Origin of the sequence: Prosthecobacter vanneervenii (assembly GCF_014203095.1) — a bacterium.
GTDB lineage: Bacteria > Verrucomicrobiota > Verrucomicrobiia > Verrucomicrobiales > Verrucomicrobiaceae > Prosthecobacter > Prosthecobacter vanneervenii.
The window spans coordinates 746,196-802,726 of sequence record NZ_JACHIG010000001.1 but is presented as its reverse complement, the minus strand read 5'-3'; the positions used below and the strand labels follow the sequence as shown (position 1 = coordinate 802,726).

General features: G+C 61.4%; 48 protein-coding genes and 2 tRNA genes (2 of these 50 cut by a window edge). 22 read left to right on the top strand and 28 right to left on the bottom strand.

Annotation, left to right across the window (positions count from 1 at the left end; all coding sequences use genetic code 11):
* Positions 1-1,018, bottom strand: partial view of an SUMF1/EgtB/PvdO family nonheme iron enzyme gene (locus HNQ65_RS03060; protein ID WP_184337995.1) — the 5' portion only. 704 nt of this gene lie to the left of the window's left edge; 1,018 of the gene's 1,722 nt are visible here — the first part of the coding sequence; it begins with the start codon at positions 1,016-1,018; its stop codon lies beyond the left edge, outside the window.
* Between the two features lie 110 nt (positions 1,019-1,128).
* Positions 1,129-2,946, bottom strand: a complete 1,818-nt coding sequence (gene glsA, locus HNQ65_RS03055) for a glutaminase A (protein WP_184337994.1) — start codon at positions 2,944-2,946, stop codon at positions 1,129-1,131.
* A 119-nt stretch (positions 2,947-3,065) separates the two neighbouring features.
* On the opposite strand from glsA, the gene HNQ65_RS03050 reads away from it, so the two are divergent.
* Positions 3,066-4,118, top strand: a complete 1,053-nt coding sequence (locus tag HNQ65_RS03050; RefSeq protein ID WP_184337993.1) for an NHL domain-containing protein — start codon at positions 3,066-3,068, stop codon at positions 4,116-4,118.
* A 145-nt stretch (positions 4,119-4,263) separates the two neighbouring features.
* On the opposite strand, the gene HNQ65_RS03045 is transcribed toward HNQ65_RS03050, so the two are convergent.
* Positions 4,264-5,217, bottom strand: coding sequence for an endonuclease/exonuclease/phosphatase family protein (locus HNQ65_RS03045; RefSeq protein ID WP_184337992.1), 954 nt, complete (start codon positions 5,215-5,217; stop codon positions 4,264-4,266).
* Positions 5,218-5,235: 18 nt separating this feature from the next.
* Complete coding sequence (locus HNQ65_RS03040; RefSeq protein WP_184337991.1) at positions 5,236-5,496, bottom strand: Sec-independent protein translocase subunit TatA/TatB; 261 nt, start codon at positions 5,494-5,496, stop codon at positions 5,236-5,238.
* Positions 5,497-5,763: 267 nt separating this feature from the next.
* Between HNQ65_RS03040 and HNQ65_RS03035 the strand changes: the two genes are divergently transcribed.
* From HNQ65_RS03035 to HNQ65_RS03020, 4 genes are read left to right on the top strand one after another with little or no spacing between them, the layout of a single operon-like run.
* Positions 5,764-6,072, top strand: a complete 309-nt coding sequence (locus HNQ65_RS03035; RefSeq protein ID WP_184337990.1) for a Dabb family protein — start codon at positions 5,764-5,766, stop codon at positions 6,070-6,072.
* 30 nt (positions 6,073-6,102) lie between these two features.
* Positions 6,103-7,440: an aspartate aminotransferase family protein gene (locus HNQ65_RS03030; RefSeq protein WP_184337989.1), complete on the top strand. Its 1,338-nt coding sequence runs from the start codon at positions 6,103-6,105 to the stop codon at positions 7,438-7,440.
* Complete coding sequence (locus HNQ65_RS03025; protein WP_184337988.1) at positions 7,440-8,135, top strand: 7-carboxy-7-deazaguanine synthase QueE; 696 nt, start codon at positions 7,440-7,442, stop codon at positions 8,133-8,135. Before HNQ65_RS03030 ends, HNQ65_RS03025 begins: the two co-directional genes overlap by 1 nt.
* Positions 8,132-8,770 carry a thermonuclease family protein gene (locus HNQ65_RS03020; protein WP_184337987.1) on the top strand — a complete coding sequence of 213 codons (639 nt, stop codon included), beginning with the start codon at positions 8,132-8,134 and terminating at the stop codon, positions 8,768-8,770. Before HNQ65_RS03025 ends, HNQ65_RS03020 begins: the two co-directional genes overlap by 4 nt.
* Before the next feature lie 6 nt (positions 8,771-8,776).
* Here HNQ65_RS03020 and HNQ65_RS03015 read toward each other — a convergent pair whose 3' ends face one another.
* The gene (locus tag HNQ65_RS03015; protein ID WP_184337986.1) at positions 8,777-9,184 is read right to left on the bottom strand and encodes a (deoxy)nucleoside triphosphate pyrophosphohydrolase; all 408 of its coding nucleotides are present in this window, start codon (positions 9,182-9,184) and stop codon (positions 8,777-8,779) included.
* A 9-nt stretch (positions 9,185-9,193) separates the two neighbouring features.
* Entirely contained in the window at positions 9,194-10,294 is a 1,101-nt protein-coding gene (locus HNQ65_RS03010; protein ID WP_184337985.1) for an MGDG synthase family glycosyltransferase, read from the bottom strand.
* A 100-nt stretch (positions 10,295-10,394) separates the two neighbouring features.
* Here HNQ65_RS03010 and HNQ65_RS03005 point away from each other — a divergent pair, with 100 nt between their 5' ends.
* Positions 10,395-10,649 carry a hypothetical protein gene (locus tag HNQ65_RS03005; RefSeq protein ID WP_184337984.1) on the top strand — a complete coding sequence of 85 codons (255 nt, stop codon included), beginning with the start codon at positions 10,395-10,397 and terminating at the stop codon, positions 10,647-10,649.
* Positions 10,646-10,942, top strand: coding sequence for a hypothetical protein (locus tag HNQ65_RS03000; RefSeq protein ID WP_184337983.1), 297 nt, complete (start codon positions 10,646-10,648; stop codon positions 10,940-10,942). The genes HNQ65_RS03005 and HNQ65_RS03000 overlap by 4 nt, the downstream gene beginning before the upstream one ends.
* Before the next feature lie 183 nt (positions 10,943-11,125).
* On the opposite strand, the gene HNQ65_RS02995 is transcribed toward HNQ65_RS03000, so the two are convergent.
* The 12 genes from HNQ65_RS02995 to HNQ65_RS02940 form a co-directional block, all read right to left on the bottom strand.
* Positions 11,126-13,474 carry a DUF1592 domain-containing protein gene (locus HNQ65_RS02995; protein WP_184337982.1) on the bottom strand — a complete coding sequence of 783 codons (2,349 nt, stop codon included), beginning with the start codon at positions 13,472-13,474 and terminating at the stop codon, positions 11,126-11,128.
* Between the two features lie 94 nt (positions 13,475-13,568).
* Positions 13,569-15,116, bottom strand: a complete 1,548-nt coding sequence (locus tag HNQ65_RS02990; protein WP_184337981.1) for an L-serine ammonia-lyase, iron-sulfur-dependent, subunit alpha — start codon at positions 15,114-15,116, stop codon at positions 13,569-13,571.
* Positions 15,113-16,648: a sulfatase family protein gene (locus HNQ65_RS02985; RefSeq protein WP_184337980.1), complete on the bottom strand. Its 1,536-nt coding sequence runs from the start codon at positions 16,646-16,648 to the stop codon at positions 15,113-15,115. The genes HNQ65_RS02990 and HNQ65_RS02985 overlap by 4 nt, the downstream gene beginning before the upstream one ends.
* A 13-nt stretch (positions 16,649-16,661) precedes the next feature.
* Complete coding sequence (locus HNQ65_RS02980; protein WP_184337979.1) at positions 16,662-19,457, bottom strand: sialate O-acetylesterase; 2,796 nt, start codon at positions 19,455-19,457, stop codon at positions 16,662-16,664.
* Complete coding sequence (locus HNQ65_RS02975; protein WP_184337978.1) at positions 19,454-21,196, bottom strand: zinc-dependent peptidase; 1,743 nt, start codon at positions 21,194-21,196, stop codon at positions 19,454-19,456. Before HNQ65_RS02975 ends, HNQ65_RS02980 begins: the two co-directional genes overlap by 4 nt.
* A complete protein-coding gene (locus HNQ65_RS02970; RefSeq protein WP_184337977.1) occupies positions 21,193-22,434 on the bottom strand; it encodes an NAD(P)/FAD-dependent oxidoreductase in 1,242 nt (413 codons plus the stop codon). Before HNQ65_RS02970 ends, HNQ65_RS02975 begins: the two co-directional genes overlap by 4 nt.
* Before the next feature lie 351 nt (positions 22,435-22,785).
* Positions 22,786-24,993, bottom strand: coding sequence for a hypothetical protein (locus HNQ65_RS02965; RefSeq protein ID WP_184337976.1), 2,208 nt, complete (start codon positions 24,991-24,993; stop codon positions 22,786-22,788).
* Between the two features lie 196 nt (positions 24,994-25,189).
* Entirely contained in the window at positions 25,190-27,388 is a 2,199-nt protein-coding gene (locus HNQ65_RS02960) for a prolyl oligopeptidase family serine peptidase (RefSeq protein WP_184337975.1), read from the bottom strand.
* Positions 27,389-27,484: 96 nt separating this feature from the next.
* Positions 27,485-28,060, bottom strand: a complete 576-nt coding sequence (locus HNQ65_RS02955) for a hypothetical protein (protein ID WP_184337974.1) — start codon at positions 28,058-28,060, stop codon at positions 27,485-27,487.
* A gap of 16 nt (positions 28,061-28,076) precedes the next feature.
* Positions 28,077-29,873 (bottom strand): hypothetical protein, encoded by a 1,797-nt coding sequence (locus HNQ65_RS02950; protein WP_184337973.1) that lies wholly within the window; start codon positions 29,871-29,873, stop codon positions 28,077-28,079.
* 70 nt (positions 29,874-29,943) lie between these two features.
* On the bottom strand, positions 29,944-30,810 hold the full coding sequence (locus HNQ65_RS02945) for a proline racemase family protein (protein WP_343076545.1): 867 nt from the start codon (positions 30,808-30,810) through the stop codon (positions 29,944-29,946).
* Positions 30,811-31,167: 357 nt separating this feature from the next.
* The gene (locus tag HNQ65_RS02940) at positions 31,168-32,076 is read right to left on the bottom strand and encodes a dihydrodipicolinate synthase family protein (RefSeq protein WP_184337972.1); all 909 of its coding nucleotides are present in this window, start codon (positions 32,074-32,076) and stop codon (positions 31,168-31,170) included.
* 140 nt (positions 32,077-32,216) lie between these two features.
* Here HNQ65_RS02940 and HNQ65_RS02935 point away from each other — a divergent pair, with 140 nt between their 5' ends.
* The gene (locus HNQ65_RS02935) at positions 32,217-32,942 is read left to right on the top strand and encodes an AraC family transcriptional regulator (RefSeq protein ID WP_184337971.1); all 726 of its coding nucleotides are present in this window, start codon (positions 32,217-32,219) and stop codon (positions 32,940-32,942) included.
* Between the two features lie 400 nt (positions 32,943-33,342).
* On the opposite strand, the gene HNQ65_RS02930 is transcribed toward HNQ65_RS02935, so the two are convergent.
* The 3 genes from HNQ65_RS02930 to HNQ65_RS02920 all read right to left on the bottom strand — a co-directional run bounded on the left by HNQ65_RS02930 (position 33,343) and on the right by HNQ65_RS02920 (position 38,712).
* Entirely contained in the window at positions 33,343-34,791 is a 1,449-nt protein-coding gene (locus HNQ65_RS02930; protein WP_184337970.1) for a DUF1501 domain-containing protein, read from the bottom strand.
* Positions 34,792-35,083: 292 nt separating this feature from the next.
* The gene (locus HNQ65_RS02925; protein ID WP_184337969.1) at positions 35,084-38,230 is read right to left on the bottom strand and encodes a DUF1553 domain-containing protein; all 3,147 of its coding nucleotides are present in this window, start codon (positions 38,228-38,230) and stop codon (positions 35,084-35,086) included.
* A 119-nt stretch (positions 38,231-38,349) separates the two neighbouring features.
* Entirely contained in the window at positions 38,350-38,712 is a 363-nt protein-coding gene (locus tag HNQ65_RS02920) for a hypothetical protein (protein ID WP_184337968.1), read from the bottom strand.
* 73 nt (positions 38,713-38,785) lie between these two features.
* Between HNQ65_RS02920 and HNQ65_RS02915 the strand changes: the two genes are divergently transcribed.
* On the top strand, positions 38,786-39,538 hold the full coding sequence (locus HNQ65_RS02915; RefSeq protein WP_221306022.1) for an AraC family transcriptional regulator: 753 nt from the start codon (positions 38,786-38,788) through the stop codon (positions 39,536-39,538).
* Positions 39,539-39,653: 115 nt separating this feature from the next.
* Complete coding sequence (locus HNQ65_RS02910; RefSeq protein WP_184337967.1) at positions 39,654-40,136, top strand: hypothetical protein; 483 nt, start codon at positions 39,654-39,656, stop codon at positions 40,134-40,136.
* 209 nt (positions 40,137-40,345) lie between these two features.
* Here HNQ65_RS02910 and HNQ65_RS02905 read toward each other — a convergent pair whose 3' ends face one another.
* The gene (locus HNQ65_RS02905) at positions 40,346-41,833 is read right to left on the bottom strand and encodes an amidase (RefSeq protein ID WP_184337966.1); all 1,488 of its coding nucleotides are present in this window, start codon (positions 41,831-41,833) and stop codon (positions 40,346-40,348) included.
* 126 nt (positions 41,834-41,959) lie between these two features.
* Here HNQ65_RS02905 and HNQ65_RS02900 point away from each other — a divergent pair, with 126 nt between their 5' ends.
* The 5 genes from HNQ65_RS02900 (at position 41,960) to HNQ65_RS02880 (ending at position 44,602) form a co-directional block, all read left to right on the top strand.
* Positions 41,960-42,487: a hypothetical protein gene (locus tag HNQ65_RS02900; RefSeq protein WP_184337965.1), complete on the top strand. Its 528-nt coding sequence runs from the start codon at positions 41,960-41,962 to the stop codon at positions 42,485-42,487.
* An 11-nt stretch (positions 42,488-42,498) separates the two neighbouring features.
* A complete protein-coding gene (locus tag HNQ65_RS02895; protein ID WP_184337964.1) occupies positions 42,499-42,957 on the top strand; it encodes a response regulator in 459 nt (152 codons plus the stop codon).
* Positions 42,947-43,594, top strand: coding sequence for a phosphoribosylanthranilate isomerase (locus tag HNQ65_RS02890; protein WP_184337963.1), 648 nt, complete (start codon positions 42,947-42,949; stop codon positions 43,592-43,594). The genes HNQ65_RS02895 and HNQ65_RS02890 overlap by 11 nt, the downstream gene beginning before the upstream one ends.
* A gap of 475 nt (positions 43,595-44,069) precedes the next feature.
* A complete protein-coding gene (locus HNQ65_RS02885; RefSeq protein WP_184337962.1) occupies positions 44,070-44,444 on the top strand; it encodes a DUF423 domain-containing protein in 375 nt (124 codons plus the stop codon).
* A gap of 85 nt (positions 44,445-44,529) precedes the next feature.
* Positions 44,530-44,602, top strand: a tRNA-Phe gene (locus tag HNQ65_RS02880).
* Positions 44,603-44,761: 159 nt separating this feature from the next.
* On the opposite strand, the gene HNQ65_RS02875 is transcribed toward HNQ65_RS02880, so the two are convergent.
* From HNQ65_RS02875 to pssA, 3 genes are all read right to left on the bottom strand, one after another.
* The gene (locus tag HNQ65_RS02875) at positions 44,762-47,737 is read right to left on the bottom strand and encodes a PAS domain S-box protein (protein ID WP_184337961.1); all 2,976 of its coding nucleotides are present in this window, start codon (positions 47,735-47,737) and stop codon (positions 44,762-44,764) included.
* Positions 47,738-47,820: 83 nt separating this feature from the next.
* Entirely contained in the window at positions 47,821-49,044 is a 1,224-nt protein-coding gene (locus HNQ65_RS02870; RefSeq protein ID WP_184337960.1) for a glycosyltransferase family protein, read from the bottom strand.
* A gap of 56 nt (positions 49,045-49,100) precedes the next feature.
* A complete protein-coding gene (pssA, locus tag HNQ65_RS02865; protein WP_246437519.1) occupies positions 49,101-49,976 on the bottom strand; it encodes a CDP-diacylglycerol--serine O-phosphatidyltransferase in 876 nt (291 codons plus the stop codon).
* Between the two features lie 238 nt (positions 49,977-50,214).
* Here pssA and HNQ65_RS02860 point away from each other — a divergent pair, with 238 nt between their 5' ends.
* From HNQ65_RS02860 to HNQ65_RS27130, 4 genes are all read left to right on the top strand, one after another.
* Entirely contained in the window at positions 50,215-50,778 is a 564-nt protein-coding gene (locus HNQ65_RS02860) for a rhodanese-like domain-containing protein (RefSeq protein WP_246437517.1), read from the top strand.
* A gap of 9 nt (positions 50,779-50,787) precedes the next feature.
* Positions 50,788-51,285, top strand: coding sequence for an iron-sulfur cluster assembly scaffold protein (locus HNQ65_RS02855; RefSeq protein ID WP_184337959.1), 498 nt, complete (start codon positions 50,788-50,790; stop codon positions 51,283-51,285).
* A 167-nt stretch (positions 51,286-51,452) separates the two neighbouring features.
* Positions 51,453-52,010: a putative Fe-S cluster assembly protein SufT gene (sufT, locus tag HNQ65_RS02850; protein WP_184337958.1), complete on the top strand. Its 558-nt coding sequence runs from the start codon at positions 51,453-51,455 to the stop codon at positions 52,008-52,010.
* A gap of 88 nt (positions 52,011-52,098) precedes the next feature.
* On the top strand, positions 52,099-52,653 hold the full coding sequence (locus tag HNQ65_RS27130) for a DUF7919 family protein (protein WP_456239218.1): 555 nt from the start codon (positions 52,099-52,101) through the stop codon (positions 52,651-52,653).
* Positions 52,654-52,740: 87 nt separating this feature from the next.
* Here the strand turns inward: HNQ65_RS27130 and HNQ65_RS02845 are convergent, their stop codons facing one another.
* The 3 genes from HNQ65_RS02845 to HNQ65_RS02835 form a co-directional block, all read right to left on the bottom strand.
* Entirely contained in the window at positions 52,741-53,979 is a 1,239-nt protein-coding gene (locus HNQ65_RS02845) for a serine hydrolase domain-containing protein (protein ID WP_184337957.1), read from the bottom strand.
* 95 nt (positions 53,980-54,074) lie between these two features.
* Positions 54,075-54,165 (bottom strand) — tRNA-Ser (locus HNQ65_RS02840).
* 102 nt (positions 54,166-54,267) lie between these two features.
* Positions 54,268-54,591, bottom strand: coding sequence for a heavy-metal-associated domain-containing protein (locus HNQ65_RS02835; RefSeq protein ID WP_184337956.1), 324 nt, complete (start codon positions 54,589-54,591; stop codon positions 54,268-54,270).
* A 48-nt stretch (positions 54,592-54,639) separates the two neighbouring features.
* On the opposite strand from HNQ65_RS02835, the gene HNQ65_RS02830 reads away from it, so the two are divergent.
* From HNQ65_RS02830 to sucD, 3 genes are all read left to right on the top strand, one after another.
* Positions 54,640-55,803 (top strand): hypothetical protein, encoded by a 1,164-nt coding sequence (locus tag HNQ65_RS02830; protein WP_184337955.1) that lies wholly within the window; start codon positions 54,640-54,642, stop codon positions 55,801-55,803.
* A 16-nt stretch (positions 55,804-55,819) separates the two neighbouring features.
* Positions 55,820-56,188, top strand: coding sequence for a diacylglycerol kinase family protein (locus HNQ65_RS02825; protein WP_184337954.1), 369 nt, complete (start codon positions 55,820-55,822; stop codon positions 56,186-56,188).
* 90 nt (positions 56,189-56,278) lie between these two features.
* Positions 56,279-56,531, top strand: partial view of a succinate--CoA ligase subunit alpha gene (gene sucD / locus HNQ65_RS02820; RefSeq protein ID WP_184337953.1) — the 5' portion only. The gene runs 656 nt beyond the window's last position; only the first 253 of its 909 coding nucleotides appear in the window; its start codon is at positions 56,279-56,281; the stop codon falls past the right edge of the window.

The window sequence follows — 56,531 nt, the reverse complement described above, 5'->3', positions numbered from 1 at the left end:
TGCTGGTCAGCTGATAGGGCTCGTATTCGTCCCAGGTGATCTCGTATTTGCCCATCCAGAAGGGCTTGATGGTCTTTTTCACCTGCGGGCCTTCGTCTTCGCCACGGCCTTCTTCGCTGTCAGGGCTGCCCATGGTGAACTCACCGCTCTTGATGACCACCATGCTGTAAGGCGCGCCAGTCTTGGGCACCTTGGCATCGTAGGCCTTCATGTCGGCTTCCTTCTTCTCCTTGGAGGTCTGCACGATGAAGGCGTGGATCTTCTTCACCAGTTCCATGTTGTCCGGGTTGTTGGTGGCCGGGCCTTTCTTCTCCTTGGCCGTCAGCTTCACGTCATCCGGCCAGGGCGCGCCCTGCTGGATCCAGAGCTTGAGATAGTTGATGTCTTCCTTGCTCAGCGGGCCGCCGCTCTTCTTTGGCGGCATGAGATCATCTTCATCTGCAGCCAGGGTGGTCAGGTGGTAGATGGGGCTCTTGAGATCAAAGGGCGTGATGTTCGGCGCATTTTCACCGGAGCTGAAGGCTTCCTTCTTCGTCGTGATGATCCAGTCGCCCTTGGCCTTTTCGGGGTTGTGGCACGAGACGCAGTTCTGCTCCAGGATGGGCTGGATGTGTTTTTCAAACTTGATGCGCGGAGCCTGCTCCAGCACCACACCTGCGGGCCACTCGGCACCCTGCTCGATCCAGGTTTTGATCACTTCGATCTGGGACTTTTCCAGCGCGCCTTCCTTCTTGGGCGGCATGGCCATGTCTTCGTCCTGGCCCAGCAGCAGCGTGGTGTAGATCGCGCTCTTTTTCAGGTCGCCCGGGGTCAGGCCCGGGCCGTTTTCGTTGCCCTTCTTGATGTCTTCCAGCGTGTGCATGCGGAAGTCGCCTTTGTCTTCTTTTTCGCCATGGCAGTGCGTGCAGGCACCTTCGAGAAGGGGCTTGATCTGCTTGTTGAAATCAACCTTCTCCGCAGCGCTCAGCAGCGCGGGAGCCAGGGCCAGTACAGACAGGATGGGACGGGGAGAAAACATGGGGCGTGGCGATAGCATAAGCTTTGGGGGATGTCCAATACGAGGAATGGCAGGGAAAATTGCGCGTCGATCCCCCCCGGTGCTTCAATTCACGCTGCCGTCCAGCCCGCTTACGACCGATGGAAAGCCGAGATGGCCATATTGGCCTGTCTCAGGCGTGAGGCGATCTCGTGGGTCATTTCCTGCAGCAGCTTGATCTTCAGCGCAGGATTGCGCTCGTTTAGCCCGTCAAACCACTCTTTGGAAAGAACCACGCACTCCACCGGCTCCATCACCACCACGTCCGCCGAGCGTGCCGAGCCATCCAGGAAAGCCATTTCCCCCACCGTCATCCCGGCGGTCAGCACGTCAATCCTCTTCCGCATATCTTCCGAGGTGCGCAGCTGCACCTCCACCGTGCCCCCCACCATGACAAACATCTCGGTCGCTATCTCCCCTGTGCTGATCATCACCTGGTCCTTGCCGTACTGCCGGCGGGGCAGCTCCTGCTCCAAGAAGGCGAGCTCCTCTTCCGAGCAATGGCGGAACAGAGTGCAAGATTTCAGCTTTAAGGGGGCATGCGGACGCCACGAAACACCCGTCACCTCCAGCAGCAACTGGTCTTCACATTCCTCCAGAGCCGCATCCATCGTGGTAAAGACGTCCTTGTCCGAAATGCCTACCGTACGCAGGGCTGCCAGCAGCCTGCCCGGCTGGCAGAAGATCACCCGCACCCCCTGCGAGGCCAGCCTCGTGCCCAGATTCGCCAGCAGAATCAGGCTCACGGAATTGGCATAGACCACCGCGCGCAGATCAAAGATGACGTGCTTGCACTCATGCGCGTGATCGCAGGCATTTCTCACGACAGGCTCGATGGTGGTGAAGGTCAGCCCGCCCTGCAGCTCCATGATCTTGATCAGCGTGCCATTGGCGCGCAGCACCTCACGCGCCTGCGGGGGCAGGCGGCGGCGGGAAACCACCTCGCCGCCGTGGTACTCCAGACGCACCGCCGTGCGCGGTGTGGCGGCCGGATTCATCATGTGCAGCGCCAGCTCGCGGGAGAGATCCATGCATACTTTGATGCCGCGGTCGCTGTTGCCCTGTTTGTCCAGAGGAGGAGAGAAAATGCCGATGCCCAGCTGCCCGGGCAGTACGGCCAGGATGCCTCCTCCCACGCCGCTCTTGGCTGGCAGGCCCACGCGGTAGATCCACTCGCCAGACCAGTCATACATGCCGCAGGTGGCCATCACGCCCAGCACATTGTCCACATACTCAGAGGCGATGGCGCGCTTGCGCGTCACGGGCTGGATTCCTTGGTTGGCAATCGTCGCGCCCATCAGCGCCAGGTCACGGCAGGTCACTTCCACGGAACACTGCTGAAAGTAAGTCTCCAGCGTTTCATTCGGGTCCTCGTCCAGGATGCCGAAATTCCGCAGCAGCCAGCCGATGGCGCGGTTGCGGTGGCCGGTTTCGCTTTCGCTTTGATACACTGACTGGTTGATCTCCAGATCCCGCCCCGCAAAGCCGCTGAGATACTCCACCACGCGGTCGATCCGGCTCTTGCCGTCCTTTTTCAAAACCTGCCCCGCCGTGGCGATCGCACCCGCATTGATCATCGGATTGAAGGGCGCACCGCTGCCTTCCTTGAGGCTGATGGCGTTGAAAGCTTCGCCCGAGGGCTCCACGCCCACGCGGGAGAGCACGTGCTCCTCCCCCCGATCCTCCAGCGCCAGGCCGTATACCAGCGCCTTGGAGATGGACTGGATGGTGAAGCTCTGCCGGGTGTCTCCCACTTCATACACATGGCCGTCCCGAGTGGCGATGCAGATGCCAAACCATCGAGGGTCGGCCTTGGAGAGTTCAGGGATATAGTCGGCAACCTGGCCCTCCATGCTGGAGGCGTAACGAGAATGCAGCAGTTCGATGTACTCTTGGATGGGAGAGAGCATCCAAAACCACAAAGCATCAGGTGTGCCGACTGAGAAAAAATTCTGTAAATAGACTCAGTCTCAGAGGCAAATCGTTTGGAAAAAAGTCTGCGCTCATTCAGTATTCATTATCCATCACCATGACCGCTCTTCGCACCTGCCTACTCGCCCTCTGCCTGCCTCTCAGCGCTTATTCAGACCAGATTGTGCTGGTGGCCGGAGGCGGCACGCAGGACGCCGTGGACATCGCCGCCACCGATGCCGTGCTGAAGGAACCCTTTGGCACCGCTTTTGATGCCGGTGGTCACATGTGGATCGTGGAGATGGTTTCTGGAAACCGCCTGCTGCAGGTGGACGGCGGCGGCACCATCCAGCACGTGGCGGGGCAGCTGAAGCCCGGCGACAGCGGCGATGGTGGCCAGGCCATCCGCGCGCAGTTCAATGGCCCGCACAATCTCGCCATCCTGCCCGACGACAAAGTCCTCATCGGCGACACCTGGAACGGCCGCGTGCGTGTGGTGGATGTGAAGGCCCGCATCGTCTCCCCGCTGGAAGGCTGGCGCGCACCGGCTGGCAAGGAGAAAGGCAACGGACCCTACTGCATCACGCTCAATTTTGAAGGCACCAAGCTCTACATCGCCGACCTCCTTCAGGTGCACGAGCTGGATCTGGCCACGCACAAAAGCCGCGTCATTGCAGGCAATGGCAAAAGAGGCCGCCCCGAAGACGGTGCCGTGGCGGTGGACGCCCCGCTTTCCGACCCCCGAGCCGTGGCTCCTGACCGTCAGGGCAATATTTATATCCTAGAGCGCGGTGGCAACGCCCTGCGTGTGGTGGACAAGACCGGCCATATCCGCACAGTGGTGAATGCCAGCGGCAAAAAAGGCGGGGAGGGGGACGGCGGCCCTGCGCTGGAGGCTTCCATGAACGGCCCCAAGCACCTCTGTGTGGATAAGGACGACACCGTCATCATCGCCGATGCCGAGGCGCATCTCGTCCGCCGCTACGTGCCCGCCACTGGCAAGATCGAGCGTATTGCCGGCACTGGCAAACAGGGCAGCGCGGGCTTGAATGGAGATCCCACCCAGTGCCAGCTCTCCCGCCCCCACGGCGTCACCATCCATCCCCAGTCCGGCGAGCTCTACATCACCGACAGCTACAACAATCGCGTGCTCAAGATCGTGAAGCAGTAAACCAAGTTCCAAGTCGCAGGGAGCTTCCGGTCGAAGGGGCATTCAGCACACCACGGGCATCCACCTTCTGACAATAGCCCCAACCTCCTCTGCGGGCGAAGCCAACTTGAAACTTGTAACCTGAAACCTGTAACTACTTCCCCGCTTACCTCCGCCCCTTCCTCACGGGCTCCGTATTGATCTTGAGCACCAGCGGGCGGTGGTCGCTGGCTTTAATGAAGTCGGGCTCGGCGTGGATGCCGGAGCTGCGGGTGTCGATGAAGGGGCGCAGCAGGCGGCTGGTCAGGCAGTAGTCCAGCCGGGAATACACGTCTGCTTCGTCCCAGAAATGCGTCCAGACTTCACCAGCGGGATCGCGCAGCAGCAGGTCGGTCATGGCGGTGTCTGCGGTGCGCAGGCCGCCCATCACCTCCGCCAGCGCGGGGTCGTTGCGCTGGCAGTTGAAGTCGCCGTAGGCCAGGATGCGGGCCTTGGGATCCTGGGCAAAGAGGGTGTCGAGATGCAGGCGCAGCAGGCGTGCCTCATTGCGCCGCATCAGGGCCTGATCTGCCTCCTCAGTAGTGCGCATGGACTTCAGGTGCACGCCCAGCAAATGCAGGTCAAAGGTGGGCGTAAGGGAGATCGTCACATCCAGGATGCCGCGCTGCATCGGCAGCGTCTGCGCACCGATCTGGTAGGTCAGCGCGGTTTGGGAGTTGCGCGCCTTGATAGGTAGTCGGGACAGCAGGGCCAGACGGCGGGTTTCGTCTCCGCCGTGCGCCAGCTCCGTGTAGGGCAGCTCCAGGCCTGCCTTTTCCAGACGCTGCTGCAGCTCCGCCAGATCATCGGCGGTGCCAATCTCGCACACACCCAGGATGTCCGGATGAATGGCCGCCAGCGTTTGCACCACACGCTCGCGTTCGGCCTCGGGCTTGTGGTAGGGACGCTGGCCGACGCTTTCTTCCAGGCTCAGCCAGTTTTTCAGGTTGTAGCTGCAAAAGGTGATCTGCCTGGGGGCCTCCTCCGCCGCGCCCAGCGGCACCGGCAGGGAGATGGCCGCCAGGGCAAAAAAAACGGCGAGTCCGAAGACCCGCCGCGTGGATGGTAGGAGTGGCAGCATGCCAGCGAATGGATTCGGCTAGGAATCTTCGACGTTGGCCACCGGCTGGCGCTTCTCCTGCGGAGACTGGATTTTCGGCTGCACGGCCTCTTCCTGGGCATTCTGCAGCTCCTGCTCAAATTCGGTGCGGGCTTTTTTAAACTCGCCCATGCTCTTGCCCAGGCTGCGGGCAAAGGTGGGGAGCTTTTTCGCGCCAAAGAGCACGAGGATGAGGACGCCGATGATGATCATCTCGGGCGTGCCGAGGGGGCCGATAGCAAGGATGGATGTGGGGTTCATATGGGTACTAGGTTTGCATTGTTCGTGGTGACGTGCAACGCGGACTTTGAAGTCGTTCCCAGTGGGGCCATCGTCCTTTGCGCGGGGGTGAAAACGACCCGGCGGTGAGGCCGTGGTGTTGTCTTCACTAATTTAAACGCAGGATGGGGTGAAGGGTTAGCAGAAAATCCGCTTTTTTTGGTTATTGGCCTGCGGTGCCGTGGTTCCCTCCTCATACCAGACTTTGCTGATTGCAGAGGCGTTTGGTGCACGTACCAATGCGCCTCCATGATTCACAACGTCTATTTCTGGCTCAAGCCTGACCTCTCTGCTGAACAGCGCGCCACCTTTGAAGCCGAGCTGCAGCAGCTCATCAAGATCGATTACCTGGCGCTGGCCTTTGCCGGCAAGCCTGCTGACACCGAGAAGCGTCCTGTGACTGACCACTCCTTCAGCTACTCCATCGTGCTGAAGTTCAAGAACATGGCCGACCACGAGTTCTACCAAAAGGACTGCCCGCAGCACAAACGCTTTGTGGACACCTGCAAGACCTTCTGGGAGCGCGTGGTGGTGTATGACACCGCCGCTCTGGCCTGAGCCGATCTTTTTCACCCCCTTTCATCGGCCATGTCCTATACCTTCCCCAAATCTGCCGAGCTCTTTGCCCGCGCGCAGCACAGCATCGCCGGTGGCGTGAACAGCGGCATCCGCAAGATGGAGGCGCCGGTGCCTCTGTACTTTGACCACGGCCAGGGCTCGCGCCTCTTTGACGTGGATGGCAATGAGTACATCGACTTCCAGATCGGGCAGGGGGCCATCCTCTACGGGCATGCTCCTGCGGGTCTGGCAGATGCCATCGGCGCGCAGGCGCACAAGGGCACGCACTGGGCGGCGCAGAGCGAGCTGGAGATCGACGTGGCCGAGCGCCTGCAAAAGATGATCCCCGGCGCCGAGCGCGTGCGGTTTAACAACAGCGCCACCGAGGTGGTGCTCTCCGCGCTGCGTCTGGCACGTGCGCACACGGGCAGGTCGCTGATTTTGAAATTTGAAGGCCACTACCATGGCTGGGGAGACGAGGGCCTGGTGGGCTACGCCCCGCCGCCTGACCAGTGGGGCACACCGGAAAACCCCACCCGCCTGCACCCCAGCAAGGGCGTGATCCCCGAGGTGCTGGGCACCTTTGTGGTGGCCCGCTGGAATGACCCCGAGCACCTGCGCCAGCGCGTGGCGGAGCATCACGACCAGATCGCCGCCATCATCTTTGAGCCCGTGCTGTGCAACACCGGCTGCATGCCCGCCGTGCCCGGCATGATCGAAACGATTCGTGAACTTTGCGATGCGAACGGCATCGTGATGATCGCCGATGAAACCATCACCGGCTTCCGCTTTGGCGCGGGTTGCGCGCAGAAGCACCTGGGCTTCACCCCGGACCTGACCATTCTCGGCAAGGCCATCGGTGGCGGCGTGCCTTTTGCCGCTCTGGTGGGCAAGGAGAAGTTCTTTGCCAAGATCATGAGCGGAGAGGTGGTGCACGCCGGTACGCTCAATGCCAATCCGCTCTGCCTCGCCGCCGCCAAGTGGTGCCTGGACCAGGTCATCGAGCTGGGGGACAAGCACCCCGCTGGCATGATCGCGCTGGGAGAGCAACTCATGGCCGGGCTGAGCAAGCTGGCCGCGCAGAACAACATCCCGCTGCGTCCGCAGGGCGCGGGGCTGGTTTTCCATGCCATGATGCTGAAGCCCGGAGCACAGGAGGGGCCCGTGACCAACTACCGCGACTACGTGCTGCGCCAGGATGCGCCCCGCTGGGCCCACCTGCGCCGCTGCCTGCTGGAGGAGGGCGTGCGCGCCATCGAGCGCGGCCTGTGGTTCATCAGCCTGGCCCACACCCAGGCGGACATCGACGAGGCTCTGGAGCGCGCCGCACTTGCATTTGCGCGGCATGCGGCGGATTGGAAGGCCTGATGCTGATCTCAGAGACCTTTTATTCCGTGCAGGGCGAGGGCTCGCTCGTGGGCGTGCCCTCTGTCTTTGTGCGGACCTCCGGCTGCAACCTGCGCTGCACCTGGTGCGACACCCCCTACGCCTCCTGGAAGCCCGAGGGCACCGAGATGAGCATGCAGGAGATCATGGCCATCGTGCAGCGCGAGCCCACGCGCTTCGTCGTCGTGACGGGCGGCGAGCCCATGGTGGCCAAGGGCATGCCGGAGCTGCTGGCACGGCTGCGCGCTGCGGGGAAGCACATCACCATTGAAACCGCAGGCACCATCGCGCCCGAGGGTGTGGCCTGTGATCTGGCCTCCATCAGCCCCAAGCTGGCGCACTCTACGCCCAGCGAGGAAAAGGCCGGCAAAGCCTGGGCGGAGAAGCACGAGCGCACCCGCCTGCAGCCGGAGGTGCTGCGCGCGTGGTGCACGGCGTATGACTACCAGCTTAAGTTCGTCGTAGCCACCGAGGCAGATGTGGCGGAGGTGCGCGCGGTGGTTGACTCCATCGGCGTGCCAGTGCCGCCGGAGAAGGTGCTGTTGATGCCGGAGGGCATCACGCAGGAGGCGCTGCGCGCGCGGCAGACCTGGCTGGTGGACGTGTGCAAGCGCACCGGCTGGCGCTACTCCCCACGCCTGCACATCGACCTCTTTGGCAACAAGCGCGGCACATGAGACGGCGCCCGCGCACAGGCAGATCGCGTTTTCTCTGGTGGCTGTGCTGCGCGGCCCTCGCGCTGCTGCAGCTCTGGGACAAGACCCGCGTCAAACCCGCCACGCCGCCCAGGCCGGAGAAGGGCAGCCTCTTTGTCACCCTAGGCCATCCGCGCCTCGTGGAAGACGCCAACAATGACGGCGACAGCTTCAAGATCGCCCATGACGGCGGCGAAAACGTGCTGCGCCTCTACTTTGCCGACTGCCCGGAGAAGCGTCTCTATCCGCTGGTGAAAAACCGCATTCAGGATCAGGCCGCCTACTTCGGCGGGCTGAGCATCCCGCAGACCGTGGATGTGGGGCGCGAGGCCAAGGTCTTCACCGAGAAGCTGCTGCGGGAGGAGCACCTCACCATCCAGACTCGTTGGGAACGCGTGTATGACAGCGCGCGCTCGTATGCGCTGATCTTCTTTGATGACGGCGAAGAGCTCTCCGAAAAGCTGGTGAAGGCCGGCCTTTGCCGCATCCACACCAAAGGCACCTGGCTGCCCGACGGCCGCCGCGAAAACGACTTTGAAAACCACCTGCGTGTGCTGGAACGCGAAGCCCGTGCGGCGCATCGCGGCGCGTGGGGCAGGCCACTGCCGGTGCAGTAGCGCTTCCTAGTCCAGCATCTCCACCACCGGCACATCCGCCGGGGCCAGATCATAGCGTAGCAGTTCCTCGTGCTCCACCCACACCAGCGCGGTATGCTCATGCGGATGCGGCTCGGTGCTGCCTTTTGCCAGCTCGCACACAAAGGGGATCAGCTTGATGCTGCCCCAGTCGTACGCATGCACAAAAGGCGCCAGCGCCTGCGTGATGCGCACGCTGCAGCCCAGCTCCTCCTGCAGTTCCCGGTGCAGCGCAGCCTCGGGGGCCTCTCCGGGCTCCACCTTGCCGCCGGGAAACTCCCACAGCCCGCCGAGCTTCTTGCCCGGAGGCCGCTGCGCCAGCATGATGCGCCCGCCTCGAATGATGACGGCACACACGACCGGCACAGGGGCGGGCAGGGCAGGGGTGGCATTCATGCGTGCTCTCTAGCTGGCTGCCGCCACGGCCAGCGCAGCCTTGGCGGTGCGGATGGCGGCATCCGGCATGCTGATTTTGGCCATGCTGGCGCGCATGCGGCGGCCCACGGCATTGTTATTTGTCAAAATGCTTTCTACGGCGGCAGCAGTCTCCTTGGCGCTCTTGGTCACCACACCGCCGTCGTGCTTCACCAGCATCTCCGCATTGCCCTCCTCCTGGCCGGGCACCACGTAGTCGATCACCGCGGGGATCTTGGCCGCCAGCACCTCGTGCAGGATCGCGCCGCCCGCTTTGCAGATCACCACATCGTGTGTTCGCAGAAACTCCGGGATGCGCTTGGTCCAGCCGATGATCTCCATCGTCCCCGGCGGCATGGAGTCGGTAAAGCGGCGCATCACATGGTAGAGCCGTCGCTCATGCTTGCCCACCGGCAGCGTCATCCTGGCCCCCTGGCGGAAGAGCGGCTTCAGCGCCTCCAGCGTGGCAGCCACGCGGCGTCCCGTGGTGGATGGCAGGTAGAGAATGCGCGCGCCCTCGTGCGGCGGCTGCTCAGGCAGCGGCTCGGTAAAGGCCAGATCCACCGGAAAGCCTGTCACGCGCACCTTGCTCTCCGGAACGCCAAAGCCCGCCACCACCTTCTTGGTCTCATCATCAGCCACGCAGAAGAGGCTGCTGCCGGACATGACCCAGACGCGATTCACGCTGATGGAGTCGGTGATGACCGTGCACAGGGGCGGCACGGCCTGCTGCCGCGACAGCGTCTCCAGCAGGATGGCATACAGCGGGTAGGTGCTGATGATGAGCCGCGGCTGCTGCGCCTCGATGCGCTGCTTCAGCGCTTTCACCATGGCGCGCTGCCACAGGGCGTCAGGTCCCGTGACCGAAGGGCGGCCCATCAGGTCATACGTCATGCGCCATCCTGCGGGCCAGTGTGTGATGGCAAACTGGTACAGGCTTTTGCACACGTCCGAGAGGCGTGGCAGCGCCTCGCTGATGAGGTCGCTCACTTCGATTTTTTCGTCGGGACAAAGGCGGGAGAGTGCCTCCGCCACAGAGCGTGCGGCGGTGTTATGCCCATCGCCAAAACCTGCGGTAAGGATCAAAATCACCGCGCATCGCTGGCTGAGAAATGGCTGAAAACAAGCAAAAAGGGCATGCAAACTCGTGGGTTGACAATATTTCGGGGAAGTTAATTATTAACTTATTACCATGACCCGGCAGCGCGCCCGTACCACGAGTCAAATGCTCGCAGCCGCCGTGACCCTCGCGGCGGTGCTCATCATGCTCGCGCCGCTGCGCCGCGGCCCCATGGAAAATGCCGCACGTCAGGCCGGATGGTCGCCACTACTGGACCTCGGTGGCATGGCAGACAGCACCGCCTTTCACCGCCGTGACTCAGCGGCCACCTCCTGCACCGCCAGCGTGCCGGTCCTGTTCCGCCAGCCCACCGCGCCTGTGCCATGAGCACGCGCTTCAAGCCCCCCGGCCAGTGCCCCGCCTGCGGCGAGTGGGTGCCACGCGGTGCCGCCGCCTGCGATGAATGCGGTGCCTGCGCCAAATCCGGCTGGAGCGGCAACACCCACACCGACGGCCTCGACCTCCCCGACGAAGAGGAGTTCAACTACGACGACTTTATCGCCAGCGAGTTCGGCGGCAAAGGCTCCCGTGAGATCGCTGGCAGCAAACTCTGGTGGTGGGTGGCCTTGGTCTTGTTCCTCATTCTCGTTTTCGGGGCAGTCATCCCAGCCTTTCGCTAAAAGCGACACTGCTGCTTCGTCCTCCTACTCGAATTCGATCCCCCCCCCCCGCGCATCCAGGACCATAGCGCTGCGCGTCCCGCCTACGGCTGCTGTCCAGCGTGTTCATTCCTGCTTCTGCTGTTTGTTCACGCCATGATCGAGGACGAGTAAGAGTAGGAGGACGAGTAGGATTATTAGGCTCTACTCCCCCGCACGCTCCCAGCTCTTCCCGTTTTGCACGGCCACCATCGTGAGGTCCACGATCAGCTTCTGCACGTTGCAGTTGGATGCCGCAAAGCTCTTCTGCAGGTCCTCCAGTGTCTGCGCGCCGTAGGCCAGGGGCTGCTGTTTCACGAAGTGATTGAACATCTGGCGGATGAAGGCGCGGTGGCCGTAGGGGCTGCCTGCCACGTAGTTCACGATGTCGCGCGGGCCGGTCAGGTGTACCTTGCGGCCTTCGTCATCGGCAAAGTCGCCCACGGCGTTCACAGGCTTGTTGTTATCCTGTGTGCGCCAGCGGCCGATCGCGTCATAATTTTCCAGGCTGAAGCCCAGAGGATTGATCGTGGAGTGGCAGGACATGCAGGCGTTGTTCTTGGTCAGCTCGGTGATCTTCTCGCGCATGGTCAGCTTCGGATTGAAGTGGCTCTCATCAAAGGTCACCGCCTTGGGCGGCGGGCGCAGGGAGAGGCCCACGATGTTGCGTGTGAGGAAGACACCGCGATGGATCGGCGAGGTGGCGCGGCTGGTGGCCAGGGAGGCCAGCAGGTAGGGGTGCGTGACCACTCCGGCGCGCTGCTTGGGATCAAACGACACCTGCTGGAAGCTGCCGCCCTGAACGGGCTTGCCGTAGAATTTTCCCAGGCGGTCATTCAGCAGCAGGTAGTCCGCCTGCAGCAGCTGGCGGTAGTCAGACTGCGGGCTCCACACCACCTGGTCCAGGAATTCAAAGAGGGACTCGCGCAGATCTGCCAGCACGCTCTCGTCAAAGCCTGGGAAGAGTTTCATGTCCTTGATATTCCCTTCGGCGCGCTCCAGTTCCAGCCACTGATGGAAGAAGCCGTGCAGTTTTGCCTTGGTGCGCGGATCGGTCAGCATGCGCTGCGCCTCGGCGCGAATCTGCTCCGGGGTGCGCAGCTTGCCAGCAGCTGCGGCCTGGATCAGCTTCTTGTCAGGGATGGAATCCCAAAGCGTCAGCGCCAGACGGGAGGCAAAGGCATAGTCATCCGGCTTGTCCGCTTCGCGCAGTTCTGGATACAGAAACTGCGGCGACTTCAGCGTGAAGAGAACCACGCGCTTCACCGCCTGCTCGGGAGTCTTGGCGCTCTTGAACTGCGCCTCGACATAGAGCTGCTTTTGCTCCTCCGTCAGCGGGCGGCAGAAGGCGGCCTCCACAAAGGTGAAGGCAAATTTCCGCAGCTTCTCTGCACGGTCAGGCGCACCGTCCTTGGTGCCGGCCAGTTCGTTGAGATTCTCTACCACATCCTCAGACACCGAGATGGCCGCCTCCGTGGTGGCTTGGTCCCAGGCCTTGGAGATGGAGGTGCCGCGCTCGTAGCCCACGCTGCGGTCATCCGCTGGGAAACTGGTGCGCACGACCATGAGCTCACGCGGGCGCTCGGTGCGCAGCGCATGCTGCGGGATGATCTCAGCCGTGCCGTGCGGCGGCTTCCACCACAGCTCGATGGAGGCGGACTGCTCCTTGAATTTGAAATGGTCCAGCCGCAGCGCATAGGCGCGCCCGCCTAGCAGGTAGAGGCTCTTCTTTTCCTCTCGCACCTTCGGCCCAGCGCTCACCCAGGCGTCGATCAGAGCGTCGTTTTCGCTCATGTCATTGATCCACAGCCGCGCGCCGTTTTCGGTCTTGATCATGAACTCATACACGCCCGTCTCCTGCGCCACCACGCTGCCGGTCCAGGAGTCCTGAAACTGCTCGGCCTCCATCTTCTCCTTGTCCGGGCTGTCCGCACCAAAGTGGAAGGCCACCTGTGCATCCACACGGTCCAGCTTGTAGTTTGGGCGCTTGGCCTTGATGCCCTGCTTGGGCGTGGTGTCCACGGCCTTCTCTCCGGGCTTGGGCAGCTCCACGCCCCGGTAGGTGCCCTTCAGCCCGGCCTCGTCTTTCAGCGGGCGGTCAAACCCCGGCCCCATGCGGAAGCGGCCGATGATGTCCATCACCGACGCCCGGTACTGCGCGATGGTCAGGCGGCTCAGGTCCTGCTCCGGCGGATGGCTGCGTGCCTGCGCGGCGGCGGAATAGAAGGACTCGTAGATGTAGGAGGCGACATTTTTGGCGTCATCGCCCACACAGGTGCCTTCCTTGTCCTCGGGCATGGTGCGCTCGATCTTTCGCGCCAGAGCCTCCAGAGTCAGATCGCCTGTGAGGGGATCGTCATACTTGTCTTTGACGCCCTCGCCTTTGGCACCGTGGCACTCCTTGCACATCTTTTTGTAAATGACGGCGCCGGGATGCTCGGCGGCGGAAGCGTACGCCGTCAGCAGCCCCAGCACGAGAGAGGCAAAACGAAAATGGGGGGATGTCTGAGCCATGAAAAGGGGGATTTGTCTTGGCTAGAGGAATAACCCTGCTGCCGCAACCGTCTTTCAAAAGGCTTCAATTTCCACGCTGCGACACAGGGTGCACTCAATGACATCCGCAGCCGCCGCACCCGCGCGCCTTCTTCTCCGCCAGCTTCTTCTCAATTTCCAGCGAGGTCGGCGTCACCGCCAGTCCGCCCAAAGACGTGCAGCGGTGCTCGCGGGGCATTCTTTCTGCAACGGCCTTCGCGGCATCGATCACCTCATCCAGCGGGATGAGCGGATCAAAGTCTGCCAGAGCCATGTTGGCGCAGGAGAGCGCGTTGCTCGCAGCCATGACGTTCTTGCCCAGGCAGGGGGCTTCCACACGGTTCGCTATCGGATCACAGATCAGTCCCAGCATGCTCTGAAATGCCAGAGATGCCGCCGCGATGGCCTGATCCAGAGTGCCGCCTGCCAGCGTGATGAGCGCCGCAGCGGCCATGCTGGCGGCAGAGCCACCCTCCGCCTGGCAGCCGCCCACCTCCGCGGCAAAGGTCCAGCGCGTGGCGATGAAGACGCCGATGATCCCGCTGGCGAGCATCGCCTGCGCCATCTCTTCCTCGGATTTTCCCATCGCCTCTGCCATGGCGATCACCGCTCCCGGCAGCGCCGCACAGGCACCTGCCGTGGGTGCGGCCACGATGACACCCACGGAGCTCTTCACCTCCATCAGTGCCGTGACATACAGCACGATGCGGTTCAGTGCGCCGCCGTCCAACAGCTTCCCTGCCTGCATCAGCTCATTAAAGCGCCCGCTCTGATGCCCCAGCACTCGATCTTCGTAATGTGTGCCTGCAATGCCGCTGGCGATCGACTTCCGCAGGATGCGCACAATCGCGATCATCTTGTCGATGACTTCACGCTCGGTGAAATTTCCGCGTGCCATTTCATACGCCACCGCGAGTTGCCACAGCGGTGTATGCCGTGCGCCATCCTGCACCAGCATCTCCGCGCAACTGGTGAAGGGTATGCGCATCTCTTTGTGCGAAGGCACTGGCAGCACCGGGGAGAGGCGTTTGACGGCAATGGCCGGAAGATGTGAGGTGCTCATAAATGACGAGCCCTTGACCTGAAGAACCTGTAGATCACCTGCATCGTGACGCAGCACCTCGTCTGCCTCAAATTCTGCCTGTGCGGTCTTCGGCAGCCAGATCAGCGTCTCATGATAGCCACCGTCCATGGACATCGCCATGCCATCAATGCTGAGCACCTCGATCATTCCTCCGCCGGTGGAGATGGCGATCAGCGAGTGCGCCTCATGCGCATTGCGCAGCGTGAGGCGGTAGGTGTTCGGATGCGGGTCTCCCACATCCACGGTCTCAATGTGCAGCGCGATGCCTGCTGCTGCCAACTCCTGCGCGGAGTCCGGCAGCCGTTCGTCATCCGCGTCCCAGCCTAGAAGCCCGCCAAAGAGCCCCATGTCGCTGCCCTGGCTCTCGTGCGTGGTGGGCAGCGAGCCGCTGCGGTCAAACTCCACCAGCACTTCTGCGATGTCTCCTTCCATCAGATCCCGCGCCAGCCTGCCGATGCGCAGTGCTGCCGCGCAGTGCGAGCTGGACGGCCCGCGCATCACGGGACCGATGACGTCATTGAAAATGGAAACGGCGCTCATGGCGGCGGTGGGCTGGTGCTGCGGCCTTCGCGCTTGGACTGCTCCAGCAGGGCTTTCAGCTCTGCGACGATTTCGGGCCGTTTGAGATAGAGATTGTTGGTCTCACCGGGATCATTCGCCAGATCATAGAGCTGGCCTTCCGCCTCGGGGGCCGATTCCGTCAGCTTGTAGCGTTTCAGTTCAAAACTGGCGTAATTGTTTCCTCCTGAGCCGCGATGGTCGATGTACTTCCAGTTTCCTCGACGGATGGAAAGCGTGCGCGCTCCAGCAAAAGCCTGCATGAGCAGATACGGGCGCACAGCTGCCGTGGCTTTGCTTTCCAGCACAGGTTGGAGATTGAAGCTGTCCTCCGCGGCATTTGGCGGCAGCTCCGCACCTGTGATGGCTGCAAGTGTGGCCATCACATCGGTCAGGCAGACGATCTGATCGCTCGTGCTGCCTCCCTTCACATGGCCTGGCCAGCGAACGATGAGCGGCACGCGGTGCCCGCCCTCCCAGGCGTCCCGCTTCATGCCACGCCAGGGGCGTGCACCATCATGTGCATAATCTGCCCGCATGTGCGCTACACTGGTGGTTTCCGGCCCATTGTCGCTGGATAAAAGCACCAGCGTCTTGTCAGCGATGCCAAGTTTTTCCAGCTCCTTCAGCAGTTCGCCCACGATGTGATCCAGCTCTGCTATGAAATCGCCATGCGGCCCAGCCTTTGTTTTGTTTTGAAACTCAGGCGCTGCAAAGGATGGCAGATGCACGGCCTGCGTGGCATGAAAGAGAAAGAAGGGCTTTTTCGGTGCGCGGTTCACATGTTCCTGCATGAACTCCCGGCTCTTTTTCAGAAAGAGCAGGTCCACTTCCTCCATCGGGAAGTCTGGCGCGATAACTCCTGCGCGGCAGTCATTGGCATACGGATGCTTGGGCAGCTTTGACCTGTCCAGCGGACCCTGCGGCGGCACGGGGATATGGTCGCCGTCGATGAACGCATACAGCCAGTCCGTCGTGGGGCAGCAGGCCGTGCCAAAGAAACACTCAAAGCCATGATCCAGCGGGCCGCCCTCGATACGACGAGTGAAGTCGATGCGCTTTATCTCCTCCTTGGCTCCTTTGTGAATGGCCTCGCCCAATGAATCTCGGAAAGTCAGGCCCACATGCCACTTGCCAACGGCGGCGGTGGCGTAGCCCTGTTTTTTCAGCATGGCTGGCAGTGTGAGCCTGCCAGGCGCGATCAGGCTGGGGCCGCCTGCACCTTGAAACACCGTGCCGCCATTCGGCACACGAAAGGCCATCTGTCCCGTCATGAGACTGTAGCGCGAAGGCGTGCATACGGTGGCAGGACTGTGGGCGTCTGTGAAGCGCATGCCATCACGTGCCAGCTTGTCGATGTTGGGCGTGGGCACCTTGGACTGCTCGTTGTAGCAACGCACGTCCCCATACCCCAGATCATCCGCCAGAATCAGCAGTACGTTTGGCCGGTCGGCCGCCTGCATGGAACCGCACCACAGCGTGATCAGTGCGAAAATGAGCCCGGGTGATTTCATGCTTTAAGATGCGCTATTTCTCCAACTCCTGCCGAGTGGCGATGGGAACGTAGCCAATCTCAAGGCCTTTCGGCGGGGTGAGGATCAATGCGGGATCAATGTCCGCCAAAGTGCCAAAATCGGGTGGGGTGAGGTAGTTGCGATCCTTGGTCCACGCGCGGTGCAATTTTTCCACGCGAGCCTGCACCTGCTCGCGCTCCGCATCGGAGAGGTCGGCGTTGAGCATCGCGGGCTGGTCGGCAAAGCGGTACCAGTAATAGGTCACCACGCTGCCATCTCCCAAGCGGGCTTTGAAGGGGCCTGCCACCGGTCCGGGCTTCTTCCAGCAGCTTGTGGCATCTTCTGGCGTGGTGCGCGGCTCCTGCGGTTTTTCAGCGGGCGTGGTAAACTGATGCCCTGTGAGTCCCATCTCTGTGGGCACTTCCTTCGGCGGCAGCACATTCCACTGCGGCTTTTTGCCATTGGCGTTGGTGCCCAGTGCGTAGTATTCCGGCAGGATGACGAGCCCGCCGCTGCTGCGGGTCAGTTGCGAGTCCCACTTGTAAGCAAAGGTGTTCGGATTCGGAGCGAAGGAGGTGGCAAAGGCATTCCAGGCCAGCGGCACCTTTTCCTCCCGTTTCGTTCCCGGTGGGTAGATGCTCCAGTTTGAACCGCCGCCAGAGCGGAAAGGATGCACTACGGAGGCCTCCGGCTTGATGGTGCCATCCGCCGGGGCTCCGCCCGAAAACCATTTTTCCACGTCATTCCACAACGCGGCCTTTTGATACGCTGTAAGCCGGTGCAGCACGGTGGAGGTGCCATCCTTGCCGATGGGGAAGGCTGTGGGTGCCACCCGTGCAAACTCCCTGCCGCCTGCATCCTTCGCGAGAACTGCGGGCACGTGCTGGGTCTCCATCTGGATGGGTTTATTCGGTCCGGCAGGGCGCGTATCCAGCAGCATCTCCGCCCACTCGGGGTGGTCCAGTTTGGACTGCGACCAGAAGAATGGCGTAAAAAAGGCCGCCGGACCTTTGAAGTTTCCGGTGTTGAGAAACAGCGTCCAGCACTGGTTTCCCGTGGGTACGTTTTTGCCTGCGGTAGTGCTCTTCGGATCAGTCAGCGGCAGGGGCAGATAGCCATAGCCAAACAGCTCGCCCCGTGTGCCTTGCTTGAGGTTCAGGCCATCCAGCGGAAACAGCAGCCAGGGGCTGAGCTGCGCCACGCCATACTGGCCGCGTGGTTTTTCCCAGGTGCCTGCGCCGTAACCGGGGCCGTTGGCGATGAAGGAAAAGTTCGGTCCTACGCCGCCCATGATGAACTTGGGCGTGGTGGTGGGGAAGTGGGTGTCGCGCCACCAGCCCAGGCCGCCCTCGATGTCCGTGTAGCATTTGCCCTCCGGTTTTTTTCCTTCCTCATACTGCGGGTGCATCCATGTGCCGCACAAGCCGGTTTGAAACTTGTGGCCCGGATAGGTGGCCACCAGCGGCCAGGCGGCTGCGTAGAGTGAGAAGCCGGCATTGAACTCCTCCGGCACTCTTTCTGTGGGGGCAAAGAGATAGCCAGCCATCTCGCCTTCTCGCAGTTCGGCGGGTGCCACGGAAGCCTGATGTGGATTCAGCAGAGCCAGATTGGCCTCGGCAAAGGCCCGTCCCATGAGCGCGAAGGTCTTGGCGCAGCCGAGGTAATGGTAACCGGCATTGGAGGCACCGCGCTTCCACAGCGCCTCCTCAGCCGGAGAGATCAACTTTGCTTCATACTGCTTCAAATATGCGCGCTTTTCCTCCTCCGTCATGTGGCCGTCGGCATTGGCGTAGTCCTTGTGCTTCGAGTTCAAGTAATGCCCCATCTGGCGGACTTGTGCGCGTTTGTCGTCGATCGCACCGAGTTCCTCAGACCAAAACGGCGCGGTCGGTACAGCCACCACGTTTCCTTTGAACTCGGGTAGCAATGAGGGCGCGGTCATGGCTTCGCGAAAGGCCACTGTTTCTGGATTGGCTTTCAAACCACCGACGCCCATGACACCGATCACGAAGGGCATCTTAGGCGCACTCAGGTCCTTGCGGACATCGCGGATGAACTTGGCGAGCAGGTCGCTGTAAACCGCAAAGCGCCCTGGCTTGCCACGATCTGGATAGGTGTGGCTATCGACCATGTCGTTAAATCCCTGCAGCCAGACGAAGCCTGCGATCTCGTAACCCTGGGTGGCGTCGTAGGCCGGGCACACGCGTTTGGGATCTGCGAGCACACGCTTCACATGTTCCACCATGTAGCGATAGAAGCGCCCTGTTTCCTTTTTTTTCTCCGCTAGCCACAGGTCCATGTCCTTCGGAACACCGTGACCCGGCGGGCCATAGTAGAGCTTCTTCTGGTATTCGTTGAGTTCATACGGCCCCGCGCTCGGCGGGCGGAATTCGGTGTTCAGGCTTCTGCCGCCCCACGCGGTCTTGATGATGAGCACCGGTTCCTTGAGCGCGGCATCCATCGTGAGGCCGAAGGTGAACTCCGGCCCGATCTTGCCGTTCGATTTCGTCGCATCGTCTCGCGCACCAAAGCCAGCGGTAACCTTGCCCGTTCCCTCTCCATTCGCGCTGCCATCATATTTGCCGGTGTAATAGGAGATCCAAGTGTGATCACATATTGTCGGTTTGCCATCAGATGCGCGCATTTGCTTCAGCAGCGGCGCTGTGGCGGGATCATCGCCGATGTAGTCAAAGGTCTCGATCTTGGCGTGTCCTTCCATGTTTGACTGACCCGCGAGGATGAAAACCTTGAGAGGCTTGGCATCAAGCTGGGTGGCCAGGAGGAGGGTGCTGAGCAGGATGGTTTTCATGATGATGTGGCCCAGAGTTTCTGCAGCAGTGCAAACATTTCCGGATCGTGCTGCTTCAGCTCGTCTTTGGTGAAGGGGTAGAAATCATTGCGGGTAAAGAAGGCCTCGCTGCATTCGGCGAAGTATTCCTTCGCATTCGTCATGGCGTAGGCTTTTGCCAGCCGCTTGCGCCCTTCGGAGTCCTGGCGTTGCACGTTGTCGTATTTGCCGGCAGCTTTGGCATGCTGGAAGGCGGCTTCGATCTCTGCATTGTCGAAGCCGAGAACGCGGTCGTGGTAGGAGTGTGCCAGCTCATGCAGGGCAAAGTTGGGCATGCGGCGTGTTTCTGCCTCGAAGATGCTTACATTCGTGAATTCCACTCCCTTTGCCATCACGGGATCGCGCCCGTTTTCCTTGAGCCATTCTGCGCCAGGATGGTACTCGGCGCGTGGGTGTATCTTAGGATACGAAGGATTGAAGTACAGCGGCACTTTGCGCAGCTCCGCCACTGCTTTTGCTGGAACCACACGCACGATTTCCTGGAGCTGCAGTGCCAGCAGATGCAGCGCCTTGCCGGTCAGTTCCGCCTGCTGAGTGAGGAGTTCACGGCTGATGCTCACCTTCCAGCCTTCGATGCTGCGGATCTCACGAGTGGCGTTGGCATCTGCATCGCGCTTCTGGGCTTTGGCTTTGATCAGATCCCGGGCGGCCTGCATGGGCTCGGGCCAGGAGAAAGCGGGCGCTTTTGCAGGATCATAGCCCGCCATGTGGTCGGTGAGGCGGGTGGCGGGCTTGGTGTAGTGCAGTTCGGTGCTGCCAAAGACCTCGCGGCACAGCGCGGCGAGGCCGGGATCATACTCGATGAGCTGGGAGCGCAGATGCACGTGATTGTGATCGTGGTCGTTGACGCGGTTGTCATCAAACCAGCTCTGCACCCCCTCTGCCCAGTATTCGTGGTGGTTCACGCTGGCGTACTTGCCGCGCCAGAGCCCGGCTTTCATGGCTGAGTCGTAGGCGGCTTTGAGACGTGTGTCGAAAGTCGGGTCCACATTGACCATGCCGCGCAGATGGATGCAGTGAGCAAATTCGTGAATGACGATGCATTCCTTGGTATAAGGATCGCCGGGGAGGCCGAGCACGTTTTCCTCAGCGCAGGAGCAGAAGGGGTCTGTCTGGCTGCCGCCAAGGCCGCGCGCGCGGGTGTCCCAGTAGGTTTTGGCGGAGAGGTTTTCGTAGCCTTTCACGGGCTCGTCGGCCAGGCGGGCAAATTCGGGCATGTCGGTGGTGTACTCATCATGCGCCATGATGATCATGCGCGCACCGCTGTCGATCATGGCCTGACGGACGTCCGGACGGTGGTCGAGCATGAGGTTGAGCAGGTAGGCCACCTCCTTGAGGGCATAGGGATTTGTTTTCGCCGTGGCGACGATGGGGAAGCCGTGTGCGCTCTCGCGCTGCGTGTAGCAGGCAGGCACGCCGTCTTTCGACTGTGGGTCATAACGAAACCCCTGAATGCGCACCTTGCTCTCCACTTCCGTTTCCTGCGTGCCATCGACGATAACAAAGCGGTGTCCGAGGGTGGTGCCGAGGATGTTGTCCCTGCCAGGGGCGATTTTGCCATTGGGCACCCGTGTGCCGTCGGGTTTCGCCCAGAAAATCTCGATGGTGCGCGGACCTGCATTGATGATCTGCAACTTGGGCCGGTCCAGCGACAGAGTAGCGGTGGCGGCTAGAGCGAGGATGATGAGCAGAGATTTCATGAGAAGCGGTCTGGAGACAGCAAAGTGAGGGAAAGCGATGGTTTTTCTCCCACGAGCAGATCGCTGACGATCTTTCCGGTGGCTGGGGCGAGGCTGAGGCCCATCATGGCGTGGCCGGTGGCGAGAGTGAGGTTTTTCCAACGCTGGGTGCGGCCGAGGTATGGCATGCCATCGGGTGCTACAGGGCGCAGTCCGCTCCAAGGTTTTGCCACAGAGAAATCGTTTTCGCTGAAAGCGGGGAAGTAGGTGGGAAAGGCACGTGTGATGCCACGGACGCGGCGGTGGGTGATGGATTGATCCACCCCGGCGAGCTCCATGGTGCCGCCGACGCGGAGGGCACCATCCATGGGAGTGACGGCCAGACGTGCCTCGGTACAAATGCTGCAAATGGTCGGAAGTTGTGTCGGATTCGGCAATGTGAGGCTGTAACCCTTGCCAGCCTGCATCGGGATTTTGAGATTCAGGGATGCGGCCAGATCGGCCGACCAGACCCCACCACACAATACCACCTCCTGGCCTTCGACCTCGCCCTGGGTGGTCTGGACGGCTTTCAGGGTGCCGGTTTCGGTTTTAAAGCCGGTGACTTCGGTGTCCCAGAGGAACTGGACGCCGAGGCGGGTGAGTTCGGACTGGAGGGCAGCGATGAAGCGGGCGGGGGAGAGGTGGCAGTCTTTGGGGAAGTAAACGCTGCCGCAGACGTCCATGGTCACACCGGGGTCGAGGGCGCCGGTGGCTTTGGCATCGAGGACCTCGGCGGGGATGCCGAGGGCATTGGCTTGGGCGGCGGTGCGGGCTTCCTCATCGAGAGTGTGCTGCTCTTTGCAGAGCATGAGGAGGCCGTTTTTGACAAGGCCGAAGTCGAGGCCGATGTCTTCAAAGCACTGGCGGCTGAGGAGGCTGAGATCGCGGAGGACAGGAGCGGCGGCGGCGACGCGCTGTTTGGTGGCGGCTTTCCAGAAGTGGAGGGCCCAGGTGAGGAGATCGGGATCGAGGCGGGGCTTGATGTAGAAGGGGGATTCGGGATTCCACATCCATTTGAGGCCGAGGCTGACCATGCCGGGAGCGGCGAGGGGAATGAAGTGGCTGGGGACAACCATGCCGGCATTGCCAAAGGAGCAGCCATCGCGTTGAGCGGGACTGCGATCAATGACAGTGACCTGCATGCCGCGCCGGGCACAGTAGAGCGCCGTGCTGAGGCCGATGACGCCTGCGCCGAGGATGGTGACGTGGGTGGGCATTGAAGATGAAAATTGAAGAGGCCTCGTGCAGGGTCTTGAATGGAAGCGGGCGCGGAGGCTGCGAATTTAGCCAAAAGGGGGGTGAGAACCTTTGTTTGAGCGCATCTACAGCCAGTGCATTCAGAACACTGCTGGAAGATGTCCAGATGGTCCCATTTCCAGGTCCATGCTTCGCGTAGACTTAGACCTGTTCTCGAATAGCCTGTCACCTTGCCCGGGCGGCGGAGCGGCCCCAGTGGCTGCGTTGGTCGCTTGCCTGTTATTCTCAAATAGCAGGCGGCGCTCCCGCCTTGCCACTGGGGCCGCTGCGCTCGCCGGTTCAATCGGACATTCTTTTCGAGAACAGGTCTATCAGCGCGCCTCCTCGAATTCTGGAACACCTTTGCCGCCGAGGTCTGTGTATTCTTTCAAGACTGCGGCATCGGCGTATTTCCAGTCGGGTGCGATTTCGAGGTTGCGGAAGGAGTCGGGCAAATAGGTGGCTTCCATGGAGCGGCTGTAGGCCATCCACCAGCCGTAGGCCTGGGCCATTTCATCGCGGGCTTTGATTTTTTCTCCGGCTTTTTTGAAGGTCGCGCCGCGAATTTTATGGGCATAGTAGGCGCTGAGGCAGGCCATCTGCCTGACATTGCTGAGGGCTGTTTTCAGAGCAGCATTGCCGCCGCTTCTCATCGGGCGGATGAGGGAGAGGGCCTTGGTGGCGTCTGCCTGCATTTCATCGGCGAGCTGATAGGAGGATTTTTTGCCGCCGCATTTGCCTGCAGCCGAGTCGGCGATGTTGCAGAGATTTGATCCCTTGGCGACATCCTGGCCTGCGAAGCCGCCTTTGGCACCGGACTTGTCGTCGATGGTTCTGAAGCCGGAGCAGCGGCCAGGATCGCTCCAGCAACCCTCGGGATACCAATGAAAGTCTAGCGCCCAGTCTTTCATGACGAGCTCGGTGACCCTGGGCAGCGAGCGCGAGGCGAGAGTCCAGGCGGTGAACAAATCCTTGGCTGGAAGGCCAGGGTAGTGAAGGCCGAGTATGTTTTTAAACACCTCGTCGCTCGTGGCGGGATTGTAGGAAAGCCGGGCCCAGAGCATCTCCATGTACCAGCGGCGCTCGACTTCCAACTGGCCGTTTAGAGATGAGTCCTTGTAGAGCCGAGCGCGGGTGGGATTGTAGCCATCTATGCCGATGTACATTCCGACGACGGATTCTTTGACCGGGATTCCGGCCATGAAATCGCGCACGAATTGTGGATCGCCCCAATTGAGGTAGAAATAGTCGTCGTTGCGGAGGGTCAGAAATGTCTTCATGCCGAGCCGGGCGACCGTCTTGGGATCGGAGGACCACTGAGGTGTGGGCGTGGAGTACATGTGCGCCATGGCATACTTGGAGGAGAATGTGAGAGTGGCCCCGGGCACTGATTTGAGTGGTGCGTAGAACTGACTGACGGTTTCTGGATCGGTCTTCACACCGCGATGAATCAGCTCGAAACGCCGCGAGGGGTTTTCTTTGAGGTATTCAGCAACTGGCTTGCCGTAGGCTTTCCAGGACCACTCGGTGTTTTCCTCCCTGGTGCCGTCCATGCCGTCTCCGGTGGTGATGCCAAAGCCGTCGAGCTCCGGGTAGGTGGCCAGCAGGGCCTTCATGCTTTTGGAGGTGTAGTCGATGGTGGCGGGATTGTCGGGGCTCTTGGAGAGGGCGGGGTACTGGGTGCTGGCGTAGTCGACGTAAATGTTCCAGTCGAAGAAGTAGAACTTCATGCCACGGCTGTGAGCGTGGGTCATGACCTCGCGCCAGAATTTGACGCGCTGCGGGTGATCCATTTTGATGACGGAGCCGTCGTATTTCTGGATGTCTGGGAGGGAGGCCTTGGGATAGTCGGCCACCCTGACCAGGGCGGGAAAAGGATGGTGAACCCAGACTGAAAGGAGGTTGTAGCGATGCCGTGCCTGCTGATCGATCAAGGTCTTCCAAAAAGTCATGTCCCAGACATCGGCGATGGCGGCGCGAGCGGAGTGGGAGCTCCAGCCGCCGACGTAGGTGGGAAGGCGTTTGTCGAGCGGGAGGTTGAGCTTCATGCCACGATACAGCAGGAAGGGCGATTCCTTGCTGTCATAGCTGCCGCCGAAGCCTTTGAAGGAGATGTTTTCGGCGAGTTGAAAACCGCCATACATCGCGCCGTTGGCATCGCCACCAATGACCCAATGAGTCATGTCCGGCTTTGCGGTAGTGCGCAGCACGTAGGCCTGTGCTCCCAGGCTGCCCACGGATTTTATGCCGTCAGGGAGAAGTGAGAGCGCCGCTTTGTCTTCGGAAGTGGCGAGAACGATTTTATTTCCATTGCCAGTTTTTTCGAGGTCGCTGAGGGCGAACGTCTCGACGGACATTTTGGCCTTTTCCAAAGCGGACTTGATGTCGCCTGCGGCAAAGGAGATCTGTGGAGCAGCGGGATTGAAATAAAGGCGGACGGTGTCTGCCAAGGCTGGCACGGGCAGGCCTGTCAACGAGAACAGTGCGCAAGCTGCCGCGACCAGGTGGAGGGAAACGAGCCGGCAGAGTGGTGGTTTCATGGCGGACTTTCTAATGGTGGCTGAGAAAGTGGCAAGTGAATCGGGCGGGCGGATTGTGAAGGTTTTTGTGCTGAAGCGCCGCTGTCTGGGGATGCTGGCGCGTGGGAGGGGGGAGGCTTAAGGCTGAGGGATTCCCGGGGATGTGGGTGAGGCGGAGTTGCAGGATTGCGGGCAGGAGTGCCCGCATCACTTCGACCTATGGCTTGAGATGGCGGACGAGGAACTCCATGCGGAGACGGGAGCCGTAGGGTGTTTCGGCGGCGCCGTGGCCGGTGCCGATGATGGGCATGAAGTCGAAGGTCTTGTTGGCTTTTTGCAGGGCGCCGACGACCTGAGTGGTGGAGGCGGGGTCAACGTTGGTGTCGAGCTCTCCGACGATGAGGAGGAGGTGGCCTTGGAGTTTGTGGGCGTCGTCTTTGTTGGAGCTGCGGGCGTAGCTTTCATCGACAGGCCAGCCCATCCACTGCTCATTCCACCAGATCTTGTCCATGCGGTTGTCATGGCAGCCGCAGTCGGCGACGGCGACTTGGTAGAAGTCGTGATGGTCTAGGAGAGCGCGCATGGCGTTCTGGCCGCCTGCGCTGCCACCGTAGATACCGACGCGGGTGAGGTCCATCCAGGGGCGGGTCTGGGCTGCGGCTTTGATCCAGAGTTTGCGGTCGGGGAATCCGGCGTCTTTGAGGTTTTTCCAGCATACATCGTGGAAGGCTTTGCCGCGGTGGTTGGTGCCCATGCCGTCGAGTTTGACGATGATGAAGCCGAGCTCTGCGAGGATGTGGTGATTGAGCAGGCGGCCGAAGTCCTTGGGGGCGAAGGCGCTGTGAGGTCCGGCGTAGATGTCTTCGATGACGGGGTATTTCTTTGCCGGATCGAAGTGGGAGGGTTTGATGAGGATGCCGTGGATGTCGGTGGTGCCATCGCGGCCTTTGGCGGTGAAGCGCTCGGGCATGGTCCAGCCTGCGGCGAGAAGTGCAGAGGCATCGGCTGTTTCGAGGGTACAGACGAGGGAGCCATCGTGGCTGCGGCGGAGTTCGTGGACGGGTGGCAAGTCGGCGCGGGAGTAGCTGGCGGTGAAGAAATCGCGGTTGGGGGAGAACTCGATGTGGTGATTGCCGTCGCCCTGAGTGAGTTGCTGGAAGCCGGTGCCGTCGAAGTTCACGCGGCAGAGGTGTAGGTGGTAGGGGTCTTCTTCTTTGCGCATGCCGCTGGCGAGGAACCAGACCTGGCGCTTGGAGTCATCGACATAGAGGACTTCGCGGACGGGCCATGCGCCTTTGGTAATCTGGTTTTTGACGTGGCCGGTTTGGGTGTCGTAGAGGTAGATGTGGCACCAGCCGTCGCGCTCGCTCATCCAGAGAAGTTCGCTGCTGGCATGCAGCCAGTGACGCCAGGTTTTGTGGGTGTAGTCGATGAAGGTCTTGGAGGTTTCTTCGACGACGGTGCGGACGGTGCCGGTTTTAGGATCGGCGGCGAGGATGCGGTAGAGCTGGTGGCCGCGCTGGTTGTAGTCGAAGTAGAACTCGTGGCTGTCGGGGGCCCAGGTGAGGGGCAGTCTGCCGGATTCGGTGAAGGGGTTTTGGTAGAGATCCTGCGGCACACGGATGGTGCGGCCGTCTTTGTGGGTGATGATGATTTGCGGCTTGGGCAGGGGATCGCCGGGCTTGGTGTAGTCGAGGACCTTGAGCTTGGGCTGGAGCTGGCCTGTGGGAGTGGAATCGACGATGGTGATCTGGCGCTTTGGCACCTTGTCCGCCTGGCTGGTAACCACGCAGCTGCCGTCTGGGGCACGGTCGCCGGTTTCTTTTTTCGGATGCTCTGCTTTGGCGGGAGTAAGGCCCTTGCCGTCGATGATCAGAGTCTGAAGCTGTGGACCTGCCTCGATGATGGCGAGGTGCTCTCCGGTGCGGCTGGTGATGAGCCAGACGTGGCCTTCGAAGGTGTGCTGCTCGCGCTCGGCTCCGGCGCGGATGCCGCCGTAGCGGACGTGCTCGCCCTCTTGATTGATCCAGAAGAGATCGAGGTCGGAGCCGAGTTGATTGATGAACTTGAGGCCTGATTCCTCGCCGGTGCGGGAGGTGCGGCGGAGTTCGATTTTGGCGGTGGAGGATTTGAGGGCTTCTTTTTCGGGAAGGCCGAGGGCTTTGAGGGTGGGGGCGGTTTTGCGGGTGCCGGTGTTGGCGTCGATCAGGACGAACTCGTGGGTCTTGGGGCCGGTCTGGACACGATACCAGAAAGTGTGGCCATCTGGCAGCCAGTTGGGCTTGAGGCGGTCGCGGAAGACGAGGTTCTCAGTGCGCTTGGGGAGGGAGAGGGCGTGGTCGAAGCCGGCGGCGATGGCGTGGAAAGCAGGAAGTATGCAGCAGAAGAGCAGGGCGGAACCGGTGGTGAGTTTCATGCAGTCGTGGAAGACGGGATGAAGACACAGGGATGCCTGCGGTTCTTGGCGGCTTTACAGGCCTGAAACTGGTATTTCAGCCAAACGGGGGCGGGATCACGCCGCGTCGAGAGGGGAGCCGAAGAGGGGCGGAGGCATGAGGCCGGCGGCTTCGAGCTTTTGAGCAAAGCCAGCGTAAGTGAGTGTGCCGGCGGCGATGTCTGCAAGCGCCGGGCCGTAGGTGCCGGCGGCCATGCGTGCCATGCCGATGACGTCCATCAAAACAGCGCGCGGGATGGCGTCCACGTCTTCGATGGATACGCAGGCCTGGAGATAGCAGCCGCCCTCAGGCTCGATGACGCCGAGGGAGCAGAGCGGGAGCATGCGGCTGATGAGCTGAGTGGCGCGCATGACATCGGAGGTTTTGTCCTCCGGGACATGGAAGGGGAAGACGAGGGAGGCGTGGAGCAGCCAGGAGGTGAGGGGGGCGGTGGTTTCAGAGGCCTCGGGGATGATGTCATTGAGCGGGATGAGGCGCATGGGGACCACCACGCCATTCATGACGGTGGCGGTGATGAGCAGCATTTCTCCGGTGTCTTCATCTGGCGGCAGGTAGGCCACGGGGATCTGGTATTCGGCCAGGATCTGGGAGAGGAAGCGAAGACGGGTGACGGGAGCGGTGGCGGATTCCATGGTGGAGGAGAGTGAATTATTTCAGGCCGGTGTGTTTGATGAGTGACTTCTGGGCGATGGACTCGGTGGATTTGCTGGCCAGCGCATTGACGGTCTGGGTGATCTTGCGGTCGTCCATGCCGAGCTTGCGCAGGGCATTGATGCCGGGGGAGTTTTTTGGCAGGTCGGCTTCGACGATATTGACGGCCCGTTTTTCGGCGAACATGCCGGCTCCGCGATAAGCAGCGGCCCCCTGGGCGCGTTTGACAAAAGCGCCCTGGCACTCATTGAGGGCGGCCTTGGCGATGGTTTCAGAGGCGAGCTTGGGGTCGCGCTGAATCATGACGCAGGCTGCGAACTTGCCGACCTGCCTGCCGTCATTGAGCTGAGCAGCGATGACGGCGTCGTCCACGCCGAGGCCCTTGAGAGTGGTCTTGAGCCCCTGCTTCATGCCATTGAGCGCGGCGAGGTGTTCCGGGGTGAGCTTTTTCTGCAGCTCCATGGCCTGGGCGGGGGTGTTGGAGGCGACCATCTGCATCATGATGTCCTGAGCCTCCAGCGCGAGCTTGGCTTGATTGACATCTTGCTTCTGGAGGTGGCCTTGATAGGCTTTGTAAACGTGGATGCCCGCCTGAGCACCCATGGCGACACAGCCGCCTGCAGCCGCGACACCGCCGCCCACCCCTGAGAGGATGAGGCCCGGTGCGGCACCCGCGCCATAACCTGCGGCACCCGCCACGGAGAGGAGGGCACCGGTGCCCATGGTGGCCACGCCGACCCCGGCGACTGCGATGCCTGCATTGCGGGCAAATTTGAGCTTTTCTATGTTTTTGCCCTGGCGTGCGGTTTCTTCCACACAGTTGAGTGCAAAGGCCATCTCCACGGCCTGGTCCGGGTCTTCAGCGTCAGGGGCAGCCTGCATGGTCTCCTTGGCCGCGACGGAGGCCAAATCCTGGCGCTTGGAGAGCTCGTGGTGCTTGTAAGCGGCGGCGGCCATGCCCGCAGTGCCGCCAGCCACCATGATGGCTCCGCCGACGATGGCGGTGCCGGCGGAGGCGGCCCCGAGCGCGGTGGAGGCGATGGCGCTGCTGACACCGGCTGCGGTGAGGATGGTGGAGGTGGCGCCGAGGGCATTTCCTGCAACGCCCAAGCCCGCGCGGGTGGCATTCATCATGTCACGCACGGTGCGGACGCCGGTCTTGCCGAGATTGTTGTCGAGATTGTGCTTGGCCTCGAGTTTGCGGAATGCCTCGCTGCTGATGCGGGGGTGGGAGTTGACGGCGTTGACGATGTTGTCGAGCTGATTGGCGGCCTGCTGCATCTTTTCCATGTGCAAGCCGAGCTCCTGCTTGCGGGTGTCGATGGCCTGGGTGCGCTCCTCAGGCGTCATGGAAAGGAGCTGCGCATCATCGGGCGTAAGGCCTTCTGGAAGCGGCGTATTTGGGTCAGCGGCGAGTTTAGCGCCGAGGGCGGCGATGTCATCGAGGTGAGCGACCTTTTGCTGGGCTTCGCTCATGGCGGCCTGCTGGAGCTTGAGCATGCCATTGGCATAGTTTCGCAGACCAAGCAGCCCCTGGATCTCGGGGTCTTTTTTGGCGGCTTTGTATTTGAGCTCATCGCGTGCCTTTTTGGCGATCTCCACGCCGCCCATGACGGCGTCTTTGCCAGCCGAAACCATCTCGACGCCATCCAACAAGCCGCCGACGCCGATGCTGATGACGGCAGGCGCTGCCTGGCTGGTGGTCTCTGCGAGAGTGCCGGCGAGCGTTCCTGCATTGGAAGCGATTTCCTGAAGGATCTCAATCCCGGCTTCGATGTGGGTGGCAGTAGGCATGCAGAAAGTGAAAAAGATTTCCCTGCGTTAGACCAACGGGGGCCGGGTGTGACGCAGGAATGTCACTTTTTCATTGAATGCCAGAGCGGAAGGGGTCTGCGGGATCGAAAAGCAGGGTGCTCTCCGCAGTGATATAGGCCGTGCCTGTGATGGTGGGGATGATGGCGGCGTCCGCTCCAGGGGTGTAGCTGGCCTCGAAGACGCTGCCAATGATGCTTTCCTGACGCCAGAGCTGGCCGGGGGCGAGTTTGCCGTCGGCAGCGAGGCAGGCGAGCTTGGCGCTGGTGCCGGTGCCGCAGGGGGAGCGGTCGTACTCGGCACCGGGACAGAGGACGAAGTTGCGGCTGTGGTTGGCGGGAGAGTGCGGAGGAGAGAAGAGCTCGACGTGGTCGACCTCGGGGTAACCGGCGGCGTGGACGGCGGTGCGCATGGCGAGGGCGGCCTGGGTGAGCTGGGGGATGTTTTCGCGGGTGAGGGCGAGGCCGTGGTCGGATACCAGAAAGAACCAGTTTCCGCCATAGGCGACGTCTCCGGTGACGCCGCCTGCGCGGACGGAGGCGGCTTTGCGGTAGGAGGGGACGTTTTGGATGCTGACGCTGCCGTCTTGGTGAAGTGTGGCAGTGACGATGCCGACGGGGGTCTCGATGCGGTGTGTGCCGTGTGTGATGCGACCGAGGTGACGGAGGGTGATGATGAGGCCGATCATGCCGTGGCCGCACATGCCGAGGAGGCCGACGTTGTTGAAGAAGATGACTCCGGCTGCGCAGTCAGGGGACCGAGGCGGGACGAGGAGAGCACCGACGATGACCTCGTGGCCGCGGGGCTCGCAGAGGATGGCGCGGCGGTGGGCTTCGAGGGTGTCTGCGGTGATGCCGCCGAGGACGACGCGGGTGGGCTCTCCGCCGGTGTGGGAGTCGATGATGGGGATGCGGAGCACGGGGGGAGCTGGGAGTTTAAAGTTTAAGGTTTCAAGTTGGGGGAGGTGTGGGTGTGGCGATGTGGCCTTTGGGATGAGAGGGCTGGGTGTGTGTCGAAAGCCGCGCTGAAGCGCCGCGGTGATTCGCTGTGCTCACCCTCCGGGCAACCTTCGGTTGTCTATCTCCGCTGCGCTCCGGTTCCGGGGACGCTGGCGCGAGTGAGGTGGCACGAATGGAGATTAGGGAGACACTGATTTTACACCGCAGAGATTAGAAGACCGCAGAGATGAATTTTGGAATCAGGCCTCCTGGGAAGGCGGTGTGGTGGGGGCTTGCGGAGCGCCGCACAGGGGACTGTGCGGACCACTATTGGGGAGCTAGATCTGCGGGCGCTTGGCGAGGGAGGTGCGGATGATGGTGAGGACTTGGTCGCGCTCGGAGCCGGAGAGGGGGAGGCGGGGCTCGCGGCACCATTCTTTGCCGAGGCCGGTCTCCTGGCAGAGGAGCTTGATGTATTGGACGAAGTGGATGTGGGTATCGAGCTTCATGAGGGGCTGCATCCAGCGGTAGAGAGTGCGGGCTTCGTCCCACTTTCCTGCACGGGTGAGGTCCCAGAGCTTTTGATTTTCCTGCGGAAAAGCGATGCCGCTGCCGGCGACCCAGCCGTCGATGCCAAGGATGGAGCATTCGAGGATGAGATCGTCCACCCCGGTGAAGAGCTGGTAGCGGTCGCCGACGAGATTGCGGAGTTCGGTGATGCGGCGGGGGTTGGCGCTGCTTTCCTTGATGCATGTGAGGTTTGGGATGTCGGCGATCTGCGCGAACATCTCGGGGGTGACGTCGGTGTGGTAGCCGACGGGGTTGTTGTAGAGCATCCAGGGCAGGGGCGTGGCTTTGGCGAGAGTGCGGAACCAGTGCTCGGTCTCGCGGGGATCGCTCTTGTAAACCATGGGGGGCATGACCATGAAGCCGGCGGCACCGAGCTTTTCACCGTCCTGCATGTACTGGATGGCGGCGCGGGTGCTCATCTCGGCGACACCGGAGAGAACGGGGAGGCGGCCTTTGGCGGTGTCGATGGCGCATTTCAGCACGGCGCGTTTTTCATCGGGCTGCAGGCATTGGTTTTCGCCGAGGGAACCGCAGACGATGAGGCCGGAGATGCCGGACTGGATGAGGGCTTCGAAGTGCCGGGCGGAGGATGCGAGGTCGAGGGACTGATCCTGATGCATCTGGGTGACGACGGCGGGGAAGACGCCGGACCAGCGTGGGAGAGAGGAGTTGGGCATGAGGTGGAATTTATGATTTACGATTTATGATTTATGATTTGTCCAGAGGTGGGATAACGGAGGTGCTGGGGGGAGGATGATGGAGGGAGGGTGAAGGGTCTTGATTGCTTTTTGGGCGGGAGGCTGCCAATTCAGTCAAAATGATGGAGACGGGAGGGATATTCTCTGAGCATGGGACGACGGAGGCGCTGTTTGATGCGCTGCCGGATGTGGTGTTTTTCATCAAGGATGCGGCGGGGCGGTATGTGCGGGTGAATCAGACGCTGGCGGAGAGATGTGCGGGCGGGGAGAAGGGGAAGCTGATTGGGAAGAGGCCGGAGGAGGTGTTTCCGGAGGCGCTGGCGGCGAGCTATGCGCGGCAGGATGAGGCGGTGCTGAAGACGGGGAAGCCGGTGGAGCATCAGCTGGAGCTGCACATCTATCCGGGACACAAGGCTGGCTGGTGCCTGACGACGAAGCATGCGCTGCGCGATGCGAAGGGGCGGATCATCGGGGTGGCGGGGATCTCGCGGGATCTGAATGCGCCAAGTGACAAGGCGGGCGGCTTTGCGGAACTGGCGGCGGCGCTGAAGCACATGCAGCAGCACTTTGCGGAGAGCCTGCGCATCGAGGACATCGCCAAGAAGGCGGGGCTGAGCGTGTATCAGTTTGAGCAGCGGGTGCAGCGGCTGTTTCAGATGAGCCCGCTGCAACTGCTGCACAAGCTGCGGCTGGATGAGGCGACGCGGCTGCTAAGGGAGACGGAGCGCACGCTGGCTGACATCGCGATTGAAACGGGGTGGTGTGATCAGAGTGCGTTCACGCGGCATTTCTCGCGCTATGCGGGGATGGCGCCGGGGAAGTATCGGGGATTGAACAAGCAGTGAACTTCATTACTCATCGGGCCGACCATGACTCTTGATTTCATCAATCTGCGCGGACTGGTCGGCGATGCAGGATGATGTTCGAAAAGCATGCGTGGCGACGTTCGGCGGAGGCTTGAGGACAAGCCTCCCTACCTCGTGCGGGGTAGGTGGCCCCTCACCCCGGCCCTCTCCCCAAAGAGAGCGGCTTGCGTTTGGCGTGTGATTGGGGTGGGGAGAGGGGGAGGCTCTGAGGACGGTTTGGACTGCGCCGGACCACGGGTGCATTCGAACGTGCCAGGGCCTACGAAAGCGCCGGAGGACCGGCGCATTGATTCGCTCCGCTCACCCTTCGGGCAGCCTATGGCTGTCTATCTCCACTTCGTTCCGGTTCCAAGACGCTGGCGCGTTTGTGTGAGGGCCATCAAGCCATGAGGGCTTTGATGGGCTTGGCGGGGTTGATGCCGATGAGCTTTTGGTCGAGGCCCTGGAACTTGTAGGTGAAGCGGTCGGCGTTGTAGCCGAGGAGGTTGAGGACGGTGGCGTGGAAGTCGCTGATGTGGAGCGGGTCTTTGACGATGTTGTAGCTGAAGTCGTCGGTCTCGCCATAGATGGCACCGCCTTTGGCACCACCGCCAGCCATCCACATGGTGAAGCAGCGGGGGTGATGGTCGCGGCCGTAGTTTTCATGGGTGAGGCCGCCCTGGGAGTAGATGGTGCGGCCGAATTCGCCGCCCCAGATGATGAGGGTGTCGTCAAACATGCCGCGTTGCTTGAGGTCTTCGATAAGGGCGTGGCAGGGCTGGTCGATGTCCTTGCACTGGCTGGGCATGCGGCCGCCGACGTTGCTGTGGTGGTCCCAGTTGTTGAGGTAGATCTGGGTGAAGCGCACGCCGCGCTCGGCGAGGCGGCGGGCCATGAGGACGCTGTTGGCAAAGGTGCCGGGCTTCTTGGCTTCATCGCCGTAGAGCTTGAAGATGTGCTCAGGCTCGCTGTTGATGTCGGTGAGTTCCGGCACGCTGGCCTGCATGCGGAAGGCCATTTCGTACTGCTGGATGCGGGTGTGGGTTTCGGGGTCGCCGACTTCCTTGAAGTTGATTTCGTTGAGGGCGTTGAGGCCTTCGATGGTGCGCTTGCGCACGCTGCTGGGGACGCCGGCGGGGTTGTTGATGAAGAGGATGGGGTCGCCTTTGCTGCGGAATGAAACGCCTGCGTGCTCGCCGGGCAGGTAGCCGCTGGACCAGAGGCGGGAGGAGATGGCCTGCTCCTGCTCGCGGTTTGTCGGCGTGGCGATGAGGACGACGAAGGTGGGCAGGTTGGCATTCATGCTGCCGAGGCCGTAGGAGGCCCAGGAGCCGAGGCAGGGACGGCCGGTGATCTGATTGCCGGTCTGCATGGCGCAGATGGCGGGCTCGTGATTGATGGCCTCGGTGTGGAGCGAGCGCATCCAGCAGATGTCGTCGGCATTGCGTGCGAGGAAGGGCAGGAGGTCGGAGTTCATCCACATGCCGCACTGGCCGCGCTGGGCGAAGTTGAACTTGGACGGCGCGATGGGGAAGCGCGCCTGACCGCTGGTCATGGTGGTGAGGCGCTGGCCATTGCGAATGCTGGGCGGCAGATCCTTGTCATACCACTTCTGCATCTCGGGCTTGTAATCGAAGAGGTCCATCTGCGCAGGGCCGCCGACCATGTGCAGGTAGATGACGCGCTTGGCCTTGGGCGCGAAGTGCGGGCCCATCGCTCCGCCGCTGGAGGCATTCGCGAAGGACTCGCCGAGGAGGGAAGCGAGGGCAGCGCCACCGAGGACGTTTTTACCGCGAGAGAAGAGCTGGCGGCGGGTGTTAAGGGTGTCCCATTCGTGGAGAAGGCTCATGAGGAGTTAAAAGTTTAAGGTTTAAAGTTGGGGGCGCGCTTCGAGCGAATGTGGATTGATTTGAAGTGCCGCATGCGAAGCTGCCGTTTTCGATCGGCTAGTGGCGTTCGTGTGCTGGTGGAATCTGAGTGTGCCGAGGGGAATTTGCCTCTTGGTATTCTGTGGTATGCGGGATATGGCCGGCCTGCGAAAGCGGTAGCTGCGCTCGTTCCTCGCTCCGCAACCGCACTCCAAATTGGGCGCGTCGCTGCTGCGATGGAGGTTCGGCGGTGGTGAGCATGACGCGGGGAGGTTACTTGTTCAGGACTTCGTCGAGGTTCATGACTTCGTTGCAAAGCATGGTCCAGGCGGCGAGTTCGGGTTTGGCGAGCTTTTCGTCGGCTTTGGATTCGCCGACTTTGAGGAGGGCTTCGGCTTCGGCGGCATTGGCGGTGTAGAACTTGCGCATGTCGGCGAGGCTGGCGGTGAGGATGGGTTTCTCGGCGTCCTTCAGGGGGCGGCAGAGAAGGTGCTCATAGATGGAGGAGAGCCTGGCGGTGTCGTCGCCTTGGACGTTTTGGAGGGTGTGCTGGGCGAGGTTGCGGGCGGCTTCGATGAACTGGGGGTCGTTCATGGTGACGAGGGCCTGCAGCGGGGTGTTGGTGCGGTCGCGGCGGACGCAGCTCATTTCGCGGCTGGGGGCGTTGAAGATGTCCATGTTGGCAGGCGGTGCCATGCGCTTCCAGAAGTCGTAGAGGGTGCGGCGGTAGAGGTTTTCGCCTTTGTCCTGCACGTACTTTTCAGTGCCCATGCCGACGACTTCCCAGATGTTCTCCGGCTGGTAGGGCAGGGTGCCGGGGCCGCCCATGCGGGGGGAGAGGGTGCCGCTGGCGGCGAGGGCGTAGTCGCGGATCATCTCGGCGTCCATGCGGAAGCGCGGGCCGCGGGAGAGGAGGGCGTTGTCGCGATCCTTTTCCAGCTTGGCAGGTGTGATGACGGCGGCCTGGCGATAGGCGGCTGAGGTGACGAGCATTTTGTAGAAGCGCTTCACATCCCAGCCGGTGGCTTTGAACTCGACAGCGAGCCAGTCGAGCAGTTCGGGATTGGAAGGGGCGGAGCCCATGATGCCGAAGTCTTCGCTGGTCTTGACGATGCCGCTGCCGAAGAGCTCCTGCCACATGCGGTTGACAGTGACACGAGCGGTGAGGGTGTTGTTGTCGCTGACGAGCCACTGGGCGAGGCCGAGGCGGTTCTTGGGAGCGTCGGCGGGCAGCTTGCCGAGGGCGGCGGGCACGGCGGCGTCCACAGGGTCTCCCACTTTATCATACTGGCCGCGCATGAGGATGTTGGCCATGGGCTTGGTGTCCATCTTTTCCTCCTGCACGTGGGTGATGGGGCTGCGGGCCTTGATGGCGTCCTGCTCGGCGGTGAGCTTGGTGCTGGTGGCGAGTGCGGACTGGTAGGCGGTGTCGCGGGTGATGAGGTAGTGCTCAAAGAGGGCCTCCTGCTGTTTGGGGCCGCGCTTTTTGGCGGCCAGCATGGTGCGGAGCGGGCCCACTTTGGAGAGCATCTGCACTTCGGTGGCGGAGAGCTGGCGGTCGTAGATGCGGACGTCCTGCACGCCGCCGTCGCTGAAGAAGGCGCCATTGCTGCGCTGGCCGATGCGGGTTGGCGTGGTGGTCTTGATGCTGCCTTTGAGGGCATTGGTGTCGGGCTTGATGGGAGTCTCCACGCCGTCCACAAAGATGTGCACGCTACCTGCTTTGCCTTTGCCATCGTAGGTGACGAAGACGTGCTGCCAGACGCCGGGGCGGAGGGCGGGCTTGGCGGTGGAGACTTTGATGGCGTCGTCCGGCCATTTGCTGACGATGTGGACGGAGAGGCGGGTGTCGCTCTGGAAGAGGTCCCAGCCGCGATAGCCGTTCTTTTCATCCATGCGGGCGAGGATGCTGCCGGAGACACCGGCGCGGTCTGCGCGCACCCAGGCACCGTAGCTGAAGGCGTGGTCCTTTTCAAAGTCGCCCACGTCGCCGATCTCGAAGGTGCCGTTGGGCTTCATGACGGGGGCGGGACCCAGTTTGCCATCGGGCTTCCAGGTGACTTCGCCGACGGCTTTGAAGGTCTTGGCGGTGCCGCAGGTGGCGGAGACCTCGCTGCCAGCGCCCTCATTGAGCGGGACGTGGGCGGCCATGCCCTTGGAGGGCACGTCTTTGTCGAGGTCGTCGGGCTTGGCGCTGGCCAGCCATTGGTCAAAGGGGGCCTTGGCGGCTTTGCGTGAGGCGTCCTGCTTTGCCTTTGCAGCGGCGATCTCGGTGGGCAGCGCGGTCCAGCGTGGGCGGTCTTTGTCTGTGGGCAGGACGAGGATGGGGCCGAGGCCGTCCTTCACATTGCCGTCTTTGGGCTTCTGCGTGGTGTTGCGGAAGAAGGCGGCCATGGAGTAGTAGTCCTTTTGCGTGAGGGGATCGAACTTGTGGTCGTGGCACTGGGCGCAGTTGGTGGTGAGGCCGAAGTAAACCCAGCCCATGGTCTGCACGCGGTCGCTGGCGTAGTTGGCGAGGTTTTCCTCGTCGATGGTGCCGCCTTCGTTGGTGGTGATGTTGCAGCGCTGGAAGCCGGTGGCGATGAGCTGGTCCTCGGTGGGCTTTGGCAGCAGGTCACCGGCGATTTGCTCGACGGTGAAGCGGTCAAAGGGTTCGTTGCTGTTGTAGGCTTTCACGACCCAGTCGCGGTAGGGCCACATCTCGCGGGGTTTATCAAAGTGGAGGCCGTGGGTGTCGGCGTAGCGTGCGGCATCGAGCCAGTAGCGGGCGCGGTGCTCGCCATAGGCGGGGGATTTGAGCAACTCATCCACGAGGGCGGAGTACTTCTTTTCATCCAGCGGGAGGTAGCGGGCCATGAGCTCTGGGGAGGGGGGCAGGCCGGTGAGGTCCAGCGACACGCGGCGGATGAGGGCGTGGTCTTCCGCCTGTGGTGCGGGGGTGAGGCCTGTGGCTTCCAGCCGGGAAAGGATGAAGCGGTCCACCGGCGTCTTGACCCAGGCGCTGTCTTTGACTGCGGGCAGGGCGGCTTTCTTGGGGGCGATGAGAGACCAGTGGGGCTGCCAGGGCGCGCCCTGGGCGATCCATTCTTTGATCAGCGCGATCTGTGCGGGCTTCAGCGTCTTGTGGGAATCCGGCGGCGGCATGAGATCGTCCTCATCCTTGGTGATGAGGCGCTGGAAGAGGCTGCTGATCTCGGGCTTGTTTTTGATGACGGTGGGCTGCTCGCCCTCCTTGGCGGTGAAGAAGCCGGCCTCGGTGTCGAGGCGCAGGCCTGCTTTGCGCGTGCCCGGGTCGGGGCCGTGGCAGTGGAAGCAGGCGTCCGCGAGGATGGGGCGGATGTCTTTGTTAAAGCCGATCGGCTGCGCGGCCATGGCGGAGGAGGCCAGAAGCGTGAGGAGCAGGGTGAGGTCGATGCGCATGAGGGGGGCTACTGAGTGAATACGAAAGTAACTCGGGGTGGTATGATTATGCTTACGGGCTAAGGGTGCTGAATTTTGCGCCGAATCTTGTGGTTGTTTGGGCGGAGGATGGCGCGGGGTCAGACCATGGCGCTGTACAAGGAGAGGCGCTCGGCTTCAGGCAGGCTGCTGGCGGTGATGGCGCGCCAGGCGGCATTGATGTCGATACGGCTCCAGATGGCGGCAAGGCAGTTGCCAAGGCTGATGCGCTCCTCCGGGGTGCGCACACGGGTGAGGAGATTGAGAGCGAGGTCGGGGCGGTGGTGCTTGACGACGAGGATGGTGTCCTTGAGCTCGGCGTCGGTGAAAGTGGCGCAGACCTCCGCGTCGCCGAGCAGGTCGTCGAGGAGGGGGAGATCGCGTGTGTTGCCACGGTGGAGGCTGGCGATGGTGCGCCGGAGCCGCTCACGGCGCAGAAGCACGGGATGACGGGCAGTTTTCATGAGGAGAGAATACGCTGCCGGGTGCAATGGCGTCTTGCATGCGGGTGGCATGCTTGTGTAAAATACACGCATCATGGCTGCGATTTCACCACAGGGATTTTTACGGCGCGTGAGCGGCGCGGAACTGGCGAAGCTCTTTGATCTGGTGCCGGACATTTCGTTTTTCATCAAGGACCGCAAGGGCCGCTTCATTACGGTGAACCGACGCGGCTGCGACTACTGCGGCGTGAAGAACGCGAAGGACGTGATAGGCAAGACGGACTTTGACTTCTTTCCGCACAGTCGCGTGGCAGACTACAAGGCTGATGACGAGATGGTGATGAGCACGGGCAGGCCGATTGTGAACCGGCTGGAGAGCGCGCCGGAGGCGGAGGGCTCTCCGCGACTGGTGATCTCCAGCAAGATCCCGCTGAGGGACGAAAAAGGCGTGATCATCGGCATTGCGGGATTCTCCCGGCAGGTGGAGCAGGTGCGCAGCGGCAGCTCGGGGGAGGCGCGGTTTGCGCGGGTGATCGAGCACATGCACCAGCAACCGGATGAGGCTCTAAGCAGCGCGGAGATGGCGCGGATGTGCGGGCTTTCGCAGAGCCAGTTTGACCGCAGCTTCCGGCGTGTGTTTGGCTCATCGGCGCGGCAGTACCTGCTGCGCGTGCGGGTGGAGGCTGCGTGCCGACGGCTGGCGGAGACGGAGGAGACCGTGGCGGCGCTGGCGGTGGAGCTGGGGTTCTACGATCATGCACACTTCACGCGGTGCTTTCACCGGATCATGGGGCTTACGCCGGCGGAGTACCGGGAGCAGAGGGTGCCGAAGGGGACGAGGAGGTGAAGGGGGGAGGGGGGGAGGAGCCGTTGACGGTTGTTGACGATGGTTGACCGTTGTTGACGGTGGTTTTTGGCGCTGTGAAGATGGCATGCTTGAAACCGGGTAATCTTTTGACCGCATGACCCAATCCAAACAGGGCTGTCTTATCGCGCTCGTGCTATTAGGCGCGCTGGTGCTGGCTTTTTATTGGGTGGGACGTCCTGCTGGATGGAGGGAGATGGCGAAGATGACGGGTGTGAAGGTTCCGGCGGGCGCGGTGATGAGTGCAGTGCAGCATCCGACGGAGGTGGAGTATCTAGGAACGATTGATTTGAAGTCGGATGCGGATGTGAAGGACTTCATTCGCCTGAACGGCCTGACGAGGGCGATCGAGCATGTGCAGGATGATGGATGGCTGCACCGGGGGAGTCTGGCTTATGACGTGCCGAAGGAACGTTATGCCGACACATGGGCACTGTGGGCACACAGTGACTTCAATGCCTGGGAGTTCATCCTTGATCCCATCACGCGGCGCGTGCGGTATTTGGTTCTAGTTCCCGATTATGCGGGTGACCTGCCGTTTGATGAGCGAAGCGATGTCAGCAAGGCAGAGAAGCGGTGATTTTACACTGCAGAGATTGGAACGACGCAGAGTATGCCAGATGGGGGCGATGTTTTTTAGAGAGGTGCGCCCGCTTGCTGATTAAACCGGCGTGTTGCGGCTAACTGTGGTTTGGGTGGTTGTGGGTCTGGTGGAACGAGGACGAGTTCGAGTAGGAGGACGAGGACGAGGACGAGGACGAGGACGAGGACGAAGAGAGTGGCGAGGCGTTATGCTGCGCGGAATTCGGGGGCGCGTCTGGCTTGTGTGAGTTGTTCGAAGGCGTGGCCGAGGGAGAGGATGTGGGCGTCTGTTTTGGCGGTGCCCATGAAGGAGAAGCCGATGGGGAGATGGTCCACGAAGCCGAGGGGGACGGTGAGGTGGGGGTAGCCGGCGACGGCGGCGGGGGTGCTGGCGACACGCTCGTGGGTGTCGCCGTGGGCGAGGTCGATTTTGCCGACGGGGTCGTTGGTGGGGCAGATAAGGGCGTCGAGGCGGTGCTCGCGCAGGGCGGCGTCGATGCCGTCGGGACCGGCGAGGCGGCGGGCCTCGGCGCGGGCGGCTGCTCCCTCGGCGATGATGTCGGGCATGCCGAGTTTTTCCGCCTGCTCGAAGAACTCCTGGCCGAAGTGCGGCATTTCGGTGTCGCGGTGTTTTTCATTGAAGGCGATGAGCTCGGCGAGGGAGCGCACATCGCCGCCGCGCTGAGCGAGGTAGGCATTGAGATCCTGCCGCAGTTCGATGAGCATGGCCTTCCAGGCGAGGGAACCGGCCTCGCGCATCGTGGGAAGATTGACGGGATCAACGATGACGGCCCCGGCGGCGTGGAGTTTTTCGAGGGCGGCGTCAAAGAGGGCGAGCACCTGCGAGTTCTTGCCGCAGTGGCTGCGAATGACGCCGAGGCGTGCGCCTTTGAGGGCGTCGGACTGGAGGTCGGCGGTGAAGTTGTCCGCGAGGGTTTGCATGAGCAGTGCGGCATCTTGCACTGTGAGCGTCATGGGCCCGGCGGTGTCCTGCCAGTGGGTGATGGGGATGATGCCTGCGCCGCTGATGAGGCCGACGGTGGGCTTGAACCCGACAATGCCGCAGGCGCTGGCGGGGCTGACGATGGAGCCGTTGGTTTCGGTGCCGATGGCGGCGGGTGCGAGGCCTGCGGCGACGGCTGCTGCGGAGCCGGAGCTTGAACCGCTGGCGCTGTGGGTGAGGCGGTGGGGATTGCGCGTGAGGCCGCCGCGTGCGCTCCAGCCGCTGGTGGAATGGGGTGAGCGGATGTTGGCCCACTCGCTGAGGTTGGTTTTGCCGAGGATGACTGCCCCTGCGGCGCGCAGGCGCTGAGCCAGCGGTGCGTCCTTGGCTGGGCGATGCATGCGCAGGGCCAGGGAGCCTGCGGTGGTGAGCATGTCGTCGGCGGTTTCTATGTTGTCTTTGATCAAGACGGGCAGGCCGTGAAGCGGGCCGGGAGGGCAGGAAGTGGCGAGGGTGCGTGCGGCGGGGTTGAGTTCCAGGATGGCGTTTACACGCGGGCCTGATTTGTCGATCTGCGCGATGCGTGCGAGGCAATGCTCTGCGATGAGCAGCGGTGTGGTCTGTCCGGAACTGAGCAGGGCGCGCAGGTCTGCGAGGGTGGCGTAGGGCGGGGGAGGGAGGTGTTTTTTCCCGCAGGAGGCGGGGAGCGCGGCTGCTGCGGCAGCGGTTTGGAGCAGGCGGCGGCGGGTCATGGAAGACAGCATTTGGCAGTCTCAGGCCTTCTTCAAGCCGGGACCGAGACATCACATAATTTCAGTCCTCTGTAGTTTTTATGATTGTCTCCCGAAAGCCGACATGATAAAAACCGCGTCTTGTTTGTGAAATTCTCTTTCGTTTCCCTGGCCGCTGTTTGTCTTGTCTCCGTTTCTGCCCTGCAGGCAGAAGAGCCCATGCTGCCGCAGTCTCTCGGTCCGGTGGGTGGCTATCACACTGCGGACGGGCCGCGTGGCTTTCTGAAGCCTTCCAAGTCCATCAAGCCGCCGGTGAGTACTAGTGCACCTGCGCCTGCGCCCGCTGTCGTGCAGTCGCCCGCGGCGGATACACGTCTGCGCCGTCTGGTGGTGGTTTCTGGTACGATGAGCCCCGAGGCGATTCGCGATACGATCCTGGCTTGTGGCCAAACACGCATGCCGGTGACCACGGCAGGTGGCGTGAGCGCGCCTGCGCCGATGCTCTCAGACTTGGCCGGGCTGTTTGGCTCCACGGTGGATGAGGACACGAAGAAAAAAGTTTTGGATACCGTGCGCAAGGGCATGGGATCCGGTGCCAAGCCGCAGCGTGTGGAAGTGGTGGGCTGGCTGCCGAGCGAGGGCGTGATGGCCGTGGCGGTGTATCCTGAAAGCTGAAGGCGCTTTCCATGGCCACCCCTCCGGTAACCCCAGCCGCTCCGCGAGTCCTGCTGGCAGAGGAGAGCCTGCCCTACCGCCGAGTGATCCGCGAGGCGCTGCAGGCCTTTCGTGTGTGCGAGGTGGACGATGCGCCCAGCGGGGAGCGCGCCTTTGAGATGGCGCTGCGCCGGGAGTATTCGCTTTTTCTTTTTTCCCTGTCGCTGCCGGACATGGCGGGTGACATGCTGGACCGGCTGCTGAGCAAGGCCTACCCGCTGGTGCATCCCGGGGTGCATGCGGCGCCGCCGGTCATCTTTTTGGTGCAGCCTGCGGACATGATGCGATATCAGGAACTGCAGCGCGATGTGCGTGTGCGCGGTAGCATTCCGCTGCCGCCCAAGCTGGATGTGCTGCTGTCTGTGACATCCACCCTGCTGCCTGCGCGCTCCAGCCCGGCGCTGCCACCTTTCCCCCCTCATGTTTCCTGATCCCTCCCGTCTGAATATCAAAGTCTGTGGCATCACCCAGCCGGAGCAGGCGGGCGTGCTGTTTGCACTGGGGGCGGATGCGGTGGGCATCAATCTCTGGCCGAAGTCAAAGCGCCACATGCCGCTGGAGACGGCGGTGAAGTCTCTGCAAACGGTGGCTGCCAAGAACGCGCTGGTGGCGGTGCTGGTGAATCCGGATGATGCGCTGCTGGCGGCGACGATTTCCAGCGGTCTGTTTCAGGCGCTGCAACTGCACGGTGATGAAACGCCTGCGCAGGTGGGGGCGCTGATGGAGCGCGGGGTGAATGTGATCAAGGCGCTGCAGGTGCGGGATGCGGCCTCTTTGGCACAGATCGGCGACTACCCCTGCACGGCGATCCTGCTGGATGCTTACAATCCGGGGACCTATGGCGGAGGCGGGCATGCCTTTCCCTGGGAGCTGGCGGTGCGTGCGCGTGAGATGTTTCCACAGAAGCAGATTCTGCTCTCCGGCGGGCTGACTCCTGACAATGTGCGGCAGGCGGTGGAGCAGACGCACCCGGTGGCGGTGGATGTGGCGAGCGGTGTGGAGTCTCTGCCGGGCAGCAAGGATCTCATGATGGTGGCGCGGTTTATTGCGGAGGCGCGGGGGGAGTAAAGTGGCGAACCGGCGGCGGAATGGCGGGCAGACGCTGCTGGTGGGCGCGGTGTGGAAAGAGGGCAATGGGTTTGCTGCCCGACTCTTGATGCAGCAACCTAGGGCGGCCTCGCTGAGGCTCGGCAGGCCCTAGACCGGTTCTCAAAAAGCCTGTCACATTGCCCGGGCGGCGGAGCGGCCCCATTGGCTGCGTTAGTCGCTAGCCTGTTATTTTCAAATAGCAGGCGGCGCTCCCGCCTTGCCACTGGGGCCGCTGCGCTCGCCGGTTCAATATGACAATCTTTTCGAGAACTGGTCTACGTATGGCGGGCATGCAAGTGCTGGCTGCCTGATTTGCCTCGAAGTCTTCACCTGAATACAAAGTGATCTGTCATTTATGCAGGCCGCTCTGGCTGGCGCTGCGGCAATCGTGTTGCAGCCTGTGCTTGTGGAGTGTGCAGCATTCGTCATGCTGTGAGCGTATTTCTTTTCAATCATGCAGCCTGATCCCTTCCGCCTCCGTCTTACCGCTCTTGTGGGTTTTCTTTCCGTCGTGCTCGGCGCCAAAGGGGCGCATGGAGAGCTGCATCAAAAACTGGTGGCGGCAGGAGAGCTGACGCACTGGCAGACGGCGGTGCAGTATCATCAGCTCTACTCCATTGTGCTGCTGGTGATGGTGCTGCTGGCGAGTGACAAGCCGCTGATGAAGTGGGCATGGAGGCTGTTCTTTGCGGGCTTTGTGCTGTTCAGCGGTTCTCTGTATCTGCTGGCGTACACACGCATTGGCTGGCTGGCGCATGTGACTCCACTGGGTGGTCTGAGCTTCATGGGTGGATGGCTGCTGCTGGCTATGGCGGCCAAGGGAAAGTGAGGGTGAATGAGCAATCTTCACAACATGTGCAAAAACACGTTGCGCACAGTTTGAAGCTTGCTCCTTTACCGGCCCTCCCAAACGAGGCTCGGTAGCTCAGTCGGTAGAGCAGGGGATTGAAAATCCCCGTGTCGGCGGTTCGATTCCGTCCCGAGCCACCTCTGTAAACACAGAGGTCGGTATTGTGTGCGACTCAGCAAAACACACACGACTGCCATGAGCAGATTCTTTTCGGCAGGCGAATACTCAATGGCTTCGCGGACTGGCGGACGGGACATCAAACCATCAAGCGGTTCGCATTCTGCCCCGATGTGCGATCAAGGGGAATAGGGAAACCGACAGATGACGGAGACGCCTCTGCGTGCGCCCTTTTTGACGATGAGGCTGCCCTCGATGAGATTGGCGCGGTAGTCCATGACGCGCATGCCTATTCCTGGATGAGAGGCGGCTCGTTTGCTGAGGCCACGGCCGTTGTCCTCGATCTTGAGAACGGCGTTTTCCTCCCCCTTTCTCTGAAGGGAAATGCGGATGCTGGAGGGGCGGCCGTGGCGCAGGGCATTGTTGGCAGCCTCCTGCGCGATGCGATAGATGTGGGTCTCTTTTTCCGGGTCCTCGACCTTGATGTCGGGGTCCACCTCGCAGGTGCATGAGGTGCGGTGGTTGGTGCGGATGGTCTCGGCGAGAAGGTGGAGAGCGCCGCCGAGGCCGCGATTTTTGACGGAGGCGGGGGAAAGGCTGTGGGACATGTGGCGCACCTCCTGGATGGCCTGCTGCATGAGTTGGTAGATGCGTGCAGCGCTTTCCCGCTGGCTGCCGGTGAGCTCTCCGGCGAGGGCTTCGATGAGGCTGGAGATACCAGTCATGGTCTGGCCGATGCCATCGTGCAGATTGTGGCCGATGCGGGCCTGCTCCTGCTCGGAGATTTTGAGGATCTCTTTCTGGAGGCGATTGCGCTCCGTGAGGTCAGTGCCGGTGATGATGATGCGGTCCACGCCGCCATCGGGCGTCTTGGTGATGATGCTGGAGAGGGCGACGATGTGGCGCCTGCCATCCTTGCTGAAGATGGAGACCTCGCGGGTGTCCATGTTTTTTCCGGCGAGCATGTCCGTGATGCTTTTCTTGGCCCAGTCTTTTTCCGCCTTCTCCATGAAGGGGTGGTCCCAGGGGGGAGGTTTGCCCACGATCTCCTTGCGGCTGAAGCCGGTGAGCTGCAGTGCGGCATCATTGGCGTGCATGATGTGGCCGCGGCGGTCCATGAGGATGATGATGGCGGAAGTGTGGCTGGCCAGGATTTCATTGAAGCCCTGTTCACGGCGATAGTTTTCCTCCGCGAGCTTGCGGCTGGTGATATCCTCCACCATGACGAGCATCTGGTCGGCGCGGCCGGTGAGGGGGCTGAGGAGGGAGGCATTGAGATTGACCCAGACGAGCGAGCCGTCCTGGCGAAGGCAGCGCTGCTCCAGATGAAACTCAGGGATGGCTCCGGATTTGAGCTGCTGGTACATGCGGCGGTGGCGGGGCCTGTCTTCTGCATGAGTGAGCTCCTCCGCAGAGAGGCGCAGCATTTCCCGGCGGCTGCGGCCGACGATGGTGGCATAGCGGAGGTTGACATCAATGAAGCGGCCGGTTGCCAGATCGACGAGCCCGACACCCACGACGGCCTGCTCAAAAATAGTGCGGAAGCGCACCTCGCTCTCGATGAGAGCCTGCTCGGCCTGCCTGTGCGTGGTAATGTCCTGGAAGGTGCCGATGAGCTGCACGGTGCGACCATTTTTCCGGATGGCGGAGCCCTGAGAGCGAGCCCAAAAGAGGCGGCCTTTCGCTGTGATGACGGGCAGCTCCACATCGTAGGCTGTGCCGTGGTCGATGGCTTTTTGAACGGCCTCACGGATGATGGGACGAGCCTCCGGGGTGTAAAAATCGATGGCCTTCTCGACGCTGGGGGCCTGGGTAGTGCCGATCTCAAACAGCCGGCAGGTCTCCAGAGACCAGAAAAGCCTGCGGGTGGCCACATCCAACTCCCAACCGCCGATGCGGGCCATCTCTCCGGTGCGCTCCAAGAGCTCAGTGGTGCGCGCGAGGGAGCTTTCAGCCTCCTTGCGTGCGGTGATGTCCTGCATGATGGCGACGCATCGGGAGGGGGGCTCTCCCTTCTTCCACATGGGAGAGATGGTGAGGCTGACCCAGGTGGTGCTGCCGGCGGCATGGAGGCAGCGTATTTCCATGGTGCAGGTGGGGATGAGCCCTGACCTGAGCTTTTGCATCATTTCCTGCAGCTTCTTGAGGTCTTCGGGATGCGCGACCGCCTTGAAACTGCTGGAGAGGAGCTGGCTGCGGGTGAGGCGGGAGATCTCGCAGGCGCGCTGATTGACGCTGAGAAAGCGTCCGCTGCTGCTGTCCACCAGCGCCACGCCCACGGCGGCCTGCTCAAAGATGGCGCGGAACTGGGCGTCGCTCTCCTGCATGGCTGCCTCCGCAGCCCGGCGTGTGGAGATGTCTGTGAGCAGGGCCATGGCGCCGACGTATTCGCCAGCGGAGTTGTAGATGGGATTGGTGGAGACAAAGGCCCAGAGCGGGGAGCCGTCCTTGCGCACGTATTTGAACTCGAAATGGTCGGAGATGCCGTTTTTCCGGTTTTTGATGTGGGCATTGAGCAATGCGCGGCCCTCGTCGTCGAGGAAGTCGCTGATGGGGCGGCCGAGCATTTCCTCCGCTTTGTAGCCCATCATCTGCGCCATCTTGGGATTGACGTAGTCGGTGAGGGAGCGGGCATCGATGGTCCAGACGCCTTCGAGCGCGGTTTCCACGATGCGGCGGAAGCGTTCTGCGCTCTGCAAAAGCGCCTGCTCGGCCTTGCGGTGTTCGGTGATGTCGTGGACGAAGCCGGAGAGGTGGGTGACGCGACCGGAGACATCTGCAACGGGCGTGAGAGAGACCTGGCCGTGGCGTGTGCCGGACTTGAGTGTCGAGATGTCGTCCCAACGAATGGTCTTGCGCGTGCGGATGGCTTTGCGGCAATGCCTGACCACGCGATCTAAGCCGGGCTGTGGCAGCAACTCTACCAGGGGGCGGCCGATCACGTTTTTTTTAAGGCCTGTAAGCTCAAGGAAGCGGAGGCTGGCATTTTGCAGACGGAAGACCTGGCGGGGCCCTACCGAAATGCTGAAGAGTGCGGCATCTGCATGGAGGTAGATCTTTGCTAGGGCGGCGGCCGAGGAGGTATCAGCCTGAGATGCCGAGGCATAGGAGACTTTGGGGGGCCTGGCGGCTGCAGTCTTGCGTGGGCTCTTCATGCAAAAGGTCGCCAATTTTTGATTGGCGATCTGTTTATAATCAGAAGTTTACGATGAGGCAAGCCTGATAGCTTATGGTCTGCTCACACAGTCGCTGCGCTGGCGACGATGGATTCGGCGAGGCCGGGGATTTTGCCCAAGGTGCGGGCTGGGGTGTCGCGCATGGCGGGAACATGAAGGGTGTCTTGCCCTACGCTCTGAACAAGGCGGTCCAATGCCTGAGCAAAGGCGGATACGGCAGCGCTTTCCTCCGCCAAGTCATGGTGGAGGCCATTGAGAAGGGCTACGTGCTCGTAGCGCTGCAGCCATTCGGCAGCGCGTGGGCGGTAGCGTTCGAGGATGAGGCGCAGGAGGCCCTCGGCGGAGCGGGGCTCGGCCTCGCGCAGCACCTGATAGACGAGGCAACGCGCCACATCTGCGGCAGCGGTGATCAGGCCGGGCTCGTTGATGCCGATCTGGTCGTGAGCCAGGCTCCGGTGGCGGTGCTCAAAGTGGAAGCCCAGGTCCACCTGGCACTGCTGCTCTCCGGGGAGGTGGCGGAAGGCCTCGCACAGTATCGCGATCTCCAGGCCCCAGCCGCCTGGCAGGCAGAAGCGCTCAAGCGCGGACATGTCTGCGGCGAACTCGCCGGAGAGCGGGTAGCGGAAGCTGTCGAGATGCTCAAGAAGGGGCTTGGAGCCCAGGACGTCACGGCAGGCCTGGACGAGGGGAAAGATGAGAAGGCGGGTGACGCGGCCGTAGAGACGGTCGGACACACGGCTGTAGTAACCCTTGGCAAAGCTGTAGCTCATGCGGGGGTGGAGCAGGGGGTAGCAGAGCCGCCAGAGGAGGTCCCGGCTGTAGTTCATGATGTCTGTGTCATGACTGACGATGATGCCTTTGAACCCGCGTGCGTGAAGGTAGGCCACGCCCATCCAGATATTGGAGCCTTTTCCGGCGTGCGGTCCCGCCAGCCCGGCCTGATCCATGCTGTGGTAGACCTGGGAGAGCTGCGGGCCGTCATTCCAGAGCACGTGAGCTGTCTTGCCACGCAGGTGCATGCGCAGCATCATGAGCGCGCGCTCATGCTCGGCGGCGTTCATGCCGTTCATGCTGAGAACCACCTCGGAGATGTGTCGGGCCTGGGAGACCTCCTCAAGAATGCGGGGAAGGGCAGGGCGCTCGCACTCGGCATAGAGGGCGGGCAGCAGCAGGGCTACAGGCTTGTCCTGCGCCCATTCGAGCATCTCGGACTCCCTGGCCGAGCTGTCTGCATGGGCGAGGTGGTGGAGGGTGGGGATGCGGGCGTGCTGATAAAAATCTGCCATTGAGGTCGGGAGCCTCTCTCAATGACACAACCCGGCGCTGCGTGAAACGAAAATGTTCAAATCTGCGCGGTGATGTCGCCATCCTGATGGGAGGAGGGCTCATTGCTGCCGTTGAGGGCCAGGGTTTCTGCAGCGGGATCGATTTCGACCGTCTCGGCCTCGATTTCGATTTCCTGGCGCCATTTGCGCGAGACCCAGGGGCGAACCAGCCCATACATCAGGTAGCTGACGAAGAGGACTGCGGGCATCCAATGCCAGTTCATGATGGTGAAGACGATGACAAAGATGGTGACGAGCACCCAGTGGAAGGAGCGCTTGGTACGCCAGTTGACGGCTTTGAAGCTGGGGTATTCCAGATTGCTGACCATGAGGTAGGAGAGCAGCGCCATGAGTCCGGCGAGTGCGTACTTCCAGTTGCCGATCTCGCGCTCGTTGCTGTCCAGCCAGATGATGAGGAGGGTGAGGGAGGAGATGACGCCAGCGGCAGCGGGGATGGGGCAGCCGCGGAAGCCTTTCATGCTGGATTTGGCATCCGCTGCGGCCAGGCAGTTGAAGCGCGCGAGGCGCATGGCTCCGCAGACAAGGTAGACGCAGGAGATGAGCCAGCCGAGGCCTTTTGGGGTGTCGATCTCTTTGAGCACGATGTCATGGACGAGCAGGGCGGGTGCCACGCCGAAGGAGACGATGTCTGCCAGGGAGTCGAGCTCACGGCCAAAGGGGCTCTCGGTGCCGCCCATGCGCGCCACGCGGCCGTCCAGGGCATCAAAGAGACAGGCCAGCAGGATGAAAACGATGGCGTAGTGATAGTGCTGGTTCATGGCCAGATGCCGTCCGTCAAAGATCTGCAGGATGGCGACGAAGCCGCAGAGAATGTTGCCCGCTGTCATCAGCGTGGGCAGGACCGGAATACGTGGCTCGTTTTCGGGAGACATGGGGACAAGGTGAATGCAGAATGCGGAATGTCGAGCCGAATGCCGAGTGCTAAATACCTGAGCGAAGGCTGCGGAATGTGCGGGAGGCTGGATCATCCGTGGGGGCATGATCATGTGGAGATCAAAGAGCACGGAAAAGCGAAGAAGTAGTGTATCGCAGGGCTATAGGAGCGCCCCCTGACGCTTGCATTGGCTGCTTTTACCATTATGGCATCTGTTCCTTTCGTTTTTCACCACCATGCCGACTGCTGAACTTCCGCCTCTCTTCGGAGACATGACCATGAGCCAGGTGCTCCAGGCCTACCCTGGGGCGCAGCGGGCTTTGTTTGCGCGTTACCACATCGGCGGCTGCCGGAGCTGCGGCTTTCAGCCGGGGGAGACGCTGGCGCAGGTGTGCGAGCGGAATGAAAACATCCCGGTGGCGGAGGCGGTGGCGCACATCCAGGAGAGCCACCAGAGCGACTCGTCGCTGCAGGTTTCCCCGCACGATCTGGTGACGCTTTTGCGCACCAAGCCGGACCTCCTGCTGCTGGACGTGCGCACGCGTGAGGAACACGAGGCGGTGAAGCTGCCCGGCGCGCGCCTGCTTACCCAGGAGCTGGTGCAGGATCTCTTTACCAACGGGGACAAGGCGCAGACGTATGTGCTTTACGATCACACGGGCTCACGCTCGCTGGATGCAGCGGCCTATTTCATCGGGCACGGCTTCTCGGAGACGAAGTGCCTCACGGGCGGGATCGACGCCTATAGCTGTGAGATTGATCCAAGCCTGCCGCGTTATCGTATCGAAATCGAAGACTGATTTTTTCCCATGGACGAAGCCGCACTCCAGCAAGCCCTGAAAGACACCCAGAACCTGGGAGAGATGCCCGATGCCGATGCCGTGGGCACGGTGGGCAGCCCGGACTGCGGAGATATGGTGCGCATGTGGATCAAGTACAAGGAAAAGGACGGACAGAAGGTGATCGACAAGGCAAGCTTTCAGAGCTTTGGCTGCCAGACGGCCATCGCGGTGGCCAGCATCGCCACGCAGCTCATCCGTGGGAAGACCAAGGAAGAGGCGCTGTCCCTTTCCGCCGAGGAACTGAGCAAGCCCCTGGGGCCGCTCCCGCCCATGAAGATCCATTGCGGACAGATGGTGGAAGGCGCCCTGCGCGCTGCACTGGAGGCCGAGCAAAAAGCTGCGGCAGTGCCAGCCGCTGCACCGGTGGTGGCGGATCAGTCCGGGACTCTGGCGGATGCACTCAGCGCCGCAGGCAAAACTCAGGGCAAGATCAAGATCGTCCTCACCAGCGAGAGAAAAGATTAAAAAATAAAAGATCAAAGCTCAAGACTGAGCCAAGAGCTTCGGCTGGCATCCCCTATGAAACGACAACCCTTGAACTTGAAGATCTGCTCCATGCAGTGAAAGGCACGGAAGCCTCAGATCCATCCGCTTTTATTTTTTATCGTTGATCCTTTTCCATTTCTTCCCCCATGAACTCCTCCATTGAACTCAAGCGCGAAGTCGATGCGATCCAGATTCCAAGCGGCGATCTGATCAAGCTGCCTATCGGACTCAAGGTCATCATCACCCAGTCGCTTGGCGGCACTTACACCGTGGCTACGGATTTTGGTCTGGCACGCATTCAAGCGGTGGATGCCGATGCGCTGGGGATCGACCCAGAAGCTAGCAAGAAGGAGCAGGAGAGCACCTCTTCCAATATCCCGGCAGACATCAGCGATCTCGAAGGCCAGGTGTGGAACCAGCTTAAAAACGTCTATGACCCCGAAATCCCGGTCAACATCGTGGATCTCGGTCTCGTCTATGACTGCAAGGTGGAGACGGATGCCGAAGGCAAGAACAAGGCTGTGGTGAAGATGACGCTCACGGCCCCCGGCTGTGGCATGGGACCGACCATTGCCGCCGATGCTCAGAGCCGTATCATGACCATCGAAGACATGGATGACGCGGCTGTGGAACTGGTGTGGGATCCTGCGTGGAATCAGGGCATGATCAGCATCGAAGGGAAGATGAAGCTGGGGATGATCTGAGAGCTGTATTGATGCTGGATGGCGTCCTATTGCTGACGCCATTTAGCAGCATCAAATCTGCAGGCTAAATGTCGCACCAACTTGGTCTATGTATTTTGAGGATCTTTCCCTGTGCGACTACCATTCGGGTCCTTATGCATCCTGTTCTTGGAGTGTGCCTTTGCTAGCGATTGGATGGCTGGAGCATCCTCATTCATTTTCGAAAGGCGGCACATTGCATGAACTGAGTCAGCGGCTCGAGGAATTTACGTATGCCTCACGGAAGTGCTATCCATCCTATTGTTTTCGTGGGGTGCATCAGTGCTCGCATTGTCTGCTCGGGGAGAGGGGGAATCCCAGGTCTGTTCAAACCCATGTGAATCTCTGGATTCCTGGTGAACGGGTCGTTTATATCGCACCGGCGCTCATCATTCATTACATCGGGGATCATGGCTATCATCCCCCGGATGAGTTCATAGCAGCGGTTATGCGATGTCCAGAATATGGCTCGTCTTCCTACTGCGATGCGCTTCAAGCGGCCAACGTGGGACTCCCGCCACCCTTGAAGCTAAAGGATCAGGTCGATGCTGAATTTAAAGAACAGTTGGAAAGGGCCTTGGCTCTCAGGGGTATGCGCGCAACCCCGCCTGGAACCGGGGCCTGATCAGCATCGAAGGGAAGATGAAGCTGGGGATGATTTAAGGAGGGGGCGCTCGAACCACACTTTCACGACCTAGTTGTCCGTGCCATGTCAATCCACATGTGCGGGCAGTGCGCCGGGGACGTTCTTGAAATCAAAGTTCGGGACGGCTTCGGCGGCGAGGGTGGAGATGCGGTGATGGAGCTGATAGACTGCTGGGCGGGTGTCTTTGGCGGAGTCCGTGTAGCGGTTGCACAGAAAAATAACGAAGGTGCGGGAGAAGGGATCGATCCAGAGCATCTGACCGGTCCAGCCGGTGTGCCCATAGCTGCCGATGGGGAAGAGGGCGCCACGAGACAGTGAGTAGTGGTGTGGCGGAGTGCGATAGGGGGTGTCGATGTCCCAGCCAAGGGCGCGACGCACGGGCAGGTTTTCAGCGTCGGGGCTGGTCAGTCCCGCGGGGCTTTGCACACTGGTCATCAGCCTGACGGTTTCGGGCTTGAGGAGACGCACGCCATCGAGTTCGCCGAGGTTCAGCATCATGCGGGCAAAGCGCGCCAGGTCTGAGGTGCTGGTGAAGAGGGAGGCGTGTGCAGCCACGCCACCAGCGAGCCGGGCCACGGTGTCGTCCGCCAGCCCGCGCTCCGGTGCGCTGGAGGGGGCGACACGTTTCAACAGAGTGCCAGCGGGACGGAAGACGCTGTCCGTCATGTGGAGTGGGCGGAAGATTTCTGTGGTGCAGAATTCATCGAATGTCCTGCTGGTCACGCGTTCGATCACACCGCCAAGGAGCATGGTGCCCACGCTGCTGTAGGCAAATCGCGAGCCGGGCTCAAAAAGCAGCTTGGTATGGCAGATCTGTGCGATGGCCTCGCGATGCGTGGTGAAGAGCTGTGTCTTGGGATTGAGATTCACCGGCAGGCCGGAGGTGTGCAGCAGCAGATGGCGGAGGGTAATTTTGTCGCGCCCTTCGCCATTAAACTCGGGCATGTGCTGCGCAACTGGATCGTCCAGCATGAACAAACCGCGCTCGATGCAGAGCATCGCTGCACTGGCGGCTGCCACGACTTTGGTGATGGAGGCCACATCAAAAAGGGTGTCCTCGGTCATGGGCTCGGCTGCGGGCTTGAGGGCGCGCAGGCCATAGGCTTTGTGATAGGCCACGCCCCGACTCTCGATCCAAACAGATGCGCCGAGCATCGTTGAGTCATTCACGGCCTGCTGGATGATCGAGTCGAGCTCTGCGAGCTTTTCAGCTCGAAGCGCATTGGAGTGCTTTTGCGGCAACTCTTCGGCGAAAGCCGCGAGTGCCAGCGCCATGAGCGCAGTCAGGCTGAAGAAAGGTTTCATGGGGGCGGCGAGTGATTCGCGGCGGGAGGAAAACGAGGCCCCATTGTCTGCTGTTTCAGCCGGGGGTAATATTCGCGGCTAACACCGACGAAGAATGGCGGACAGGGAGGGATTCGAACCCTCGGTAGCTGTTTAGGCTACACACGCTTTCCAGGCGTGCTCATTAGACCACTCTGACACCTGTCCAAATTTGGTTGCTCCGGGAAACGGAGAGCGCGGATAGTGGCGCAGTCAGGAGTACTCGCAAGCGATTTTGGCTGCTGTTTTCACTTTATCCGTTTCAGCCGCTTAGTTTGCAGGATGATCGGTCTTCTTCCACTCGTGCACGATGTAGGTGCTGGCAGAGCTGCCGAGAGAGGCGATGGCCTGTTCTTTGGTGAGATTGGGAGAAGTGGAGGTCACGGTGACCTTTTGTGTGCCTGCCTTATCACCGGGGACGATCTGCACCTTGGTCACGCCTTCGAGTTTGGTGAAGGAGGCGGTCACATGGTCTTTGCAACCGGCGCATACCATGCCGGTCATTTCAGCGATGTAATTGACGGTTGCGTCTGCAGCCAGGGCTGGCAGTGCACAGAGAGAGATGAGAGCGGCGAGGAAGGTCTGGCGGTTCATGGATGGGGGAAACAAATAAGCGATGACTTTCTCGCGCCAAGTCCAAGTTTGTGGCCGGTTGCTTCGTTGAGAGGAAAGATTTTGATCAATAAAGATTTTTCGTGCTCCCAATCGCGTTTTGACGTGTTTATTTTTTCACCAACCATGAAATTCACCCATTTCCTGACTCTTACCGCCGCCACGCTGGCCACCACAGCGTCTGCACAAACTGCCGCTCCTGGGGCCACGGAATCTCCAGCGCCTGAGCACAAGGTGATCCTGACGCCTACCCAGACCACGCATATTCTCAAGGAGCTGGAGAAAGTGGAATCGCAGATCGGGAAGGGACGAGGGTCGATCTTTGGGGCGGCCGTTGCCAAATTTCGCGAGGGCATGGCCAGCCCAGCTGCTGCAATGGCGCTCTACCTGGACTGCTACAAGCTGGAGCACTTTGACCGTAAGAACCTGAAGCAGGCAGACTTCATGGACTGGCGGAACAAGAATGAAGCAAAACTCAAAGACGAGGATTTCAAAAAGGCGCTGATGCTGCAACTGGAGTACCTTGTGCTGACCATTCAGGCTCAGGATATCGACGAGCCTAAAAAGCTGGCATCGATTGTGCCGGCGCTGCAGGCCTTTCTAGGCAAGGCGGTGATAGCCATTCAGGGAACGACGGCACATTCGGCCTCCGGTGCTGTGACTGACAAAGATGCCAAGGGGGGTAAAAAGGGAGGTGGCAACGTTCCAGCAGGTGACATTCTAGGGACTTTGAGACAGTCCGTGGCAGAGTCTGATTTTGCCAAAGCTTATTCGCTGGAAGACTTTCTCAAGCGGGAGGATTGGGAATACCAGCCTCTGAGTGTGCGGGGAATTTATTCCAATGCCATCTTTCCTTATTACCTGGCTGAAAAGCCGACTGAGCTTCCTGCCCAATGGGATTCCCGAATCAGTGCCGAAATGGCAATTCGCAAAGCCCTGATGAGCGAGACCGAATTCGTGGAGTACAGCAAGGATGCAGGCCCTCGTCTTCAGTGGGAGAAGAACAACTATCTCGTGGAAAACGATGTTAATGCTGTCAATGCGATGGCCGATATGCTGAAAGTCATTCAGACCTATCCCAGCCATCCGGATGCCAATACTTGGCTGAAGGCATTCCGTGAGCTTGTGAAGAATGTCTCTGAACCGGGCGCAGTGCCGGAGGTTCCTGGGGCTGAAAAGCCAGCTGCCCAGTAGTTTGTAGAATGGCTTTATGCACCGCTGGCTAGCCTCCGTCGTTCGCAGCTTTGGACCTGCACTGGCGGGGGTGGCGTGGGCTCTGAAGACGCAGAAGAACCTGCAATTTCATGCCGGTGCCACGGTGCTGATGGTTGTTTTGGGATTCTGGCTGGGGCTTGCCACTTGGGAATGGTGCGCCGTCACGCTGGCTGCTGGCATAGTGTGGGCTGCGGAGCTGATGAACACGGCGCTGGAAGTGCTGGCAGACCGTGTGAGCCTGGAGAGAGAGGAGGCCATCCGCCGTGCCAAGGATGCGGCGGCGGGTGCAGTGCTGATGGCGGCAGTGGGAGCGCTAGGCGTTGGGCTGATGATCTTTCTGCCCAAGCTGTGGGTGCTGCTGTGAGATTATTCCGTCGCCGCCTTGACGCAGCGGAGCACACTTCTATGATGCGGCGCTTTTTTACGCCCCCAAACCCCACACCGAATCATCCCGATGGCCATTCTCGTTGAAACTGACACCCGTATTCTTGTTCAAGGTATCACCGGAGATTTCGGCTCCCGTCATGCCAAGGCCTCCATCGACTATGGCACACAGCTGGTGGCAGGTGTGACTCCGGGCAAGGGTGGCCAGGTTTTTGAACACAGCGGCAAGAAGGTGCCGGTGTTTGACACCGTCTCTGAAGCCGCCCGTGAAACCGGAGCCACGGTGAGCGTGATTTTTGTGCCGCCGCCCTTTGCCGCAGACG

Coding starts and splice junctions, on each gene's coding strand:
- glsA (WP_184337994.1), bottom strand. CDS start 2,946: ATGCTCTCTCCCATCCAAGAGTACATCGAACTGCTGCATTCTCGTTAC.
- HNQ65_RS03050 (WP_184337993.1), top strand. CDS start 3,066: ATGACCGCTCTTCGCACCTGCCTACTCGCCCTCTGCCTGCCTCTCAGC.
- HNQ65_RS03045 (WP_184337992.1), bottom strand. CDS start 5,217: ATGCTGCCACTCCTACCATCCACGCGGCGGGTCTTCGGACTCGCCGTT.
- HNQ65_RS03040 (WP_184337991.1), bottom strand. CDS start 5,496: ATGAACCCCACATCCATCCTTGCTATCGGCCCCCTCGGCACGCCCGAG.
- HNQ65_RS03035 (WP_184337990.1), top strand. CDS start 5,764: ATGATTCACAACGTCTATTTCTGGCTCAAGCCTGACCTCTCTGCTGAA.
- HNQ65_RS03030 (WP_184337989.1), top strand. CDS start 6,103: ATGTCCTATACCTTCCCCAAATCTGCCGAGCTCTTTGCCCGCGCGCAG.
- HNQ65_RS03025 (WP_184337988.1), top strand. CDS start 7,440: ATGCTGATCTCAGAGACCTTTTATTCCGTGCAGGGCGAGGGCTCGCTC.
- HNQ65_RS03020 (WP_184337987.1), top strand. CDS start 8,132: ATGAGACGGCGCCCGCGCACAGGCAGATCGCGTTTTCTCTGGTGGCTG.
- HNQ65_RS03015 (WP_184337986.1), bottom strand. CDS start 9,184: ATGAATGCCACCCCTGCCCTGCCCGCCCCTGTGCCGGTCGTGTGTGCC.
- HNQ65_RS03005 (WP_184337984.1), top strand. CDS start 10,395: ATGACCCGGCAGCGCGCCCGTACCACGAGTCAAATGCTCGCAGCCGCC.
- HNQ65_RS03000 (WP_184337983.1), top strand. CDS start 10,646: ATGAGCACGCGCTTCAAGCCCCCCGGCCAGTGCCCCGCCTGCGGCGAG.
- HNQ65_RS02995 (WP_184337982.1), bottom strand. CDS start 13,474: ATGGCTCAGACATCCCCCCATTTTCGTTTTGCCTCTCTCGTGCTGGGG.
- HNQ65_RS02990 (WP_184337981.1), bottom strand. CDS start 15,116: ATGAGCGCCGTTTCCATTTTCAATGACGTCATCGGTCCCGTGATGCGC.
- HNQ65_RS02985 (WP_184337980.1), bottom strand. CDS start 16,648: ATGAAATCACCCGGGCTCATTTTCGCACTGATCACGCTGTGGTGCGGT.
- HNQ65_RS02980 (WP_184337979.1), bottom strand. CDS start 19,457: ATGAAAACCATCCTGCTCAGCACCCTCCTCCTGGCCACCCAGCTTGAT.
- HNQ65_RS02975 (WP_184337978.1), bottom strand. CDS start 21,196: ATGAAATCTCTGCTCATCATCCTCGCTCTAGCCGCCACCGCTACTCTG.
- HNQ65_RS02970 (WP_184337977.1), bottom strand. CDS start 22,434: ATGCCCACCCACGTCACCATCCTCGGCGCAGGCGTCATCGGCCTCAGC.
- HNQ65_RS02965 (WP_184337976.1), bottom strand. CDS start 24,993: ATGAAACCACCACTCTGCCGGCTCGTTTCCCTCCACCTGGTCGCGGCA.
- HNQ65_RS02960 (WP_184337975.1), bottom strand. CDS start 27,388: ATGAAACTCACCACCGGTTCCGCCCTGCTCTTCTGCTGCATACTTCCT.
- HNQ65_RS02955 (WP_184337974.1), bottom strand. CDS start 28,060: ATGGAATCCGCCACCGCTCCCGTCACCCGTCTTCGCTTCCTCTCCCAG.
- HNQ65_RS02950 (WP_184337973.1), bottom strand. CDS start 29,873: ATGCCTACTGCCACCCACATCGAAGCCGGGATTGAGATCCTTCAGGAA.
- HNQ65_RS02940 (WP_184337972.1), bottom strand. CDS start 32,076: ATGCCCAACTCCTCTCTCCCACGCTGGTCCGGCGTCTTCCCCGCCGTC.
- HNQ65_RS02935 (WP_184337971.1), top strand. CDS start 32,217: ATGATGGAGACGGGAGGGATATTCTCTGAGCATGGGACGACGGAGGCG.
- HNQ65_RS02930 (WP_184337970.1), bottom strand. CDS start 34,791: ATGAGCCTTCTCCACGAATGGGACACCCTTAACACCCGCCGCCAGCTC.
- HNQ65_RS02925 (WP_184337969.1), bottom strand. CDS start 38,230: ATGCGCATCGACCTCACCCTGCTCCTCACGCTTCTGGCCTCCTCCGCC.
- HNQ65_RS02920 (WP_184337968.1), bottom strand. CDS start 38,712: ATGAAAACTGCCCGTCATCCCGTGCTTCTGCGCCGTGAGCGGCTCCGG.
- HNQ65_RS02915 (WP_221306022.1), top strand. CDS start 38,786: ATGGCTGCGATTTCACCACAGGGATTTTTACGGCGCGTGAGCGGCGCG.
- HNQ65_RS02910 (WP_184337967.1), top strand. CDS start 39,654: ATGACCCAATCCAAACAGGGCTGTCTTATCGCGCTCGTGCTATTAGGC.
- HNQ65_RS02905 (WP_184337966.1), bottom strand. CDS start 41,833: ATGACCCGCCGCCGCCTGCTCCAAACCGCTGCCGCAGCAGCCGCGCTC.
- HNQ65_RS02895 (WP_184337964.1), top strand. CDS start 42,499: ATGGCCACCCCTCCGGTAACCCCAGCCGCTCCGCGAGTCCTGCTGGCA.
- HNQ65_RS02890 (WP_184337963.1), top strand. CDS start 42,947: ATGTTTCCTGATCCCTCCCGTCTGAATATCAAAGTCTGTGGCATCACC.
- HNQ65_RS02885 (WP_184337962.1), top strand. CDS start 44,070: ATGCAGCCTGATCCCTTCCGCCTCCGTCTTACCGCTCTTGTGGGTTTT.
- HNQ65_RS02875 (WP_184337961.1), bottom strand. CDS start 47,737: ATGAAGAGCCCACGCAAGACTGCAGCCGCCAGGCCCCCCAAAGTCTCC.
- HNQ65_RS02870 (WP_184337960.1), bottom strand. CDS start 49,044: ATGGCAGATTTTTATCAGCACGCCCGCATCCCCACCCTCCACCACCTC.
- pssA (WP_246437519.1), bottom strand. CDS start 49,976: ATGTCTCCCGAAAACGAGCCACGTATTCCGGTCCTGCCCACGCTGATG.
- HNQ65_RS02860 (WP_246437517.1), top strand. CDS start 50,215: ATGCCGACTGCTGAACTTCCGCCTCTCTTCGGAGACATGACCATGAGC.
- HNQ65_RS02855 (WP_184337959.1), top strand. CDS start 50,788: ATGGACGAAGCCGCACTCCAGCAAGCCCTGAAAGACACCCAGAACCTG.
- sufT (WP_184337958.1), top strand. CDS start 51,453: ATGAACTCCTCCATTGAACTCAAGCGCGAAGTCGATGCGATCCAGATT.
- HNQ65_RS27130 (WP_456239218.1), top strand. CDS start 52,099: ATGTATTTTGAGGATCTTTCCCTGTGCGACTACCATTCGGGTCCTTAT.
- HNQ65_RS02845 (WP_184337957.1), bottom strand. CDS start 53,979: ATGAAACCTTTCTTCAGCCTGACTGCGCTCATGGCGCTGGCACTCGCG.
- HNQ65_RS02835 (WP_184337956.1), bottom strand. CDS start 54,591: ATGAACCGCCAGACCTTCCTCGCCGCTCTCATCTCTCTCTGTGCACTG.
- HNQ65_RS02825 (WP_184337954.1), top strand. CDS start 55,820: ATGCACCGCTGGCTAGCCTCCGTCGTTCGCAGCTTTGGACCTGCACTG.